Source organism: Streptomyces sp. NPDC060064 (assembly GCF_042736455.1).
Lineage (GTDB): Bacteria > Actinomycetota > Actinomycetes > Streptomycetales > Streptomycetaceae > Streptomyces.
In genome coordinates this window covers 395,814-446,201 of the sequence record NZ_JBHWWF010000003.1, presented here as the reverse complement: position 1 = coordinate 446,201, position 50,388 = coordinate 395,814, and the positions used below count along the sequence as shown (strand labels likewise).

The window sequence follows — 50,388 nt, the reverse complement described above, 5'->3', positions numbered from 1 at the left end:
TCCTGGAGAAGATCCGAGTACCCCGTCCAGGCCCCGGACGGCCGCGAACCAGACCTGACAAGGTCCGGGGCGACAAGGCCTACGGATCCCGCGCCTACCTGCACGGACGCCGGATCGCCTGCACCATCCCGGAGAAGGCGGACCAGATCCGCAACCGCAAGAACCTCGGCTCCCGCGGAGGCAGACCACCGAAGTTCGACAGGGAAGACTACAAACAACGCCACGCGGTCGAGTGCGGCATCAACCGCCTCAAGAGACATCGCGCAGTGGCAACGAGGTACGACAAACTCGCCGTCCGCTACGAAGCCACCGTGCTGGTCGCAGCCATCAACGAATGGCTTTGACCAGCACTTTCGCAACAGACCCTAAGAGCGTCCGTTTCTGAAGACCACCACGGTAAACAAGAAACTCAAGCCCAGAAGCAGCGGCCAGTAGACCAGTTTGGGTAGCAGGTTATCTCTCCACTGGAGAATTTCGATCTCGCGAGAGGTCACCAGGACTGCGTTCAATGCAACGGAAATAATGACTACGTACAGCGTGATTGAGAAAAATTCCAAGTAGGCCACAGTCGCTCCACCTGTAAGAGTTCGCGTCTGCTGTTGGTCGAGGATGAGGGCGAGCAGCATGGAGACCGTGAACGTGATAACAGCCCACGTGCTGAATCCGAAAATTCTTCGACGTGCTTCCTCGCGGGTGTACACGAATAGGCCCAGGTATACCAGCAAGGCAATAAAACTAGCCCTGGTGAGACTGGCGAACATAGGACCCTGCCACTTGCGCACCAGGCCGATATTGAAGTACAACTCCACCGTGTCAATGCTGGCCGCATGTGGGCCATTCACGCCGAAGCTACTGCTGTAGTGGTGCTTTTGGAAGGTAAATGCAGTGAACTGGGGAGACCAGCCAGTCGGTTGAAAACCTCTTTCCAATCCGTACATTTCTGTGTACTGCCACGGGGGGTATGCCGCAAAGTCCGGGACGAGCTGAACTCCACCTTCAATGTCCACTGACCAGAGCCGCAAAACCACATTCTGATTATCCAAGGGGTAATGTTGGTAGTTGATCGGCTGGTGTAGGATCCCACTGAAATACCAGCCGACGGTTACCCGCCCGTTGGGGCCCTTGACGCGATAGACCTCCTTGGGGGCGTACGAATCTCCGGCTTCGGGTAGCACCACGCCCTGTTGTGCCAAAGGGGGCGATGCTGGAAAATTCTGCCAAATATAGCCATTTACAGCAACAGAATTGACGTCGATGAACTCGACGTCCTGCAGGAACACTCCCGTAGGGATGCGTAGCTCGGGACGTTGATCCTTCGGTTGATTTTTTTCAAGGTACTCGTTTACTTCGTTAGGATTTTGCATGATGGCGCCCCGCACGTCTGCCAGACTATGGTCGGCGGCTACCAGATTCCAGGTCACGGTGATGCCCAGGACAAGAACGAGGGAAATGAGAACGCATGTCAGGATGAGTCGCCTGAGGCTTTTCAATGGCATGATTAGGAGGATCAGTGACGACGCGATGAGTAGCACCGTGCTAGCAGCCAACGGCGACCACCCAGCACTAGGCCCATAGTGGATCCATCGAGGGTGGGCGTAATACCTGACAGCAGCGATAGTCGTGCCGCCAAGACCGCAGACAAAAGCTACCCAGATAACCGATCTCAGGCGTCGCTGCCAAACAAGTGGAAGCCCAATTGAGCCGCCCCAATCATTTGATGAAAATCGAACAAATTGCCCAATTCGAATTTTCACGTAAGGCCTTCCGTTCGGTGCGGTGAGATCGGCGGTCGAGAGGAGCGAATGACCCTTGGGGGCTAGACAAGGTGAAAGGTACTTATTGAGGCGAAGCCGTTGGGTTGCATGGTCGTTGGTTGGGTGTGTTCGAGGGTGGGGGCAGGCGGTGGTTGTCGCCGGCTGCGCAGGAAGACCTGCGGCTGCGGGTGGTAGCGGCGCTGGAGTCAGGGCGGGTGGCGACGTACGGACGGGCCGCGGAGGTCTTCGGGGTCGCAGAGCGGTCGGTGGGCTGGTGGCGGGTCTTCAAGTCCGGCGGCAGGCAGGCGTTGCTAGCGGGCAGTGCGAATCCCGTGCGGGCAAGGGCGAGTTGATCGACGACTCGGCTCGTGGTGCGGTGTTGCGGGCGATGCGCGACTACACCTGGGGCAGAGCGGGGTGATGTGGACCCGCGCCACAGCCTGGGTCTTGATCCGGCTGGTGTGCGGGGTGTCGATGACGGAGCAGGGGGTGGGCTGCGCCGACACGGTTTCACGCCGCAGCGTCCCGCCCGCCGCTCCTGCCGGCAGCAGGACGAAGCGGTGCGGGCCTGGCTGGAGGAGGAGTACCCGGAGATCGCCGCGCGGGCCCGGAAGGAGAGGGCCGAGCTGGTCTGGGCCGGCCGGTGCGGGCTGCGCTCGGATACCGCTCCGCCCGGACGTTCCTGGGCCCCGGCCGGCCAGGCCCCGCCGGTGCGGGTGAACGGCCGGCGTTTTCAGCGTCAGCATCATGTCGGCGGTCGCCTCCCGGGGCGCCCTGTGGTTCACCGTCTTCCCGGGGAAGTTCACCGCGAAGGTGTTCTGCGCCTTCCTCGAACGCCTCGCCACGCACGCCCGGCGCAAGGTTCACGTCATCGTCGGCCGGCACCCCGTCCACCGCAGCAAGGCCGTGAAGCGGTGGCTCGCCGAAAACGCCGAGCGGATCGAACTGCACCTGATGCCCGGCTACAGCCCCGAGCTCAACCCCGACGAGCTGCTGAACGCCGATCTGAAACACCACGTCCACGCCGCCCGCGCCACCTCGATCGACGACCTCGCCCGCGAGACACGGCGCTTCCCGCACCGCCGACAACGCCAACCCCACATCGTGACCGGCTACTTCCACGCCAGACACGTGCGCTGCACGATCAAGTAGGCAACCCATCAGTTTCGCCTCAATATTGGCGCTCCGCATAATTAAACAAGCAGGGGTGCCTGTATCCGAGCACTCCTCTATATCCCGAGTGAAGAGATCGCAACCCAGCGCTCTAATGTATATGGCTGCAAGGTGTTTCGCGTGAATATTCACCCATACGAGCAGTATTTGAGGGTGAGATCGTCGGTCTCGGCCCTCAGGCAGGGCCCCGGGGAGAGTTCCGTAGATCCCGGTTTGGTCGGATGATCGCCGGTGGCCGGACATGAGACGAGCACGGCTCTTGTAGATCATGGAGTTCTCTAGGCTCCCAGATCAGTAAGGCTGCCGTGCTCGTCGTCCATCCTCTCTCATATCCGTGTCCATCGGCACGGCACCCTCCGGGTCTGTACGGTCAACGGTGGATCTTCGAACAGGAAGTAACACCTGATGACAGACGTGATCGTCTCGGCTGAGGCTGTCGAGGAAGTGCGGCCCGCCGGAGTCCCGGCTGCTGTGGACGAGCAGTTGATCGGCCAGCTGGTGGACCGGGCAAAGGCTGATGGGATCAAGCTGACCGGCGAGGGCGGGCTGCTGCAGCAGCTGACGAAGAGGATCCTCGAGTCCGCCCTCGAAGGCGAGATCACCGGCCACCTCGGGCACGAGAAGCACGAGAAGGCCGCCAGCGGCAACACCCGCAACGGGACCCGCTCGAAGACTGTGGTGACCGAGGTCGGTCCGGTCGAGATCGAGGTCCCCCGGGACCGGGCGGGCAGCTTCGAGCCGCAGATCGTCAAGAAGCGACAGCGCCGGCTGACCGGCGTGGACGAGATGGTGCTCTCACTGTCCGCCCGCGGCCTGACACACGGTGAGATCTCCGCCCACCTCGCGGAGGTCTACGGCGCCGAGGTCTCCAAGACCACCATCTCCACGATCACGGACAAGGTGATCGACGGGATGAACGAATGGCAGAACCGGCCGCTCGACTCGGTCTACCCGGTCCTGTTCATTGACTGTGTGCACGTGAAGCTGCGTGACGGTCAGGTGGCCAATAGGCCGGTCTACGTGGTTCTCGCGGTCACCGTCGAGGGCACCCGCGAGATCCTCGGACTGTGGGCCGGCGACGGCGGCGAGGGCGCCAAGTGGCTCCAGGTCCTGACCGAGATCAAGAATCGCGGAGTTGACGACGTCTGCATGGTCGTCTGCGACGGCCTCAAGGGCCTTCCCGACGCGATCGGGACGGTCTGGCCGCAGGCGATCACTCAAACCTGTGTGGTCCACCTGCTGCGGGCCTCGTTCCGCTACGCGGCCCGCCAGGACTGGGACAAGATCGCGAGGATGCTCAAGCCCGTCTACACCGCGCCGACCGAGGACGCCGCCACGGAACGGTTCCTGGAGTTCAGTGACGCCTGGGGCAGAAAGTATCCATCGATCGTGAGGTTGTGGGAGTCTCAATGGAGAAGTCAAGCTGTCTGCGTGGCCGGCGGGACGGTGGTGAAGTTCCGGTTGTCGCGCAAGAGTGCCCATAGGACTCCGGCTCGGCGGCGGGCCAGGGCGATGACGGCCTGAACGTGCTTGCAGCCCTCGCTGCGTTTCTTGAGGTAGAAGTCCCGGTTCGGTCCTTCGCGGATAATGCTGGTCTGTGCGGACAGGTAGAGGGCCCTGCGCAGGCGGCGGCTATATCGCTTGGGCCGGTGCAGGTTTCCGGTCCGGCGTCCTGAGTCTCGGGGGACGGGCACGAGGCCAGCCGCAGAGGCGAGGTGGCCGGCATCTGCGTATGCGGACAGGTCACCCGCAGCCACGACGAACTCCGCGCCGAGGATCGGTCCCATGCCAGGCAGTGACTCGATGATCTCAGCCTGCGGGTGGCTGCGGAACGTCTCCCTGACCTGCCGGTCGATCCGTTTGAGCCGGTCATCGAGGGTGAGGATCTGGCTGGCCAGGTCCGCAACGATCTGGGCGGCGACACCTTCACCTGGGAGTGCGGTGTGCTGAGCCTCGGCGGCCTCCAGTGCGGTAGCTGCCGCCGCGTCAGCGTTGCGTACGCTGCGGTTGGCCAACCAGGCGGTCAGCCTCGCCCGGCCACGTCGACGGATGGCCGCCGGAGTTTGGTAACCGGTCAGCAGCATCAGCGCACCCTTGTGGGACGAGTAGTCGAAGGCCCGCTCCAATGCGGGGAAGACGCCGGTCAGCACGTCACGCAACCGGTTGATCATCCGGACCCGGTCGGCGACCAAATCCGAGCGGTGGGCAGTCAGCAGCGCAAGGTCAGCGGCCAGCTGCGCGGGGACGTCGATCGTGGTGAAGTCCCGGCGGTGGCGGGCGGTTTCGGCGATGATGTAGGCGTCGCGGGCATCGGTCTTGGCCTCGCCCCGGAAGGCCCCGGACATGCGGTTTACCGTCCGGCCGGGCACATAGACGGCCTGCTGGCCGTGAGCTGCCAGCAGGGCCAGTAGCAGCGCGGAGGCTGTTCCGGAGATGTCCACTGCCCAGCTGACCTCGTCGGCCAGATCCAGGATCTCGCTGATCGCGGCCAGGATCGCCGACTCGTCGTTGTCGACCTTCTTCGACGACAGCGTCACACCGCTCTCATCGACCACCGCCGCCCAGTGATGGCCCTTGCCCGCGTCGATGCCGGCCCAGGCCCGGGCCCGTCGCTCTTTCACTTGCCCCTCCTCGTTCCGCAACAGCACGTCGTCGGCCCAAGGAACACCCCGCTGTCATCTCCGTAATCAGCGACTCATGAGCGCACATCTCAATCAGCAGCCAGGGTGCCCAGGAGGCCTGGGCGGCCACTCCCGCATAGCCACAAAATCGGCAAGAACGCCTATGCCACACCCTGCCCTCCCGGGCCAACCAACAACTTACGGAGAACGCCTGGGCCGAGTTCGTTCCTTTCCTTCAATTCGACACTGAAATAAGGCGAGTTGTATGCACGACCAACGCCATCGAGTCGGTCAACGCACGCATCCGCAAGGCCGTCCGTTCTCGCGGACATTTCCCGAACGAGCAGGCAGCGATCAAGTGCGTCTACATGGCCGTCATGAGCCTGGACCCGACAGGGACCGTTTCAGGTGAGACCAGACGCCCTCGACCGGGTTGAACTCGGGTGCGTACGGTGGCAGCTGGTAGACGGTCAGCCATAATCGGGCGTCGATCAGCTGCCGCATGGTGCGGCTGATGTGCGTGTTCAGATTGTCCCAGACCAGGACGACCGGGCCGCCGAGTTGCTGGTGTGCGGCGTCGAGCAGGCGGGCGTATTCGTTCTCGGTGAAGCCCTTGCGGCGGCCTTTGGCGGGGCCGCGGTCGAGGTGGGTGCGGTAGATCAGCCGGGGCCGGTGGCCGGACTTGGTGCAGATCAGTGCCGCCATGGAGACGCGTTTGGTGCCTGCGGCGGTGACCCGCACGACGGGAGTGTGGCCTCGTCGGCCCCAGGTGCGGCCTTTGGGCGGCCTCAGGCCCTGGCCGGCTTCGTCCTCGAAGCAGAGCCAGGCGCCCAGGTCCGCCGCCGTCTTTTTATGACGGGCCACTGCTCGTCCTTCCAGGCGGCGATCTTCTCCTCGTCGCGCTCGGTGGCCTTGCGGGAGGGGACCTGCACGCTCCAGCCGATGCGGTGCAGCAGCAGGTCCATCCCGGCCAGGGTGTACTCGACGCCGAACCGGCGTCGCACGACCTCGGCGATCCTTGCCAGAGTCCAGCACTGGTCGCTCCAGTCGGCAGCGGCCGGGCCGGCATCCAGCACCGCCTCCAGCAGCCGCAGTTGACCTGCATCGAGTTTGCAGCGGGCACCGCCGGGCCCCTTGGAGACCAGGGTCTGCCGACCGCCCGAAGCCAACGCCCGCCGCCAGCGGTTCACCGACATCCGGGTCACCCTGAACCGCCGGGCCACCTCCCGGTCACTGGCCCCGGCCTCGATGAGATCAGCGGCCGCCAACCGGACCCGCTCACGCTGGAAACGGTGAGAGGAAAGATCGGGATCCTGGCAGCGAGTGCACTACTGGCTGACGTATTCCTGTTTGCTGCGGCAGCGCAAGCCGACTCCTCACGTTCCGTGGACGTAAATATCGTCAATCATACTTCTTGTACGTTGCGGGCAATGGAGTGGAAGACAGCGGGCGAATTGATTCCTAGAGTTGGCATTTACCCAAGTAAATGGACGAATGCGCCGGGGCCGCGGGTCGATGCGGGTAATTCCGAACTCATCGGCACGCAGAGCAAGACAGGGACATCGGGGTCAGTAACCTACGAAGCTGCCGAGTGCAAGAGTGCTGTGCTCAATGGGCAACGGATCACGTTCAACTGGGACAACCCAACCTTGACGAAGAGCACTTACTCGTTCACCAGTTCACCCTTGCTAGTCGGGAATTACCGGAGCCAAGGGACGGTAAATAAGGAGACTATTGAGGCAGAAATCTCCGAGGCTCCATAAACCCGTGGCTGCAGCACGGTTCAGAAGTTGAGGGGAATACCAATGAAAAAAATCCTCTGCGGCTTTGTAGCCGCTGCCGCAGCAGCAGGAAATATTATTACCGCGACGTCGGCACATGCGTCTGACCTGACGGTGATGAACCTGACGAATCACACTTCCTGCGATCTATCTTTCCAGAAGATGGAAGGCAACTTCGATTCTGGAAGGCAGCCGGACATGAAGATCGGAGTCGACGAAACCTCGCGGATTCAGCTAAGCTTCGGCGGGTTTCTTCCGAAATTCGAAAGCATCTCCTATGAGGCGGTCAGCTGTAAGAGTGCCGCACTTAACGGTAGGATTCTCCGGCTATTCATTAGCGCGTCGGAACGTGGATACTCATATAACTTTAACGATTCGTCTCCACGCTTCGGTCTGAGTTGCCCCCGTGGAGCCTCCTGCCGAAGCTTGGCTACCATCCCCGCCGAAGTTTGGGAAGCGGCACCATGATGAACATGCGGTCGCGGAAGGCCAGCAGCCCCGCTCCCGTGCTGGAGCTGGGTGCGCTATTGGGCGCCTCCTCATAGGTTTCCGCGTCGGGTGCGGGGCATGCCCTGGGTACACGCATAAGCGGGCCCCCGTAGTGGGGCGGGTGATCTGGAAATCCGGCGCCCGCTCAAGGATATTGGCGCTCCAGCTCACCACGCGCCCGGCGTAGAAACGTCAGCGTGAATATCGAGTGCACCTGCCCGCACAGCTCCATGACCACGGCCGCGTAGAAGTCGACGTTGATGCGCAGCTAGCGGTTGGGGTTGAGTTTGCGCAGCACCGCTTCGTACGCGTTCCTCGCCTTCCGCGGCCTGGGGTACTGGAAAGGGTCCTTCATTCAGAAGAAGTCTTGAGATTGAGACCTCCTCGGAGCGACTCTCCACGACGAGGGGAACGTGGCCGTTCTCGACGGCGGACAGACGCGCAAATCGAGGCAGATCACGTAGGCGAGCATCATCGAGTCACGGGGGTTAGAAACTTCGGGGTGACTCGGCGGATGTGCAGGGTATGAGCATCTCATACTACAGAGGCTGACCCGTGGGGGAAGACTCACCTTCAAGACTCAATATTACTCCCTGTGGCGCAATCGACACACTCGACTGGGTTAAGTGAACCGTGCCCCGATGGTGGCCGGGCACCCCTCAGGTAATCTGCTTGTTGTGCCTATTCCTGCCCGGTGTCTCGTTTAACCCGGTTCGGACCAAGGCCGCCCGATCATGGGATCCCCCTGGCTAAGTATTTGAGCCAACGACGAGGAGAAAAATATGAGGAGAATAGTCGCTGCGCTGCTCATTCCTGCCGCGCTGGGTGGTGTGCTACTTGCTTCCGGTCCTGCGCAAGCCCAAGATGGCAACCGGAGCGTTCGCGTGACATTCGAGAACTACACCTCCTGCACGCTCCAACTCCAAGAGCGAAGCATTCAGGAGGGGACGTGGACAGACGACCCTGAGACCCAGATCGCCCCCGCAGACTCAACCGAGATGCGCACGGAGAGCGATGAAATGCAGAGAGGCACCGAAGCCTCGGTCACGTACGAGATGGTGAACTGCAAGAGCGAGACACTCGAAGGACAGATGGTTACGTTCGAGTGGAGCAATCCATTCTACGGCGACAACTCGTATGAGTTCGAGCACACCTCCGGAGGAGTCCACACGTATTACGCCTCAGACGATCCCAACGCTGCCCACGCCGCTGTTACCGCACAGGTTTCTGAGCCTGCCTGAGACCTAGCGTGAGCTCCAGGCCACGGCAAGAACAGATCCTAGGTTGCCGCCGACGCATGACTCGCTGACAGCCTTGCAGGGCATGTGGTTGACGTGTGGGCATACCTGGGTACGGGGTGGTATTGGCGCGAGAATGGGGGCCACCCCGTACCTTCGGATCCTGAGGACAGATACCGCCCAACGTATCCGCCGCATTGCTTGAAGTCCGTGGATACGAGCAACGGTGTCTAACGGACAGCTTCAAACGCGATGTCGAGAGGTAGAGACGATGAGAGCAAGAAGGTGGGGAATTCTCATCAGTGCAGCCCTCGCCGAGGTGCTCCTGTCAGCCACGTCAGCGCAGGCGGCCCCATCACGTACGGTAGAGGTGATCTTGACAAATCACACCTCCTGCACGCTGGTGGCCGATCACTGGATGACAGAGAGCGGCGCGCTCCCTACAGGTGATGATTGCCCGAGCACGTGGACGAATGAGCCGAGTCCTCGCATCGCACCCGGAGGAGTGGGTCTCATGGGCACGCAAGCCGATGGTGACACGATGGGTGAGGTGACCTACAAAACGACGGGATGTAAGGCTGATGGCCTCAACTCTCGTGGGATCAAGTTCGAATGGGGCAATCCATACTTCGGGCGGAATAAATACGAATTCACCTCTTCTTCTCCCGTGTTCCTGGGGCGGATCAGTGAAGGAGGGGGAAACAAGGCGACGGTGCGAGTCGAAGTCGTTGAAGCGACCTGACGAATGTTATGGATGTTTCCGTGGTGACTTCCGGTGCGTGTCCAGGCGCTGGAGGGTGTCCACCCTCTAGATTACTGAAGCGGTGTGCGCGGTCTATGTCTGGTGATACTTGGCGCACCGCGGCGGTGACCGTGGCCACGATCTGGTCTGTGAGTTGCTCGCCCTTTAGTTGAGCTTGAACCGTTCCGGGTCGAATGGAGACTCGATTCTCTGAGAGGATTGAGTCATGGCACGACCTTCCAATTACCCCGCTGAGCTGCGCCGACGTGCGGTGCGATCCGGTCGCACCTCGGCGACCATGCCGTCTTTCTTCGCGGCCGAGCTCGACCGGCCACACACACGCTCGTAGCGTTCATCGACGAGTACCGGGCCCGCTTCGGCGGTGTCGAGCCGATCTGCCGCGTCCTCACCGAGTGAGCTTGTTCCGCTTTGACGGACACCGTTGGTGTGCTGGTCAGACTGCGAGTGCGGTCTCGTAGTCGGCGGGACTGCGGTAGCCGAGGCTGCTGTGCAGTCGGTGCAAGTTGTACCAGCCCTCGATGAAGTCGAAGATCGCGGTGCGGGCGGCGGCCCGGCTTTGCCAGGTGGTGGTGTCGAGCAACTCGCGCTTGATGGTGGCGAAGAACGACTCGGCGAGCGCGTTGTCCCAGCACTGCCCGGTCCGGCCGACCGACAACCGGATGCCGAACTGATCGGCCAAGGCGGCGAATTGCTGACTGGTGTACTGGCACCCGCGGTCCGAGTGGAAGATCACCGGACGGGTGGGGCGACGCTGTCGGCAGGCGGCCGTCAGAGCATCGGCGACCAGCTCAGTGCGAAGGTGATCGGCCGTTGCCCAGCCCACCACCCGGCGCGAGGCGATGTCGATGACCGTGGCCAGATACAGCCGGCCCTCCGCGGTCGGGACATAGGTGATGTCGCCGCACCAGCGAGCGTCGACGGCCGCGGTGTCGGGCCGGAAGTCCCGGAGAACGAGGTCGGGCCTGATGGCAGCTCGTGGATCGGGGACCGTGGTCAGACATCCCATCGCTTTGGGGTGTCAAGTCAGGCCGCCGCTGGTAGCTGGCCGTGGTGGGCCCATGCGGTGGCTTCGTCGTAGTGGGTGCGGGTCTTGAGGCAGCCGTGCAGGATGCCGACGAGGCGGTTGCCGACCTGCCGTAGGGCGGGGTTGTAGTCGAGGTCGCGGGCTCGTTGCTTGTCGTAGTAGCGGCGGGCGCCCGGTGAGTTCTGCAGCGCGCAGAACGCCTGACGTTGGAGCGCGTCGGCGAGCCGGTTGTTGCGGACGTAGCGGGCCTGGACGGTGTGGACCTTGCCGGAGGCGCGGGTGATCGGGCTGGTGCCGGCGTAGTTCTTCCGGGCCTTTGCCGATGCGTAACGTGTGGGGTCGTCGCCGAACTCGGCCAGCACCCGGGCCCCGACGATCTCGCCGATGCCGGGCATCGACAGGTAGATCTCAGCGTCCGGGTGCGCGAGAAAATGGGCCTTCACCTCGGCTTCCAGGGCGTCTATCTGCTCGTTCAGGGCGAGCAGCAGCCGGGCGTGTGCGGTGGCCGCGGCGGCGTAGGCGGCGGTCACCGGGGCGGCGACGTCGAGTTGGGGCTCGCGCAGCTCCTTCTGGACCGCGGTGGCCTTCTGGTCCCGGTTGCGGCGGCGGTGCCGGGCCAGGACGGCGGTGATCTGTGTCTTCGTCAGCTTCTTCCCCGCCTCGGGCGTGGGTGCCTTGACCAGGAGTTCCAAGGCGTCGGTGCTGGTCAGCTCCAGGCCCGCGTAGGCGGCCAGGGCGCCGGGGAAGTACTCGCGCAGCGTGTTCCGCAGCCGCTGGAAGGCGCGGGTCCGTTCCCAGATCAGCGTCTGGTGGGCGCGTGCGACGACCTTCACGGCCTGGGCCTGCTCGCTGTCGCCCGCGATCGGGCGCAGCTGGGCGCGGTCGATGCGGACCATGTCGGCCAGCGCGTGGGCGTCACCGCGGTCGCTCTTCGCGCCGGACGTTGCGTACCGCTCCTTGAACCGGGCGGCCTGGCGCGGGTTGACCGCGTAGACCTGGTAGCCGGCCGCGAGCAGGGCCTGCACCCAGGGGCCCCGGTCGGTCTCGGTCCCGACCACTACCTGCTCGGGTTCCAACTCCTCCCCGCCGTGCCGGGCGAGCAGGGCGTGCAGCCTCGCGACACCCTCGACGCCTTCCATCAGCCGGGCAGTGGCGAGCCTGCGGCCCGCTCCGTCCTGGACCTCGATATCGTGGTGGTCTTCGGCCCAGTCGTCGCCGACGAACAGCACCCGCTTCTCCAACCTCTCGACGAACTCGTGCGTGCGGCCTGCGGAAGACACAGCTCGCGCCCTAATGGATCCAGTGCTCACGCCCGTAACAGCTCGGCGGGCACGCCGAGGAGTGCGACGGGCGCGGTCTCGAGCGTTTCTACCTTTCCGACGGCGACACGCGGCGTGAGGCCGAGAACCACAACATCCTCACCTGGAGCGAATGGGTCAGCGCCATGGCCAGCCACCGCGCTGGCAGCGAGCGCAAGACGTGGTGGCGCAACAAATGCGCGGCAGCCGCCGACCGTTACGCACTGGAAAACCAGCGCATCGAAGTGGGCGCAAGTCCCAAGTCCGGGTTCCAAGTACCGCCGCCGCTGAAGGCGTGGGCAACGCTGCCCGTCACTCCCTAGTCGAACGCGGGCAGAGAGCTTAGGGAAGTTGACGGTGGACATCCTCCAGGAACTTCCAGTTGGCAACCGTATGACGTTTGCGAACAAAGGGGCTTGGCGGCACGACAACCTCCACGGTTGCCCCTTGGGCACGGAGCAATCCGATGCCGTAGAAAGCTGCACGCATCACAGCCTCCTCCTTGCGCCTCAACACACCATCGATCAATACGGAACGAGCAGTGAATGGCGTGAACCGCTCGGCCTGCTCCATCGCCGACTCCCAGCCGCGTCCAGACACGAACACCATGTCGACATGTACCGGCTGGCTCGCCAGACGGGTAATCAATCCGTCGCGTCGAACCACAGCCCCCTTCGGCAGGCACTTCAACGCTCGGCGCTCCCTGTCGCTCAGTGATCCGGCAGGAACAGGCTCGCCGAGTGGCAGCGCCATCAAGAGGTTCAAGGCATCCGGTTGCGTCAGCGGTTTCATCCCCGCAGCTGCCCGTCGCTCCCGCTCTCGCGCCTCGAACCGGTAGGCCGCCACGACCTTCGCCCCCAAGGCTTCAACGACCGCCAGGCTCGCTTCGCGGGGTACGAGATCGCCGGGAGCCAGCGCTCCCGCAACCACACCCAAGGGCTCTCGTGCCGCGATTGCCATCGACCAACCCGCTCTCGTCCTGCACCGACGCTCTTCCCAGCAGGGCTGTACGCGCCCATCCTTACCGCTTGCCCCGCGCCACCCGAAGCAGCCTCAACAACAAAGCCAACGGACCTCAACCGGCCCTAGACACGGGAACGCGTCCAAACGAACGGCAAGGCTAGTACGGACACTCGTGCGATCGTCGACCACCTCCCTGGATAGCTCCGCACCGGTCATCCACTGCCCTCTCGCCGCACAATTTGCACCCACAACAGGTCGCGGACGAGCGACTGCGATCGTAGCCATCCCGCGCCACGATGCCTACAGTTGTTCGAATTTTTGGGCGCGCCTCGACCTACCGGAAGCATCTACACCCAAGCCGTGGCCGACCAGCGCCGCGCCATCGGCCCCGCAGGCCGACGGGGGTCAACATCTGTCACGTCCGTGTCACCAACAGCGTCGACGCGCCTGGACGGCAAGATCCCAAATCGGTCAAGCGCTCCCGACCTGGACCACATGGACGTCAGAAGACGGTTCCGCCTACCTGTGCCAGGTGGTGCCCAGTGAGGGACCGAGGATCAGGACCGGGGCGTCTTCTGGCCCGTCAAAGCGGTATTGCAGGGTGTTCATCGGTGTCTCACTCACCCGCCTGACCCTCTCATCTGTCACGGGCGCCCCTAAAACGGGGGGTCGGTAGGCACCGTCCTGACCAGGTTGAAGACCTCGCGGGCGGCATATCGCTTGAGGCATCGGATGATCTCACGCCGGGTCTTGCCCTCCTGGGTGCGGCGTTCGTAGTACGCCTGGGTGCGCGGGTCGTGGCGCAGCCGGGTGAACACGATGCGGTGCAGAGCGGCATTCGCCTGCCGGTCGCCGCCATGGTTGAGGCGACGCGAGCTCTGCCGGCCCGAGGAGTACTCGATGGGACTGACCCCGCACAAGGCGGCGAAGGACGCCTCAGTGCTCAGCCGCTCAGGGTTGTCGCCCATGGTGATCAGGAGCGTGACAGCGGAGTCCGGGCCGATACCAATCGGCGCGAGCAGCTGCGGGGCATGGCGTTCGACGAGCCCGGTCAGTCGCTGATTCAGCTCATCGATCTGCCCCGTGAGCTGCTCGATGCGCTCGGCCAGCAGCCTCAGGGTGATGCGAGTGGCCTGGGCGACGGCATCCTCGTCGCCCTCGCCGTCGCGCAGGCTGAGGCACGCGCAGGTGCGGAACAGCTCGCGGTTACCCAGGTCGGACAGCCGCTCCCGCAGAGCCGGGTCGGCTACGACCAGGACGGCCTTGAGCTGGTTAATCGCCTGGGTACGGGCCTTGACCGCGGAGTCCTTGGCGATTTTGAACATCCGGGCGCTCTGCACCGGACCGTCGCCGGTTTTGGCCCGCGCCCGGGCGCGACCACTCAGCACGGCCCGCGCAGCAGCCTGCGCATCGAGCGGGTCCGACTTCCCGAGCAGACGACGGGCCGAGCGGTCGGGCCGGTTCACCTCGAACACCTGAACGTGCTGCGCCAGCAGGTAGCGGGACAGGCCCGCGCCGAAGGTGCCGGTACCCTCCACACCGGCCCGGCGCACCGTCCCCAACTTGCGAGCCCAGGCGAGCAGCCGACGGTATCCGACCCCCGTGGCCGGAAAGGACTTCGTACCCAGGATCTGACCCAGCGGGCAGAGAACGGCTGCGACATGGACCTCGCCGTGCGTGTCCACCCCCAGGACGACCTCGCCCCAAGCGGGCGGGCCTGTGCTGGTGGAGTGGGTGCTGCGCTGTCTGGGTGTCATGGTGGTCCGCCTCCCGCATGGTGACGTGCTGGGTGGCTGGCACCGGCCTGGTCGGGCGGTCTGAACCGTGATGGCGCCTGATTGATGGCAAGGCCCCTATTGGGACACGCCCTGTGGCTCGGTGACAGCAGGCACCATCCGCAACGGCAGTCGACAAGTCCGTGACAAGACACTTCGGTCAAAGGTGTCATGAGTCAGACCCCCGTCCGGAACGGTGTTGCGCAACCGTCCCACTGGTCCCGGCACAACGGCACGGCCCGATCAGTCCCGGAAGGCTTCGTCCGAACCGGTGCTCAACGTGGCCTGGACGGACTGACGAAGGGTTGACTCCCCGTTCACCCGTGACCGGCTTTGACAGGCAGCCAAGTTGGCCGCCGCACCGGCTGCCCTTCGTCGATGCTCGCACGGACGGCCTCGAACCCCTCCTTTTGATAGAAGGCCGGCAATCAAGCCCTCCAGCACGGTCGCTCGGGTGATCTCCAGGCGGTCCAGGGTGTGCTCGGCGGCGGCGAGGGGCGATCGACTGACACGGCCTGCTCCGCTGTCACCTCGCCCGGCGACCTACCTCACGGGGCTTCACAGTGCCCGATCGGTGGCAAGGTGACAGTGCAATGCGACCGGCCACTCGGGCATGCGAGCGGCCGGCAGTTTGCCCCCCGTGGTCACCCTCGGAGCACCACGCACTGGCGGAGAAGCGGTTCCAAGCGCACGTGGGTGTCCTCACGGTCGAACACCTGGAGGGCGTCGAGACAGGCGACGATCCACTGGGCCTCGTGCTCGTCCTCGATCTGGACCGCTACGGCGGTCACCGCGCTGTCGATGTCGAACGAGCCGTCCTTGAACTCTGCGTCGAGGGCCTGGTATCCGGTCGCGAGTAGCGGATCCGCGAACACACCAGTCCCCTCGGCGAAGCCGCGGGCCTCCGCACCGCCCGTGAGCAGGCCCGCCATGCGGCGCAACACCTCGTCGGGGTCGCCGAGTTCACGGTGCAGGCGGTGTGCGCGGTCGACCAACAGGGGCCAGCCGCTGGTCAGCCCGTACAGACGATCCAGGCGGTCGTCCGTGTGGAACATGTTGACGCGCTGGGCCCAGCCTCGCAGGCTGCGGCGATCATGGCGGCGCAGCATCACAGGGGCGGCCGAGGTGGGCTCGGTGCCGGTCAGCAGCGGTCGCCACAGGCCCAGCTGGGTGGCGTCGGTGACGATGACCACAGCGCGGGTCACCCCCGGGGTGGTGGGCAGCAGCGTCTCGGCCCAGTCGACGGCCTGTCGGCACGGGCGGCTGAACACGAGGACCGAATACGTCGAGAGCTGCGATGACGGAGTCAACCGGACGGTGGCGAGCACCCCTTCACTGCCATCGCATCTGATGATCCGCCAAAAACAGCGTCAAACGAGCGTCACGAATCACCGGTTACTCGCGCAACGTCGAGACATCAGACACGTACTCCGCGTTACTCCTCGGCAGAGCCGCAGGTCAGCAACGCCGCGCGGCAGGCGCAGGAGCACAGCGCGCTCCACCCCATGGTGATTCGGAAACAGGTCGAACGAAGTGTGACATCCGGAGTAACGGCAGGTCAGGAGCCCTTGGCAGCAGGCTCCAGCACCGCCACGCACTCCACATGATGCGTCATCGGAAACACGTGAAGACAATGCCGACGACCCCAACCAGCAACGCTGGCGCTGATTGGGCCCTTTGCAACTCACTCCCAACGTTGAGCGGAGCAGGGTATTCGTCAGTGGCCGGTTGCCGAAATCGGTGATTCCTCGGACCATTGGCAGTCCACCGCAGCTCCCTGCTTCCCCACTGCCCCGGAAGCAACCGAACCGAAAGGCACTGTTGGCAGGAATGCCCAGCCAGAGCAGCGAAACGCATCACGGCGCGTTCAGCGCCGAGCGCATCCGCGCCACCTTGAGTGGGACCGCGAGCCTCGAGGACGCCGCCCAGGCGTTCGGCTTGTCGAGATCGAAGCTACGACCTTGGTCGCCACGGGGAATTCCCCTGCCGCGTGCTGCCGATAGGCCGCACCGCCCGCGTCGTCACCACCTCGCTCCTCCGCGTACTCGAGAGCGGCGAGCCGGAGTACAACAGAGCCTCCAGCACAAGCCCCAATCCGTCTTGACCAACTGCACGACGACGCCCCGCCGGAGCAAGCCGACGGGGGCCCTCACGTGTCACAGGCGTGTCACCAACCCCACGGACGCACTCACGCCACAAGGCCCTGACCTCGACTCACGCGTTCACCCTGGATCAACTGGACGCCCGTGGAGGGTTTCTACGACATGGATCTTGTTGTACCCGAGCACCTCCGCGAAGCGCACTGGGCAGGCTTTCGTCGGGCGATGGAGGAACCGGCGATCAAGGATCTTGCCGCCGATCTACCGGTCCTCTGCGCCGACGGGCAGGTGCGGACATACGCCGGCAGGCTCCTCGTGCTCAGTGACGGACTCGGCAAGGCACTGGGGGCGTTGGCCATCTATGCAAGCGAGGGCAGCACCGGCGTCACCCCGTTCGGATGAATGTCGGACGTTGCCCTGGGTGGACGTCACCCGCAAGCGAGGTTCGGCGGTTCGTGACGTGATGCGGAAGTCGGCCTGACCTACTGTGTCGGAGGAGGGACGCGCGCGGGCACCTTGCCTTGTCAGGCACCGCGGTCTTGCGCTCTGGAGAAGGGCTGTCTCCGCCAGTCATTTGTCAGGTGTGACCCGATGGCCCTTCGTCGGTCGGCCTCGCTCAGTACGCGGAGGGAAAGACGATGGACACGAAAAAGCTCATGGTCGACGTGGTGAACGACATGTTCATCGGCCGCGATGCTGAAGCGGTGGACCGGTATGTCGCCCCCGAGTATCTACAGCACAGTCCGCTCGCTAGGGACGGGCGCGATGCTCTCCGACAACTGGTGCTGTCCCTGCCGGACGGCTTCGACTATGAGCTGGTCCGACTGCTGGCGGATGAGGACCTCGTACTGCTGCACGGCGTTCTGCGCGGCATCGGATCCGGGCCCAGCATGGCGTTCGATCTCTTCCGTGTGAGGGACGGACGCCTCGTGGAACACTGGGACGCTCTGGCTCCCTACACGCAGTCGAACGGTCACGGCCGCCCGTCCCAGACCGACGGTCCTGCCGACATCGGACGGCCGGAGATGACAGAGGGCAGTCGCCGGGTTGTGGATGCGTTCACTCAAAGCGTCCTCGTCGCCCGCGAATACGGAAGAAGGGACGAATTCGTCGACCTACGCGGCTACGTGGAACACGGCCCGCGTCTGCCCGGCGTACACGCTGATCAGGAACGTATCGGCCCCTCGGCATCCCGTGTGCACTACAGGACCGTTCACCGGGTTCTGGCCGAGGGAGAGTTCGCCTTCGCTCAGTGCGAGGGGGCGTACGACGACGCTCCGTACGCCCTTTACGACCTGTTCCGGGTCAACGACGGGCGGATCGCCGAGCACTGGGGAGTCCACGCCGCGATCCCGTCAGAGCCGCTGAACCACAATGGTGCTTTCTGACAGTCGACCGCGATGCAGGGCGCAACCCGCGCCAGGCGACCCCGACCGCACCGACGACGCATTGGGGTGATTGCGCCGCGGCGGGGCGCCGAAATCCAGACGACGACCGTGTGGAAGCCGAGGAGCGTGCCGGCCAGGCAGTAGCGTCCGGGCGGCGGAGTCGTCCGCCCCTCTCAGTGAGCGGCTGAGCCATGTGGCGCGCGAGGAGGATTTGGCATGCTGAGACCTCTTCATCTGCTTCGGGCTCGGGACCCGGGTCTCTTGGTGACTCGGCGCTCGGTGCGGGTGACCCTCGTGGGGTGTCTCGTCTTCTACAGCTGTCGCTACGGCGTGGGCGATACCGTCATGGCGACGTACGCAATCTTCGGGGCCGTCGCCATGGGTGTGCTGGCGCACGTACCGGGGCCGCCCTCCCGCCGGGCACGGACGTTGCTCGCAGCAGTGCCCGCCGGTTGGGTGCTGGTCACGGCCGGCACACTGCTGGCGGTTGACACCTGGTCGGCTGCAGGCGGGATGTTGGTGCTGGGTTTCGCCGTGGCCTACGCCGCCGTGGGCGGGCCTCGCCTGGTCGGGCTTGCCACCGGTCTGCACCTCTTCTACATGCTGTCCTGTTTTCCTCCCTACTCGCCGGAGACCTTGGTCTCGCGGCTGATCGGTCTCACCCTGGGTGTGGCGCTGATGGCAGCAGGGGAGGTGTTGGTGTGGCCCGATCCGTCCCCCACGCGCTACGAGCAGCGGCTCGCGGACACCATGGAGCACGTGGCCCGATACCTCAAGAGCGCCGCGGACGTCCTCAACGGCCGACCGCCACGGCCAGAGCGGGTGAACCACCTCCGACAAGCCACGGCCGAGAGGGCGGAGGCGCTGCGGCCCTTGCACATCCCGGCGGCGGAGCGGCCTGCCTCGGCGGGAAGGCACGACCAGGCCGTGACGCGCGCGGCTTCCGCGCTCCGCTTCGTATGGGGGCTCTCCACCCGGCTGCTGCCGCCCCCCGGAACTTCGCCGCCGCACAATCCCGACGCTGCGCGGCTGCTGTGTCAGCAGGCGGACGCTCTGGATCACGCCGCACGCTCCCTGACGGTGAGTGAAGCCCGGCCGCCTTCGCTGGACGCTCTGGACGACGCGATCACCGCTTTCGAGGCCGCGCGTACACAAGCCTGTGACCGGCTGCTGTCACAAGGCATGGGCACGGAGGCGCTGCACAGCAGCGCGGTGGCCCTCGGCATCGCCCGCGGCACGCACTCTCTGGTGACAGCTGTACGGATCGCCGTACGTGCCTCCGTTCCGCCGGACCTCACTCCTGCAGGGGAGCGTCCAGGCCCGTTCTGGTACGCCTACGAGCCCGCGTGGCGGCTGTGGTGGGTGCGGTTCACCAGGAGCCTCACACCCCGTTCCGTGTACTTCCAGAGCGCACTGCGGATCGCAGCGGCACTCGCTGTCGCCCGGTTGATCGCCGGGGGCCTGGACCTATCGCACGGCTTCTGGACACTCCTGGCCACCCTCACGCTCATGCGGACGTCCGCTGCCGACACGCGTACGGCGCTGCGCCCTGCCCTCATCGGGACGCTCGGCGGGGCTCTGGTGGCCGCTTTCCTGCTGGCACTCGTCGGCCCGCGGCCGGACGTCTACGCCGCCCTGCTTCCCCTCGCCATGCTTGTGAGCTTCGTCGTGGGCCCGATCCTGGGGCTGGCCTGGATGCAGGGCCTGCTCACCATCGTGATCGCCATCCTCTTCAGCCAGGTCGCCTCAGCAGGCTGGCAGCTGGCCGAGACTCGCTTCTTCGACGTCCTCATCGGGGGGCTCACGGGAACTGCGATGGGTCTGCTCGCCTGGCCGCGTGGGGGTGGCGGTGAGATGCGCCGCGCTATCGCCACCTCTCTGCTCGCCTCGTCAGCCGCGGCCCGAGAAGCCGCTCCGGTGCTGATCGGCGCAGCCTCCTCGCAGGAGACGCTGCCGCGGGCCCGTCACGTCCTATTCCTGGCGGAGGCGTCATACGCGCAGTTCCAGACGGAACGTCACGATCCTCGCATGGCGGGCATCGACTGGCAGGCGGCGCTCATGACAGCCCAACAGATGGTGGAAGGCGCAGAGACTCTGGTTGAACGGTGTCGTTACGGATGGCCCGTGCCTGGGCACCAGGCCGTCGCCTCCCTGGAAGCGGTGGCCTGCCGGGTGGAGACGGAGTGCGCGGATCTGGCCGAGGACATGTGCAAGGGCCGCAGCTCTCCCCCGAGCCCGGTCGATGGTGTGCCGAAGGTGCTCGACTCTGCGGGCATCCCCGTCGCAAATGTCGGATCGAGCCGTCAGCAGCTGCAGCTCGTCGACGTTCTGGTCTGGCTCACGGGCCTCCTCGACGATCTCGCCCGCATTCGCGTTCCCGACGAGAGCGCCTCGCCCACTCTCGCGCAGACGATCGCGATGCGGACGTTCTCCGGGTAGAGGCTGCGCAGGTAGCGGCGGAACTCCAGGAACTGGGTGCGCCGCTTGACCGGCTTGATGTGGCCGTAGATCTAGTCCTTGGCCAGGTCCAGGGCGGCGAACAGGTGCCGCATCCCGCCGTAGCGGTCCCCGAGCACGATCTAGGACCGGGCGGCCGAGCGGGCGCCGAACCTGGTGGACCGCGATTTCGTGGCCGCCGCACCGAACCGGTGCTGGGTAGCGGACTTCACCCACGTCGCGGCCTGGGCCGGCACCGTCTACGTCGCGTTCGTCGTCGACACCTCCTCCCGCCGCATCGTGGGCTGGTCCGCGGCCACCACAAAACACACCGAACTCGTTCTGGCCGCACTGGAGATGGGCTTATGGCAGCGAGGCCGGGAAGGCCGGGCGCACCAGCCCGGGCAGCTGATCCATCACAGTGATGCGGGCAGCCATACCACCACCGGCTGCACGGTGAGATCGGCCACCTCCCACCCGCAGAATAAGAAGCCGCCTACCACCAGCAGAACACAAACCCCCCAGGTCACAGTCACAATCTAGAGTCTCGATCAAACCCGGAACGGTTCACTTTAGACGGAGGCGACGCTGGCTCTGCCGCATAGCTTCGCGATCACGTCAAGGGTCGGGACTGTCTTGATCTTGGCTCTGGCCCGTAGTCGGTGGTGACGCTGGGTGTCTCCGTCAGGGCAGGAGGATGCGGTGGCGGAGGAGGTCGAATCCGGCGCGTCCGTGCATCTGCCTCATGATCCTCTTGGTGCGGGTGTTGACGCCTTCGGTGCGGCCGTTGTGGTAGGGCAGGGTGAGGCCGGCGTCCACGGCTGCCCGGTCGATTTCGAGGCCGTTGGTGAGACTGCGCAGGTGGGGCAGGTCGACGGCGCGGGCGGTGGTGATCCACTCGGTGAGTTTGACGTCATTGCCCTCGGCGGGTTTCAGCAGGGCGGCGAAGCTGCGGACGAGATCGGCGAGCGCGGTCATCTCTGGGCAGGCCGCGGCGATCTTCTCCAGCAGGGTCGTTTCCTTCGGGCGTAGATTCTCGGGGTTGGTGAGCAGGAGGCGGCTGGCGTGGCGCGGGGTGGTGACGGGGCGGTCGCCTTCGGCGCGGCCCTGGTTGAGATAGCGAACCAACAGGTTGGCGCTGCCGGTGTAGCCCAACTCTCGGATCTCCCGCAGCAGTTGGGTGACAGGGACTGCGGGGTCGGCCGCACGGCGGGCTCGCAGATGGTCGCGATAGGGGTCGACGAGGGTCGGCCGGTAGGCGGGGGCGATGCGCAGGGCCTGAGGTTCGGGCATGCGGGCGTAGCGTTTGACGGTGTTCAGGGCCAGGCCGAGGCGCCGGGAGCAGTCGAGTAGGCCGACGCCCTGGCCGAGGAGATCGTGGATCTTGTTCCAGCGTTCGCGAGTGGTCTGCTCGCGTACTCCGCCGGGGCGGGGCGGGTTGATGGTGGCCCAGCAGCCGGCGTGGGCACGGACCTCGAGCAGAACCTTGTCGCACAGGTTGCGCCAGAGGTGCCATCGGTCGCTGACCTGCACCGCGATGGGCAGGGCACGACGGACGGCCTCGGCGTAGGTGGCCGAGCCATCCCGGCACACGACCCCGACACCACGATGTTCGCGCAGCCAGGACTCCAACGTCGCCGCCTCGCGGTCGGGCAGGACCGCGACGCGTCTGCCGGTCTCGGCATCCGTGATGATCGTGGCGTAGCGGTGGCGGCGGCGCAGGGCAAAATCGTCCACGCCGATCACCCGCGGGACCGCCTGCTGCGGCAGCGGCAGGCGCCGCAGATATCGCAGCGCAGTACTACGGGAAACGGGCACGGCCAGCAGACCGGCGAGGCGGGCGGCTGCCCGGCCGCATAACTCCCGCGCCACCTGGGATATCTGCCCGGCGAGCCGCACCGTGCGGCGCTGATGGCGCTCCAGCAGTCCGGGAACCTGCTCGCGGAAGGTCTGCCGCCGGCAGCCCAGGACCGGGCAGACCAGCCGCCGTACGCGCAGGCGCACGACGACCTGGCGGCCGTCGACCGGCACGTCCGTCACCGTCCGGCCGTGGTACCCGTGCACCTTCGCCGACGACGTCCCGCACACCGGACACGGCACCGCGTCCCCCCGGGTGCGGGCCGTAACCACCACCGCGTCACCGCCGTCCGTCACGTCCTCGACGACCAGCGCCGACAGCCTGGAAAACACTGTCACCACAAGGGAGTTGACGTCCATCACAAAATCATGATCATGGATGGCTACTCGACGTCACCACCGACTACGGGCCAGAGCCATTCATTGGACAGACCCGCAGTGGGTGGCCGAGCAGCGGCGCCGCCCGCTACCAGCTCCATCCCGCCGACAGCCCCGTGCACGTCACCTACACCGGCCGCGTCCCGGAGGCAGCGCTCCAGGACGCGGCCCGGCGAGACAACCAACGGCGCCGCGCGGAGGCCACCGCCGTGGCAAGAGCGGTATCTCGTCCGATCCGCTGCCCATGAAGTCATCGGCATCACGGCGGTTGCCGACGCCTGGTCCCCGGCTTCCCGCCCTCAAGTCGGAGCTCGCGCCCGCCGATACCGAGGGTGCCTCCTCGAAGGGGACCGGCCGTGCATCACCAGCGCAGGAAAGCATGATCGCCGTTCATGGAATGCGCGCCGCAGAACAACGGCAGAGCCGGTGGGGGGTGCCAGCGCTCCCTCACCCCTCAGGGGAACAAGGCGAGCTGTTCATCCTCCGGTGCTTGCGCGAGGCCGGGATCCTCTGCGTATTCCGGGTCCAGGTCTGTCGGCTCGGTGTCCGTGCCTTCCTCGATCACGCCCAGCGCCGCCGCTACGTGCTGCCCATTGACGTTGCCCGCCGCCTCGGCGGTGGCCAGCTCCTCCAGGGAGGATTCCTCAGCCTCACCCGACTCTGCCTCGGCGACCGTCGGCAGTACGTAGTGCTGGGCGAGGCTCGCCAGGTGCAGGGGCAGGGGGAGGGAGAGTGCGTCCAGGTAGTCGGGGGCTTGGCGCAGCTGGTGCACCGCTAGAGCGAATGCTTCGGGTGAGTCGCCGGCATCCGCGTGGCAGCCCAGGACTGCGATCTCCACTAGGTCTAAAACTGACGGACGTTATTGACAGTTGGGTCTCTCGTAATTAGGAGACCTGCATGACCGAACTTGAGCTCTCAAGGCGTGCCAAGCACCGGCTGGCAGTGCTGCGGCATGTGGAGGAGGTGAGCGGCAGTGTGGCCGCCACCTGCCGCTACTACGGCATCAGCCGCCAGTGCTACTACATCTGGCTGCGGCGCTACGAGGCCGAGGGGCTCGAGGGGCTGAAGGACCGCTCGAGCGCACCGCACCATACCCCGCACGCCACCAAGGCAGACGTCGTGGAGAAGATCCTGTGGCTCCGCCAGCAGTATCACTTCGGCCCGGTCAAGATCGCGATGTATCTGGAGCGCTATCACGACGTGAAGGACCACCGCCCTGGCAGACTTCCTGCACACCTACAACCACCACCGCTGCCACACCGCACTCGCAGGCCAGCCACCCATCAGCCGCGTGAACAACGCTGCAGGTCAATACAGCTAGGGGGCGGCGCGAGGGCACGGATGTCGGCGCGGTCATCAGCAGCAGACCTGCCACGGTTGAGCCCCCAGCCGGGCCTCGGTGAGGCGGTCGACGCGGTCGGCGTACCGCTGGCGGACCGCCTGACGGAAGACGCCGAGGTGTTCGCCGATCAACGTCCGGGAGTGTCAGGCAGCACTCACCCGGCGTACGACCTGGTCGACGGCCACGTCCGCTTGGCCGGACAGGTCTTTGGTGACGGCGACGACGGCATCCAGCAGGGCGAGTTCGTCGTCGCTACTGGCGCGGGCGCAACCCCGCTCCACCCCGCTGACCGCCGCAGCCGCGCCGTGTTGAACCGGCTGGTTGGGGCAGCCAGTGGATCACCTCGGCAGACTCTCCGGTAACGTCAGAATATGAGTCATCCGCATCCCGAACTGAAAGCCGCCCCTCCCCTGTCTGAAGGAGGGCTGAGGGTCGTCGCCCTGGGCGGTCTGGGTGAGATCGGCCGCAACATGACCGTCTTCGAGCATGCCGGCAAGCTGCTCATCGTCGACTGCGGCGTGCTGTTCCCCGAAGAGACCCAGCCCGGCGTGGACGTGATCCTGCCGGACTTCACCTCGATCCGTGATCGCCTGGACGACATCGTGGCCGTGGTGCTCACCCACGGCCACGAGGACCACATCGGTGGCGTGCCGTATCTGCTGCGAGAGCGCTCCGACATCCCTGTCGTGGGCTCGAAGCTGACACTGGCGTTCCTGGAGGCCAAGCTCAAAGAGCACGGAATCCGGCCGCGCGCGGTGCGGGTACGTGAGGGCGACCGGCGCGGCTTCGGCCCCTTCGACTGCGAATTCGTGGCGGTCAACCACTCCATCCCGGACGGTCTCGCGGTCGCGATCCGCACCGGGGCCGGGCTGGTGCTGCACACTGGTGACTTCAAGATGGACCAGTTCCCGCTGGACGACCGCATCACCGACTTGCGCGCCTTCGCCCGCCTCGGCGAGGAAGGCGTCGATCTTTTCCTCACCGACTCCACCAACGCCGAGGTCCCTGGCTTCACCACCTCCGAGCGCGACCTGAACCCGGCGATCGAGCAGGTGATGCGTACCGCCCCGCGCCGGGTGATCGTCTCCAGTTTCGCCAGCCATGTGCACCGCATCCAGCAGGTCCTGGACGCCGCGCACCAGCACGGCCGCAAGGTCGCCTTCGTGGGCCGCTCCATGGTCCGCAACATGGGCATCGCCCGCGACCTCGGGTACCTGAAGGTTCCCAGCGGCCTGGTCGTGAGTACCAAGGAAATGGAGAAGCTGGCGGACCACAAGATCACCCTGGTGTGCACCGGATCCCAGGGCGAGCCGATGGCGGCTCTGTCTCGGATGGCCAACCGCGACCATGTGATCCGCATCGGCAAGGGCGACACCGTCCTGCTCGCCAGCTCCCTGATCCCCGGCAACGAGAACGCCATCTACCGGGTGATCAACGGGCTGACCCGATGGGGCGCCCATGTCGTCCACAAGGGCAACGCCAAGGTGCACGTCTCCGGGCACGCCAGCGCCGGTGAACTCGTGTACTGCTACAACATCGTCAAGCCCCGCAATGTCATGCCCGTGCACGGCGAATGGCGCCACCTGCGGGCCAACGCCGACCTGGCCATCCGTACGGGGGTCGATCCCGAGCGGGTGGTCATCGCCGAGGACGGCGTCGTCGTCGACCTCGTGGACGGGCGTGCGTCGATCACCGGCAAGGTGCCCGCGGGCAACGTCTACGTGGACGGCATGGAGGTCGGCGGCGCCACCGAGGCGTCCCTGAAGGACCGCGTCACCCTCGCGGAGGAAGGCGTGGTCACCGTAGTGGCGATCGTCGATGCCGACACGGGCGCCCTTGCCGAGACTCCCGACTTCCTGGCCCGCGGGTTCGTCCACGACGACACCACCTTCGAACCGGTCATCCCTGTCATCGAGAAGACTCTGGCGACCGCAGCCCAGGAAGGCGTCGGCGACGCACACCAGCTGGAACAGCTCATCGCCCGTGCCGTGGCGAACTGGGCCTTCCGTACCCACCGCCGCAGGCCCCTCATCATCCCCGTCATCATCGACGCCTGACCGGCGGCCCCCTTCCCCTCCCCTGCCCTGCCCTGCCCTGCCCTGGCGGCAGCAGGGACGGTTTCGCGCCTGCGTCCACACCTGCGCAGAGCGGCGTTCCAGGCACCGACTTCGGGCACCGACGGCGCGTCAGAAAGGTGAACGGATGAGCGCGCGTTTCGAGGAGATCGACTGGCGCCCGACAGCGATGGGCGACATCAGCCTGCGGCGCCGACGCGACCCGGCATCGGACACCGATGTATACGAGGTGAAGCTCGGCGACGAGTTCTTGATGTCCAGCCTGTTCACAACCGGCGAGATCGCGCTTGCGGAACTCGGACTGGCGAAACTGCCCTGCGCCGAACTGGACATTGCCGTCGGCGGACTCGGACTCGGGTACACCGCCGAGGCTGTGCTGGACGACCCCCGAGTGCGCTCGCTGACCGTGATCGAAACGCTCGCCGAAGTCATCGCCTGGCATCAGCGGGGCCTGGTCCCTCTCGGCGCCCGGCTAACTTCGGACGCCCGCTGCCGCCTGGTTCAAGGCGACTTCTTCGCGATGGCGGCCGATTCGTGCGGTCTGGACCCGAGGGAGCCGGGCCGCCGCTTCCACGCCATTCTGCTGGATGTCGACCATTCGCCGCGCCATGTGCTCCACCCGCGCCACGCGGCGCTCTACCAGCCTGCCGGGCTACGCGCTCTCACCGAACGCCTCCACCCCAACGGGGCCTTCGCCCTGTGGTCGAACGACCCGCCGGACAAACAGTTCACCTCCGCACTCACAGAGGTCTTCCCGCAATCAGCGGTCCATCTCGTCGACTTCGACAATCCCCTGCAAGGAGGCACCTCGACCAACACCGTCTACGTGGCCAGGACAGAACCAGGCCCGCCGTAGGCAAACAGTTCGGCCAGCCCCGGGTCGGTCATCGCCATCACCGCGTACCAGGGCCGCATCAGGTGGAAGGTGCGGCCAGCCTCGTCCGGAAGCAGCGCCTCGACGACGGCGACCAGGACGGCTGCGGCCCGCGCCGCTGAGGTGAGGCGAACTGGACCCTAAAGGTGTCCCGAGCAGGAGGACCAGGGTCTGCAGATTCTCGGTCACGGAGACGCACAGCCTCCACGGGCCGATGACGAGGCTGTCCTCGTTCCGGTCGCGAAGCAGCCCCGGATGGCTCAGCGCACTCACAGCGACGCACGGTATGAAGCGCCACCACATCCCCGTTCCCCGTACCGGACGCACCAGCGGGCCGGGCTTCCACTCCAAGTCTAGCGGTTCGCTATTGCTGCTGGTCAGGCGGGTAATTCTGAGGGCAGCGAGCTGACTGGTCGTCACGCGGGCCGATCTGCGGCCGCGGAGGCGGGACCAAGTGCAGGTCTGCTCGGGTCCGTCGGGCGGAGCGCGCGAGGGCTTCGGTGGTTCTGACACAACTGAGCGACGAGGAGACGTTCGGCTAACCGGCGATCATGGTCTATGTTGCGCTCGCCACCGGCGGGCTCCGGCCTCACCATCCCCGATGTGACCTCGATCAGGAGTCCACCCCGAAGGACCGACGTACAGGGTCATGCCATCGGGGACGAGCACTAAAGCTCATCCCATGAGGCACTTGAGGTTGCGGGCGCCGTGCACCACGAGGAAGTGCACGCGGTCACCAGAGACCGTATCGCCCGTACCCTTCGTGGTGTCTACGGCGTCATAGCGGGCGCCCAACCACTGGAGGCAACACCCCGTGCTGATTGCTCAGCGTCCGTCCCTGACCGAAGAGGTCGTCGACGAGTTCCGCTCCCGGTTCGTGATCGAGCCGCTGGAGCCGGGCTTCGGCTACACCCTCGGCAACTCCCTGCGTCGTACGCTCCTCTCCTCGATCCCGGGTGCGGCGGTCACGTCCATCCGCGTCGACGGCGTTCTGCACGAGTTCACCACCGTGCCGGGCGTCAAGGAGGACGTCACCGACCTGATCCTCAACATCAAGCAGCTGGTCGTCTCCTCGGAGCACGACGAGCCGGTCGTGATGTACCTGCGCAAGCAGGGCCCGGGTCTTGTCACCGCCGCCGACATCGCGCCCCCGGCCGGTGTCGAGGTGCACAACCCCGACCTCGTCCTCGCCACGCTCAACGGCAAGGGCAAGCTGGAGATGGAGCTGACCGTCGAGCGCGGTCGCGGTTACGTCTCCGCTGTGCAGAACAAACAGGTGGGCCAGGAGATCGGGCGCATCCCGGTCGACTCGATCTACTCGCCGGTGCTCAAGGTCACGTACAAGGTCGAGGCGACCCGTGTCGAGCAGCGCACCGACTTCGACAAGCTGATCGTCGACGTCGAGACCAAGCAGGCCATGCGTCCGCGTGACGCCATGGCTTCGGCCGGTAAGACCCTGGTCGAGCTGTTCGGTCTGGCCCGCGAGCTCAACATCGACGCCGAGGGCATCGACATGGGCCCGTCCCCCACGGACGCCGCCCTTGCCGCCGACCTGGTGCTGCCGATCGAGGAGCTGGAGCTCACCGTCCGTTCGTACAACTGCCTCAAGCGCGAGGGCGTCCACTCCGTGGGTGAGCTCGTCGCCCGCTCCGAGGCCGACCTGCTGGACATCCGCAACTTCGGTGCGAAGTCCATCGATGAGGTCAAGGCGAAGCTGGCCAGCATGGGCCTGGGCCTCAAGGACAGCCCGCCCGGATTCGACCCGACCGCCGCCGCACTCGGCGCGGACGACGACGCGGACGCGGGTTTCGTGGAGACCGAGCAATACTGAACGCTGCGCTGCGCCGGTCATAGAGACACCTCGCGTACAGGGACAGGAGAACCTCCACGCTGTTCCCTGCCCGCTGAGCGACCTCGGCCGGGTCCGCGCCCGCGCACAAACCCTGGCGAAGGCAGCCGGCGACAAAGCGGCGCAGCTCCGCCACTTCACGCACGACCCGCTGCTCGGCCAGCCGCGGTCGCCGGCTTCTGGGCTTGCCTGCTGTGCCCGTCACCCCAGCTGGTCTGGCGCAAGGCGACCCCGGCCGGGGTTCCCCGCCGTCCTCGGCCACACCGCCCAGGTCACCTCCCCATGCCGGGCCACCGGGGACCCGGTCCGCCTCACCGCGACGCCCGACGGACCCACGAACGTGGAGCCGGCCACCGCCGTGGTCTCCATCGTCACCCCCGACGCGCCCACCACGGTCCGTGCGTCCTTCTGCAACCAATGCCGACACCTGACTGCGATGGCGGCCGCCTCGTGCGGGGCCAGGGTGCCGCGCATCGACCGCTCCTGGGCCGGGCTTCAGCCGTCGACGAGCTCCATGACCAGGTAGAGCCGGCCGTGGAGGGAGCCGAAGTCGTACACGCCCACGACGTTCGGATGGTTGAGACGGGCCGCGGTGCCTCCAGCCGGAACCGCTCGATGTCCGTCGCCTCGTCCGTTCTCAGGAGCTTGACCGCGACGGGGCGCCCGAGAACCTGGTCAGTCGCTCGCCACACCTCGCCCATCGCGCCGCGTCCCACCACGTCGAGCAGCTGCGGGGCATGACCTTCCACGAGCCGGGCCAGACGAGCGTCCACTTCCCGGATCTGCGCGGAGAGCTGGCCGATCCGGTGAGCCGGCAGACCCAGCGTGATCCGAGTGGCCTGCAGCACCGACTCCTCGCCGACCGCTTCATGTTCCCGAGCACTCAGTACACGCACGCCCAGCCCGCAGGCTGGTGAAGACGATGCGATGCAGCGCGGCGTTGGCCTGACGGTCGCCGCCGCCCTTGAGGCGACGGAACTGCCGGCGTCCCGAGGAACACCGAGTCCTACGGCTTGCCGAACAGTGGGTCCAACAGGGCTGGCCCAGCCAGAATCCGCCATGCCGGCACCCGGACAGTCCGCTCCACGGGCTCAAACTTCGCCCCCGTACCACCGGAGGGCAGTCCAGTGAGCAAGTCGCCGCGCGCATGCATCAGCCGCAAATGTCGGGCCTGATCCTGGCCGTGCACGGGCCCAGGATCAATGAGCACCGCCGTGTTCGCACCATCCACCGTGAACAGCAGGTCCACGCTGTGCCCGCCCATCATCGCTGCGCGCTCCAGTTCGGTGACTCCACGGAGACCGAGGTACTCCTGGAGCTGGTCCCCGAGCTCTTCACGCAATCCCGAAGGCGCCCGCATCCCGAAGGCCGCGTCCTGTTTCGTTTCGACCCCCGCTCGCAGCACCGCCGCTCGCTCCGCGAGCAGCGCCGGCAACCCGGCCTGGCCCTGCCAGAAGGCGTGACTGCCCACCGTGATCAACTGCGACTTGGCCCGCGTGACCGCCACATTCCACAGGTTGACCTGGCTCGCCACCCAGTGCGTCGTACGCGGAGGGGTGTTGCCGGTCGCTACCGGACTCAGCACCATCACGTCACGCTGCCCACCTTGGAAAGCGTGAACAGTGCCGACCCGCACCCGGTCGTCATCTGCCCATACGCATGCCAGCGCTTCCTTCTGGGCTCGGAATGGTGTGACCACCCCGACCGTCGCATGGTCGGGCAGCCGCGCGAGCAGCTCGTCCACCGTCTCCCGCACTTGCTCGGCCTCCGCCGCATTGCGCCAGGACTGGCCTCCTGCGCCGCGCGCGGATTCGCCGTGTGGTACGTCCACCCACCCCAGCACCGGGGCCGGATGGATCGCCCTTATCGGGTCGACAGCCGGAACCTGGTTCCGGACATCGGTCAGGACCTGCAACTGACCGGCGTAGCAATAGCCGTTGACCACATCCGCGATGGCCGGATGGCACCGGTAGTGCTCGTCGAGCAGCAATGCCGCTTCACCGTGCTGCGCGGCTGCGTGATAGGACGAATACACGTGGTAGGTGAGCCGGCGGTCCTCCAGCTGGGCCGCGCTCAGTCCCGAACGAATCCTTGCCTGCCGCTCCTGCTGTGCAGTGATCCCGGGAATGTGCCCGAGCTGCATGGGGTCGCCGATGATCAACGCCCTTTTCGCCCGGAACAGCAGAGGCAACACCGACGGAATCGAGCACTGACTCGCTTCGTCGATCACGACCAAGTCGAACAGCTTCGGCGCCAGTTCGAGCTGCCGTATCGAGTGCGTGCTGACGGCCCATCCCTTCAGGTGCGCCATCAGATTGCGCTGGCTCCGCTGAAAGCCGGAGCGCTGGCGCAGCGCTTGAAGTCGCTGCCCCATCAGCGAACGGCCACGGGCCATGGCCTCGGCGGCCACTGCACCGGCCAGTTCACCGGAAGCCTCCGACAAGCCGGCGGCACTCTCCAGCCGCGCCTCCTTCAGACTTTCCTCGTCCCAACCGAGATGCTCCGGTACGAGCCCCCGCAGCGCCCGCTCCACGGCCACGGCCTCCCCCAGGGCGAGAAGGAGTTCGGGCGGGACAGGCCGCTGCGTTGCCCAGACCGGCCACGCGCTCGGCGGTCTGTCCTCAGCGGATCGGACGATGGCGGACAGCGCGCGCCCTCTGCGCCACCGACCGAACGCGAACCGCCGGGCGCCGGCTGCCTTCCGAGCCCGCTCCTCCCAGCGTGCGAGTACCGCGACCTCACTGCCGGCCCATACCCCTTCGAGCAGTTCCACCGGCAGCCCGAGCTCGCCCACCCGCCGGGCCCGGTCCCGCAGCAGCTCCAGCAGACGCGCCTCCTCACCGACAAGTCGGGCCGCCTCCGCCCTCTCTGACGCGGCCCGTGCGTGCCGGTTGCGCAGCTCGCCGGCCACGGTGTTCGAACTTCGTCCAGGTGCCTCGACGGGCTGGGCGAGCAGGCGTTCCAGCTTCGCGGCCTCGCGCTCCAGGGCTGCAGCGTTACCCGTCCGCATGAGCAACCCCGGCGAGATCGCATCACAGCGCTGGGTCACCACGTCCACGGCCTCGTTGTTCGTGGACGCGACGAGCACGGTCTCCCTCGCAGCGACCGCTGTGGTGACCACCGCGGTCACGACCTCGCTCTTCCCGGTGCCAGGTGGTCCCGTCGCGACGGTGAGCGTATGCGTCATCGCCGAGGTGATCACCCGCTCCTGGCTCTCGTTGCACGGCCCTGGAGCCACCACGACCGGGGCATTGCGGCCAGGGTCGCCTCCGGCATCGCCACCCGTCAGGAGCACGTCCAGCGCGGTACCGGAAATCTCCCCGGTGCGCGTGGACATCTGAAGGAGGTTGTCCACGAGGGCTTCGCTCGCGATCCGTTCCACGCCCGAGGGCGCGAGGAGGACGGCAGCGTTGTGGGCACCGGGCCGCAGCGAATCCATGACGGACCGCTCGCTGAGTGCGGACAGGTCGAGCGGCTCCAGCTCCGGCAGCCCGAGCTTCGTCAGCAATTCCCGTACGGCCGCGACCATTTGGGCACCGTTGCCCTCCTGCCAGGCCGGCTGCCAGCGAGCAAGAAGCTCGGCAGCGTCGTCGTCCTCAAGCAGCTCCGTGATCACACTCGTATGCAGGGACGGAACACCACGGGAGCGAAGGCGGTCGCGACCGGCCTCATCAGGAGCAAGATCCATAGGCTGTATCAGGAGCGGAGCGATCCGCACCGCGGCCCGCCGCCGTCCGTCCCCACCACGCTCGGGCAGGGTGACGGCCGGATACCCGTACCAGTACTCCTGCAGGCCGGCTCCATCTGTCTGCGCACCCGTGCTCTTCGGCCTGGGTAGTTGCTGGGGAGCTGGAAGGCCGGAGCCGAGGCCGCACTGCACGGTCTCAGAGCCCTGCCCCAGCAAGAAGTACGCGGAGCCGCGGCCGCTGTTCCGGTCGGGCAGCATTCCGCTCGCTGCCTGGGCGCCCAGGCAGCGAGCGTAGTAGCGCAGGAGCCGCTGCCGGTCCACACCGTCGCGGGCATCTTCCCCGGCCAGCTGCTGGGCCTTCAGCAGGGCCGTGGGCCGGGCGGCAGGAGCGTCTTCGCGAGGCGGAGCAGGCAGCTGAACCGAGCGGGCCACGGAGCGCGCGAGCGGAAGCGAGTGCGTCGCCCGGATCGTGGACTTGGTCGGCCGCTGCTCCTGCGGCACACCGTTGCGGACCATCTGCGAGGTCAGATAGTCGAAGAGGTCATCAGGGGTGATCCAGCCACTGTCCTTGATCCGCCCGCTGCGCAGCCCCTCCACGATCTCGCCGGTGAAGCGGGAGGTGCCGAGAGAGGAACCGGCCGGCGCCATCGCCGATGCCGCCTGGAGCGCGTCGGAGGCGGTGATGAAGTACACGCCGGTCGGCCGCAGCAACGTGCTGGGCACGGGCCCATCGCTTGCGTCTGCAGCGCCTTTTGCAGTCCACCCTTGTACGACGGAGCCACTGGAGCAGCAGTCAAGGAGGACGACCTTCGAGGAGGCCCGGCATGACTGGAGCATCCGCTCCAGAAACTCGGCAGGTACGGCGGTGCCCGGCAGATCGTCCGGGTCGGCGTCCCGGGTGAGAAAGTACAACTGCCCATCGGCTTCGCAGAATTCTCCATGCCCGCTGAAGTACAGCAGGGCCGTCTCGCTGGACTGCCGCGCCTCCAGAAACTCCTCGATGGCATGCAACATCTCAGCCCGAGTCGGCTCGGGGACCATCGCGCACTCGTTGTACATGCCGATCTCAGTGCTTTGCAGCACCGCCTGCATGTAGTGCAGGTCCGCCCGGACGGGCGGGAGATCGGGGTAACGGTCGCTGGCGTATGTGGATACGCCGATGAGCATGGCGTAACGGTCGTTCTGACTCACTCCGCGCCCGGTCCATCTTCGTCGCTGTCGGCGTGGGTGCCACTGAGGAACCGCTCGATCTGCTCCTCGTCATTGCGGGCTTCCTTGCCGGTGATGCGCAACGTCGCCCCGTCGGGCCGGGTAACGACAACCGTCCGGTGCGGTACGCGGGCCAGCCAGACCTGGATGCCTGCAGCGGCCATGGAGCCGCCGCTGAAGACCAAGCCGATCAGGTCCGTGATGGGTCCGCCCTTGCCGGTGTCGCTCACCGCCGCCTGCCCGGACACGTCGAGGGCCGAATACGGATCCGATTCAGCGAGTGCGTCGAGCAGCTCACGCGCTTCACGCCGGGCGCGCAGCGGATCTTCATCAAGAATGGAGACTCGATATCCGGTCGCTCCTGCGTGGCTGGTGCCCACTCACTCCCCCTTGAGTCCCCTTGTGCAGTGCGCACACGGAGCTTCAAAGCTATCGACAGCGACGAAGGCCGGCCCTGCGCATTTCCGAAACCGTGCTGGTCAATGGCGCGAAATAGGCGCCAGAGTGCACCAGTCCCCGTGTTTCCAGAAGGCGTCCAACAGCACGCGACTGGGCACGCATTCACCGAAGCGCGCTTCCAACGCCCCTTGAACATCAGGCCGGCGAGTTCCGCTTCGTTCTGCCGTCGCCAAGCCCACCGAGCGGAACCAATGTCTCCAGATGGGCCCCTTTGACCCAGGAACCCAGCAAGTCCCGGTGCAGGGCCACAATGCTCTGCCGCAGCGCCAGCCCTTGCGCTGCTTTGGTGAACGTACGGCAGATGGTGACGAAGACTGCGACGTCCGCGCCGTGCTCAAGACGGGCGGTGCCCACGAACTTCTGCATGTCCTGCGAGGACACGCTGCGCTCCGGTGCGTACTTCTTGCACTGCACGACCAATTTGCGGCCGTCCGGGAAGTAGCCGACGACGTCGGCGCCCAGGTCACCGCTCTTGCCGCTCACGACAACCTTCGTACAGCCGTCCCGGCGGCACAGGTCGGCGATGTAAGCCTCGAAGTTCTGCCAGGACAGAGCGTCGACCTCCGTCATCGACAGCTCGCGCGCCTTTGCTTCCTCCTGCGCCCGCCACTTTCGGTCCTGGCCCACCGCGTCCGAGTGCGCACGCCACAACCTCCAGCCGACCCCGGCCACCACGATCACGCCGAGCGCGACCACGAGGACCGGCCACACCGCAGCCCAGTTCCCCACCAGCCACACCACGGCGACCACCGCCGCGACGCTACTCCAACCCTGTAATTGCCGGCGCGTACGTTTCCTCAACCGCCGGCGTCGTCGTGTCGCCATGACTCCCCCACTCCCCCTGCCCCGCCGCCTGTGATCAGAAGTGTGAAAGCCCCGCCCCATCGCGGCAAGAGGGCCGGGCCTGCGCCATAACGGCGCATGCCGGCGTGTGCGTCAGCGGTCGAACCGGATCGGGTACGACACCGTCGGCTGCGGCGCGGGCTTGGGATCCTCCCCACCCTCGAAGTGCACCGGATACGTGGCCGTCCATCCCGGCGGGGGCTCCGACCGTGATCCCCCACTGCTGCCGGATGTTCCGCTGTAGCCCGCGACGGCGAACCCCAGCACCACCAGGATCGCCATATCCCGTCGCGCTCCCGGCGCCCACCGGAAGTATCGGCGCACCTTGGTGCCGCCGCGCTCGTGCTCCTCCACCCAGGGCATGACCTGCTCCTCTCTCCGCCCAACTCCGAGACGCAGGCGGCCTGTTGAGCAGATGACATCACCCGCCACTGACAGCCAGTCACCCCTGACCCTCGCAACGGCGACGAATACCGGACGCAGGCGCAGCCGTTTTACCCGCGCTCAAAAACGACGACCAGGCAGTTTGGCTACAGGAACGAGCGGAACAAGCCGACTTGCCCAGGGCCGCCCGAACTCGGTGCGCCGCTGCGACCGGCCGGGAGCCGCCCAACCGCTACTGAGGCCCTATTGCCGCCGCTCTCACGCGGGGCGGCCTGGAGGACACCGCGACGAGGCGGAGGGGGTCCGGCGGTGGACTTTCTGTTCACATGCGGATGGTGCGGTGAGGAGAACGAGCTCTACGGCGAGCGGACGGGTTTCTGGAACAACCGCTTCTGGCTACCGGACACGTTCGACTGCTGGAGCTGTGGCGGCAACAGCACCGTGCCGGCCCCACCCTGGACTCCGGCCGACTAGCATCACCCCCGGTCACGCCGAGCACTCGGGCTCACCGACGAGACCGCTCGGCGTCAAAAGCCTGCCGTCGTGCCGGAGGTACGGGACGCTTGCCCGACATCAGCGCACCGACGCCGGACCCGGGTGCGCAGAACCCCCGACGGCCTGGCCAGCGGGGGTTCTGCAGCGCGTCTTCTGTCACGTCGCTGTCACGAGCCCCATGGATGCTCCCGCGTCACAGGGCTCGGACTGGACCTATGCGCCCCCCATGGACCAGCTGGACGCCCAGAGATGGCTTCTACAACCTGTGCCAGGTGGTGTCCAGAGAGGGGCCGAGGATGAGCACGGGGGCGTCGTCGGGACCGTCGATCCGGTACTGCAGGGTCTTCGGGGGCGTCTGCGTCTCACTCACCCTCTCCACGCTATCCAGTGAAGTTTCGTTGTCCGGTCAGGGGGTCGCTGTCGATACCACGTACACCGTGGGGCGGGCCGTGTCGCTCAGGTCGACGGTGATGTCCTGGGTGGGCTGCGGGTCCTTCTGCGGGTGGCTGGTGCCCGCCCAGTCGCCCTGACCGGCGCTGAAGTCCCAGCCCGCCGTCGCGGCGTCGCGCGCGCTGATGGTGACCACGCCGTCGTGGAGCTTGGCGCGGCTCGTTCCCACGCCCTCCAGGAACAGGTCGAGCCCGCCGGAGGTGGTGCGGAACTGCACGAACAGCCGGCTGGTCTTCCAGTTGCTCGTCTCGTAGTAGGCAACGTCCGTGGACTTCGGCGGGATGGGCACCTCGAAGACACGGCGCTTCGTCTGGGAGGGCCAGGTCTCCCGCAGGCTGGTGGCCGAGGACTCCGCCTCCTTGTCCCGGCCACTGTCGCGGCTCTGCTCGGCGGAGATCACCAGATAGCCGGCCGGGACTCCGACGAGCAGCACGATGATGATCGCCGTCAGCCAGCGGCGGCGGAGCATATGGCGCCGGTCCTCGGGAGGGTGGGCGCTGTCGTCCGGAGAGGTGGACTGTCGGGGCACGGTCATGGCTACGGTTCCTGGGTGGGGCGGGTGGTGCTGGAGTTACGGATGGCCTGCGCATAGCGCTCGTACCGCTCGTGGCGCTCCACACGGCGCCGGTTGGCCCGGCGGAAGCGGCGCGCCACGAGCCGCGCGAGATCGGCCGCGCCGACCATACCCGCCTCGGGGCCGAGCTGAGCTTTGGCGATCCGGGCCTCCGGGCGGTAGCCGCGGCCGGTGAGATGCCGGCGGAAGGCGTCGCGGGCGGGCCCGATGAGCAGGTCGTCGGCGGCGCTGACACCGCCTCCGATGACGAAGCACGAGGGGTCGAGAGCGGCGGCGAGGTTGGCGATGCCGACGCCGAGCCACTGGCCGATGTCCTGGAAGAGCTCGATGCACATGGCGTCGCCCTCGCGGGCGAGTTCGGTGATGAGCGGGCCTGTGATCTCGGGAATGTTGCCGCCGACGCGCTCGATGAGGCTGTGCGCGACCGGGGAGTCGGCGGCGGCGAGTTCGCGGGCCTCTCGCACGAGCGCGTTGCCGGAGCTGTACTGCTCCCAGCAGCCGCGGTTGCCGCAGGGGCAGCGGTGGCCACCGGGCACGACCTGCATATGACCGAACTCACCCGCGACTCCGTACTTGCCGCGCTTGACCTGGCCGTCCTCGAGGATCGCACCGCCGATGCCGGTGCCGAGGGTGATCATCACGAGGTGGTCCTCGCCGCGGCCCGCGCCGAAGCGCCACTCCGCCCAGGCGGCGGCGTTGGCGTCGTTGTCGACCAGTACGGGCACGGCGAGCCGGGCCGCGACGGCGTCGCGCAGGGGCTCGTTGCGCCAGGCCAGATGGGGCGCGAAGAGGACCTTGGAGCGGTCGGCGTCGACCCAGCCGGCCGCGCCGATACCGACGGCGTGCACATCGTGACGGTCGGAGAGATCGAGCACCAGCTCGCAGATGGTGTCCTCGACGACCTTGGGGCTCTTGGACTTGTCCGGCGTCTCGGTGCGGATCTTCTCCAGGATGACCCCGTCGGCGTCGACGACGCCCGCCATCACCTTCGTACCGCCGATGTCGATGCCGACCGTCGGAACCCGGGGCGCGGAGAGGTGAGAGCGCCGTTCCCGGGTGCCGACAGTCTTCAGGACGGTGGCGCGGGCGGAGCCTCGGTGGGCGAAGTCGCGGTACGTGCTCATGTCCCTGCGGGGTGTCGGGGGCCGGGTGCTGTCACGGCCCGGGGTGGGCGGTGCCCACCGGGCCCGATTCTGCCATCCGGCGGATCCGGGGGCGCGGGGCTCCGCCCCCGGATCCTCGGTCCTCAAACGCCGGACGGGCTGAAAACCCGGCCCCGCCGACATTTGAGGCGCGGGGTCTGGGGCGAAGCCCCGGGACGGACCACCGCAGGCGCGCTACGGCGTGGGCGGCTCGTCCTTCACCGGGTGACCGCCCAGGTGCGTCGGCACCGGCGCCCTCTCCAGTTCGTGTCGCAGGTCCTCGAGCTCGCTGCCGCCCGCCATCTGCCGGGTGAGCTCGTCGAGGGTGACCGAGTCCTTGGTGTGGCTGGCGGACATGGTGCCGCGCTTGAGCAGTACGAAGCGGTCGCCGACCAGATAGGCGTGGTGCGGGTTGTGGGTGATCAGCACGACGCCGAGACCCGCGTCGCGTGCCGCCGCCACATACTTCAGTACAACGCCGGACTGCTTGACGCCGAGCGCGGCGGTCGGCTCGTCCAGGACCAGGACCTTCGCGCCGAAGTAGACGGCCCGGGCGATCGCCACGCACTGGCGCTCACCGCCCGAGAGCGTCCCGATGGGCTGGTCGACATCGCGCAGATCGATGCCCATCCGCAGCAGTTCGGAACGGGTCGTCTCGCGCATCAGCTCGACGTCGAGGCGCTTGAAGGGACCCGCGCCCTTGGTCGGCTCGGAGCCGAGGAAGAAGTTCCGCCAGACCGGCATCAGCGGTACGACCGCGAGGTCCTGGTAGACCGTGGCGATGCCGCGGTCCAGGGCTTCGCGCGGGCTGGCGAGGTTCGCCTGCTCCCCCTCGATCAGGAAGGTGCCCGTGTCGTGCCGGTGCAGACCCGCGATGATCTTGATCAGAGTGGACTTGCCGGCGCCGTTGTCGCCGAGCACACAGGAGATCTCCCCGGCGTGGACCTCGAGCGAGACGCCTTCCAGCGCGCGGATATTGCCGTAGTACTTACTGACGTTGTCGAGCTCGACGAGGGCCGTCATTTGCTTGCCTCCGCACGCTTACGGACCCATGCGTTGAGCAGGGTGGCCAGAAGGAGCATCGCCCCGAGGAAGAACTTGAACCAGTCCGGGTTCCACTCCGCGTACACGATGCCCTTGCTGGTCATGCCGAAGATGAACGCGCCGACCGCGGAGCCGATCGCCGAGCCGTAGCCGCCGGTGATCAGACAGCCACCGATGACGGCCGCGATGATGTACGTCAGCTCATTGCCGACACCTTCGCCGGACTGCACCACATCGAACGAGAAGAGCAGATGCTGGCCGGAGATCCAGGCGGCGAAGGCGACGCCCATATAGAGGCCGATCTTGGTCTTGTTGACCGGGACACCGACCGCGCGGGCCGCGTCGGCGCCGCCGCCGACCGCGAAGATCCAGTTGCCGAAGCGTGTACGCAGCAGGATCCAGGTGGCCAGCGCCACCAGGACGAACCACCACAGGATGGTTACCTTCAGCGTGACGTCACCGAGGGTGAGCTGCGAGGCGAAGAGCTTCTTGGCCGACTCGAAGCCCTCCATGTCGGCGATGGACTTGGTCGAGACCGTGCCGCTGATCAGCTTGGTGAAGCCGAGGTTGAGGCCGGTCAGCATCAGGAACGTACCGAGCGTGATGATGAAGCTGGGCAGTTTCGTACGGGTCAGCATGAAGCCGTTGAAGACCCCGACCGCGAGCGTGACGAGCAGCGAGACGAGCACGCCGACCCAGACGTTCGCCGTCATCTGGTAGCTGAACATCGAGGAGATGAGCGCGGAGCTGGTCACCAGGACGCCGGCCGAGAGGTCGAACTCGCCGCCGATCATCAGCAGCGCGACCGGTACGGCCATGATGCCGAGGGTCGAGGCCGCGTACAGGACGGTGGACAGGCTGGACGCCCGCAGGAACGATTCGGCGATGATCGAGAAGAAGAGGAAGACCGCCACGGCGCCGACCACCGAGCCCAGTTCGGGCCGGCCCAGCAGCTTGCGAAGCGGCGAGGTGCGCAGCAGCCGCTCGTCGGTCTTGGCCGGTGTGCTGTCCGGTGTGGCAGGTGGTGCGGTAGCGCTCATCGGGTCCCCCGCTCCGTGTATTGCTGCAGCTCGGCGGCGTCGTTCTTGGTGATGATCTGCGGTCCGGTGAGGACGGGCCGCCCGCCGCCGAGGACATCGGCGTTGTACTTGTAGAGCCAGAGCAGATCCACAGCCTCGTACCCCTGGAGGTACGGCTGCTGGTCGACGGCAAATCCGAGGGTGCCGGCCGTCAGAGCGGTGGCGACCTTGGCGTTGAGGTCGAACGTGTCGACCTCGGCCTCGCTCTCCGCGGTCTTCCTGGCCTGGACGGCGGCGTCCGCGAACGGCGCGCCCAGGGTGACGACGGAGTCGATGGAGCGGTCGGCCTGGAGCTTCGCCTCGATGGACGCCTGGACGTCGGGCATGTTGGTGCCGTCGACATACAGGTTCTGCATCTGGCCGCCGAAGGTCTTCTTCGCTCCGGCGCAGCGCTGCTCGTGGCCGACGTTGCCCTGTTCGTGCAGCACGCACAGGGCCTTCTTCTTGCCGCGTCTGTCGAGCTCGTCGCCGACGGCCTCGCCGGCGATCGTCTCGTCCTGGCCGATATGGGTGAGCGCGCCGTACGCCTTGGACTGCTCGGAGCCCGAATTGACGGTGATCACCGGGATGCCGGCCTTCTCGGCCTTGGCGATGACGTCCTTCATCGCGTCGGGCTTGGCGAGCGAGACGATCAGGCCGTTGACCTTCTTGTCGATCGCCGTCTGAACGAGCTGGGCCTGCTGCTGGCCCTCGTCGCTGTGGGAGTAGAGGAAGTTGATGTTGTCCTTGACGGCGGCCTGCTCGGCGCCGTTCTGGACGATGTCCCAGAAGGTGTCGCCGTCGCCGGAGTGGGTGACCATGGCGAAGGTCCAGCGAGGGGTGGTCACCGCGGCCTTGCCGGCGGCGGCCTGTGCCTTGCGGGCATCCTCCGCGCGCTTGCCGCCGGTGCTGCTGCATCCCGCCAGGGAGGCTCCGAGTACCGCTGCCAGCACCGCGCCGAGTGCGCGTACCCCTGTCCTTGCCCTCGCCACGACCCCGTGCCCTTCTTGCCGTACTCGCTGTGCTTCCCGGTGCGGCCGGGGGGCGTGGTGACGCGCCCCGGCCGCCCAAGTATGTGTCACAGCAGGTCGGAGGGTGGGCATCGGGTATGCCTCGTAGGTCATCGGGTGCCGTCGGCGGTGAGCTTCTCCAGCGCGGGCACGTCCTTCTCGGTGACGAGGGCGGGACCGGTGAGGATCGGCTTGCCGCCGCCGATCACATTGCCGTTGGTCTTGTTGAGCCACAGCTCGTCGATGGCCAGGTAGCCCTGGAGGTAGGGCTGCTGGTCGACGGCGAAGCCGATCTGCTTGGCCTTGAGCTGCTTGACCACTTCGGCGTTGAGGTCGAAGGTGTTGACCTCGGCGCTGGAGGCCGCGCCCTCCTTGGCCTTGACGGATGCGGCGGCGAACGGCGCGCCAAGTGTGACGACGGCGTCGATGTCCTTGGCGCTCTGCAGCTTCGCCTCGATGGAGGAGGTGGAGGCGGGCATGTTGGTGCCCTCGACGTTGAGGTTCTCGACGGTGCCCTTGAAGGTCTTCTTCACTCCTGCGCAGCGGGCCTCGAGCGAGACATTGCCCTGCTCGTGGATGACACAGATCGCCTTCTTCTTGCCGCGCTTGTTGAGCTCCTCGCCGACGGCCTCGCCGGCCACGGACTCGTCCTGGCCGATATGGCTGAGTGCACCGACATCCTTGGAGAACTCGGCGCCGGAGTTGATCGTGACGACGGGTATGCCGGCCGCGACGGCCTTCTTGACGACGTCCTTGACCGCTTCCGGCTTGGCGAGGGTGACGACAATGCCGTCGACCTTCTGGTCGATGTAGGTCTGGACGAGCTGGGCCTGCTCCTTGCCCTCCTTGTTGGCGGCGTAGAGGAACTCGACGTTGTCCTTGCGGGCCGCGACCTTGGCGCCGCTCTGGACGATGTCCCAGAAGGTGTCGCCCTCGCCGGAGTGCGTCACCATGGCGATCTTGAGGCGGCCGGTGGTGGCCGGTTCGCCTCCGCCGCCGCCCTTGGAGGGGCTGTCCTTCGCCTCCTTGCCGCCGGAACTGCTGCATCCAGCGAGGACGACCAGGGCACATGCGGCGAGCAGGGCTGCTGCCGTGCGGGTGGTACGCATGGTGGGTCCGCCTTATCTCCCGGCCGCCCGGTTGCGGCTGGGTGCGTTTTTACGGCGGTCCCGAGACGCAGTCAAGACTTTGTCCGAACATTCTTACGCGAAGGACATTCTTACGTGGCCGAATCGTGCGGGTGGACCGGGTCACCGCGGGGCACGGCAACGGCCGGGCGGCGCCCGGCCGGCGGGTCACGGCCGGACGAGGAGCTGGAACTCGAAGGCGTAGCGCGAGGCTCGGTAGATGTGGGAGCCGAACTCGACCGCGCGGCCGGTGTCGTCGAAGGTGGTGCGCTCCATGGTCAGCAACGGAGCGCCGGTCGCCTCGGTCAGCAACTCCGCCTCCAGCTCGGAGGCGGCCCGCGCCCCGACCGACTGCCGGGCGCTGTGCAAGGTGATCCCGGCGGCCCGCATCATCCGGTACAGGCCGGTGGCCTCGAGCCGCTCCGTGTCGCATTCGAAGAGGCCGGCCGGCAGATGGTTGCGCAGCCGGGCCATGGGCTCGCCGTGGGCGAAGCGCAGCCGCTCGATCAGCTGGACGTCACTGCCCTCCGGTACGCCGAGGGCGGCCGCGACCTCGGCACTCGCGGGCTCGAAGGCATTGCGCAGCACGATGGTGGCCGGCCGCTGGCCGGCCGCCTCGAGGTCGTCGTAAAGGCTGCTGAGCTCCAGCGGGCGCTTGACCTGGCTGTGCACGACCTGGGTGCCGACGCCCCTGCGGCGCACCAGCAGGCCCTTGTCGACGAGGGACTGGATGGCCTGGCGGACGGTCGGGCGGGACAGCCCGAGCCGGTTGGCCAGCTCGATCTCGTTGCCGAGCAGGCTGCCGGGGGTGAGGGTCCCTCTCTCGATGGCTGCTTCCAGCTGCTGCGAGAGCTGGAAGTAGAGCGGGACCGGACTGGTGCGGTCCACGCTCAGCTGGAGAGACAGGGACGGGTCCGTCACGTGTCTGGGCTGCTTGGGCACGGAGCGAGCGTAGTCGCAGTGAATGTTGACGGGAAGTCGTGAAGTTCGGTTGTCAGGACAAAGTCTTGACATGGCGGCGGGCCGGGCATCACCTTTGGGCCATGCGCATCGGACTCATCGGTACGGGACGAATCGGCTCTTTCCACGCGGGTGTGCTCAGCCGCCATCGGGAGGTCGGTTCACTGGTCGTGGCGGATGCCGACGCGGCACGGGCGGCCGAGGTCGCCGAGCGCACCGGGTCCACCGCCGCGCCGAGTGCCGATGAGATCTTCACCTGGGGCGTGGACGCCGTGGTGATCGCCTCGGCGACCGCCGCCCATGCCGAACTCATCGCCCGCGCCGCCCGCGCCGGCCTGCCCACCTTCTGCGAGAAGCCGATCGCGCTGGACCTGCCGGGCACGCTCGGCGCGCTCCGTGAGGTCGAGCAGGCCGGCACCCTGCTCCAGCTGGGCTTCATGCGCCGGTTCGACGCGGGCTACACGAAGGCCCGCGAGATCGTACGGTCGGGTGCGCTCGGCCGGCTCCACACCGTACGGGCCATCACCTCCGACCCCGCCCCGCCGCCCGCCGCGTATCTGCCGCTCTCCGGCGGCCTGTACCGGGACTGCCTGGTCCATGACTTCGACATCCTGCGCTGGGTGACGGGCCGCGAGGTCGTGGAGGTGTACGCGACCGGTTCGGACGCGGGGCCCGCGATGTTCCGCGAGGCGGGCGACGTCGACACGGCGGCGGCGGTGCTCACTCTGGACGACGGGACCCTGGCAACCGCCACAGCCACCCGCTGCAACGGCGCGGGCTACGACGTACGGATGGAACTGGTCGGCGAGCTCGACCAGGTCGCGGTCGGCCTGGACGACCGTACGCCGATCAGCTCGACCGAGCCCAAGGGCCCGCGCGCGGCGGACAAGCCATGGCCGGGCTTCCTGGAGCGGTTCGCCCCGGCGTACGAGGCGGAGCTGGACGCGTTCGTACGGATGGTGCAGGGCGAGGCGGAGAATCCGTGCGACGGGCGGGAGGCGCTGGCGGCGCTGCGGATCGCGGAGGCGTGCGAGCTTTCGCGGCGGGAGCGCCGTCCGGTGCGGCTCGAGGAGATCCCCTCCGACTGACAACCGGCCGACCGGGCCGACGGACAACCGACCGACCGGCCCACTGACCTGCCGACCGGCCGACTGACGACCGGATCCCCTACCAGGTGACGGGCAGGCTCTCCGGGCCGCGGATCAGCATGCCGGTGCGCCAGGTCAGGGCCGCCGGATGCGCTTCCAGCGCCAGGTCGGGGCAGCGCTCCAGCAGCGAACGAATCGCGATCCGCGCCTCCAACCTGGCCAGCGGGGCGCCCAAGCAGTAATGGATGCCGTGCCCGAAGGCGAGGTGGCCGCGGCTGTCGCGCCGGATGTCGAAACGGTCCGGGTCGGGGAAGCGCACCGGGTCGCGGTCGGCGTCCGCCAGTGCGATCAGCACGAGTTCGCCGCCACCCGGGATCGTCGTGCCGCCGATCTCCAGGGGCTCGGTGGTGAAGCGGTACGTCGGCGTCTCCAGCGGTCCTTCGTAGCGCAGCATCTCCTCGACCGCGCCGTCGAGCAGCGAGAAGTCGGCACGCAGAGCGGCCAGTTGGGCAGGGTGGGCAAGCAGGGCGAGCACCCCGTTGGAGATGAGGTTGACGGTGGTCTCGTGCCCGGCGACGAGCAGCAGCCAGGCCATGCCCAGCAGTTCCTCACGGCTGAGCCGGTCGCCGTCCTCGTCCGCCGTATGGATCAGCGCGCTCATCAGGTCGTCGCCGGGCTGCTCACGCTTGTCCGCGAGCAACTGCGCCAGGTACTGCGTCATCTTCGCGGACGCATCCATCCGCGCCTCGCGGTCGGTCGCGGCGAGCGCCGTGTTGGACCAGGACCGGAAGGTGTCCCGGTCCAGGAACGGCACGCCGAGCAGTTCGCAGATAACGGCCATGGGCAGCGGGAAGGAGAGCGCGTCCACCAGGTTCGCGCGCCCGGCAGGCACCATCTCGTCCAGCAGCCGGTCGGTGATCTCCTGGACGCGCGGGGCGAGTTGCTCCACCCGCCGCATCGTGAACTCACGCGCCACGAGCTTGCGCAGCCGGGTGTGCATCGGTGCGTCGGAGCTGAGCATGGTGACACCCGAGGCGATCTGGCGGATTCCGAGCTCCGGGGAGACATTGCGCCACTCCTTGGACAGCCGCGGATCGGCGAGTGCGGCACGCCCCGCCTCGTGTCCGACGATCAGCCAGGCCGCGTAGCCCTCGGGCATCCGTATCCGGTGGACCGGGCCCCGGGCCCGTAACCCGGCGTAGACGGGATAGGGATCGCGGGTGAAGTCCTCACCGAGCGCGGCAAGATCGACGACGGCTGCTTCGGTGGTCATCGGCTCCCCCCTCAGGACTGCTGCGCGGACAGTACGGTGCCCTGCGCGACGGCGCAGAGTGTCTCCTCGCCGTCCGTGTTCACCGCGTACAGATCGCAGCGGACGACGGCCTGACGGCGGCCAGTGTGCACGACGGCGGCACGGGCCACCAGGGTGCGCCCGGTCGCCGGGCGGATGTACTGGACGGAGAAACCGCCGGTCAGCACCGCGGGCCCGAGGGTCGTACCGGCGGCGAAGGTGATGGAGTTGTCGGCGGCGTACGCGAGCACTCCCCCGTGCAGATAGCCGTTCTGCTGGTGCAGCTCTTCGCGGATGTCCACTTCGAGCACGGCCTCGCCGCCGCCGAACCCGGTGATCCGTGCCTGGAGCAGCCGGCTGAACGGCTGGCTTTCGAGAATCTTCCGGGCCACTTCGAGGTCAAGTCCGGGCATCGTTGTGCTCCTTGGGAAGTCGGTGGCGAAGGAGTCCGGTCAAGCGCTCACTCGTCGATGATCCGCTACCACCGCACCGGCAGGCTTCGCACCCCGCGCATCAGCATGCCGGGCAGCCAGTCGAGCGGGCCGGCGGCCGGGTCGAGGGCCAGGTCCGGACAGCGTTCCAGCAGAGTACGGACGGCAGCCTACGTCGGCTCCTCCTCGTCGAGCAGACCGGCATCATGGGCCAACAGAGCGATTTGGACGCGATTGTTGAGCTCCAGTTTGGCCAGGATGCGGGAGACGTGCGTCTTGACCGTCGGCACGCTCATATAGAGCGTCGCGGCGATCTCGGCATTGGACCGGCCGCGGCCGACGGCGACCGCCACCTCCCGTTCGCGTTCCGCGAGCGAGGTGAGCCGCTCGGTCGCTGCGGCTCTGCGGGTCTGGTGGGTGTGCTCCGCCACATGCGTCATCAACTGGCGGGTGACGGCCGGGGAGAGCACCGGATCGCCGGCCGCCACCCGCCGTACCGCCGCGACGATCTCGGTCGGCGGAGTGTCCTTCAGCACGAACCCGGCCGCACCCGCGCGCAGCGCCCGCAGCACCTGTTCGTCGGCGTGGAAGGTGGTCAGGACGACGACCTCGGGCGCGTCGGGGCGGCCGCGCAGCGTCTCGGTGGCGGTGAGACCGTCCACGGCCGGCATCCGGATGTCCATCAGCACCACATCGGGCGAGAGCCGGTCGACGAGCGCCTCGACCTCGGAGCCGTCGGCCCCCTCCCCCACGATCTCGAGGTCGTCCGCCCCGCCGAGCATGAGAGCGAGTCCTGCCCGTACGAGAGGGTCGTCATCGACGACGATCAACCGGATTGTCATGAGGGCCACGGTAGCCAGGCCTGGACACGGAATCCGCTGTCGGCTGTCGCTCCGTGCTCGAGCCTGCCGCCCGCGAGGGTGGCGCGTTCGGTCAGACCGATCAGTCCCTGGCCCGAGCCCGGCACCTTCGCCGCCTCACCGAGAGGGGCTGGATTGGCCACGTCGACGGTGAGACCGCGGCCGGGTCCGCCGCTCACGGCGACGGTGACCTCCGTGCCGGGCGCGTGCTTACGGGCGTTGGTCAACCCCTCCTGGGCGATCCGGTAGACGGTGCGGCCGGTGGCTGCGGGGGCGGCGGCCGGGTCGGTGATGCGGTTGTCGAGGGTGACCTTCATGCCCGCCTCGCGGGACTCGGCGACCAGCGCGTCGAGCGTGGCGAGGGTGGGCTGCGGCCGGTCGGCTCCGTCGCCGTCGCCCGGTGCGCGCAGCACGCCGATGATCTCGCGCAGATCCTGGAGCGCCTCGTGCGCACTGTCGCGGATCACTCCTGCGGCCCGGGCGACCTCGGCGGGCGGCGCGTCCGGCCGGAATTCGAGGGCGCCCGCGTGCACGCTGAGGAGGGTCAGCCGGTGAGCGAGCACATCGTGCATCTCGCGGGCGATCGCCTCACGGGCCAGGCGCTGCGCCTGCTCGGCGCGCAGCTCGGCCTCGGTCTCGGCCCGCCAGGCTCGCTCGCGCAGGGCGACAACGAGCTGACGGCGGGCTCGTACGAGCATGCCCCAGCCGATGACCAGCAGGATCAGGATGAGCCCGGTGACGACCGATGCCAGGAAGGACATGCCCGGGTCGGGACGGACAGCGGCCTGTGCGGCCGAGCCCCCGATGGCGAGGGCACCGACGATCGCAACGGGCTTGAAGGGGCGGTGCACGGCGAGGCTGAACAGGCTCACCAAAAGCGCGCCGGCGGCGACCGGCACCACCACGCTGACGACGATCAGGGTGATCGCGAGCCCGAGCGGTGCGCGCCGTCGCGCCCAGAGCGCGCAGCAGGCCGCCGCGCCCACCAACTGGTCGGCGAAGACGACGAGCTCGGAGTCGCCGGCCTGTTGGCTCGCCTCGGAGGCGAGCAGGCCGATGACCGCGGCGATGACGAAGACGAAGGTGTCGACGATCCAGTCGCGTGCGGTCCGGCGCGGCCTGGCCCTGCTCCGGTGGCCGGACAGGTCCGGGTCCCGGGGGTCGGACATGGCTGAGGGCAGCAGCCAGGGGTACTCCGTACGCGTCATATCGACAAAGCTACGCAGGTGGGAGCCGGGTGCGGCCGTGTGGCCGAAGGAAGCTACCAAAGTCGCGCGGACTCAGACTTTCGGAGCTGCGGCACATCCCGAGGGCCGACGCGACAGCCCGGCGGACCGGACCACGATCAACGCATGAAAAAGATTCTCGAAGGCATCGGCACGGTGCTGCTGGTCGTGGGTGTCTGTGGAGTGCTCCGCGAGCTGACGGGCTGGTTCCGCTTCCTCGGGTTCACGCGCTTCGTCACGGAGTACTTCGGTTTTCTGCACGGGCGGGAGATCTTCGCGAACATTGTGATCGCCGTGGTCGGCTTCGCGGTGCTGATGATGGCGGACCAGTACCGGAGGGCTTAGGCGGCGGCTTCGGTCAGCCTGGTCACTTCGGCGAGGTGCTCGCTCATGCGGTTGCTGACGCTGCCGCTGGTGTAGAGCACGGCGCCGACGACGGAGACCGGGACGGACAGGCCGAGTACGCCCAGAAGTTCGGGCCAGTCCCGTTCGGCCGTGCACCTGTTGTCGCCGTTGTACGACCCCTCGTTGGCCGTCGAGCGGTCCGTGAAGAGCCGCGCCTCGCACAGGGATTGATACCCCGCGTCGTACGGCGTGAGCAGCTGGACGCCGAACCACACCCACAGCAGTGCCGCGGCGGAGAGCAGCCCGAAGCCCCAGGCCCGGACCCGCTTGGCACGTGCCCGGAACTCTATGTCGTACGTCAGTGATCGCATGGCGCCAGAACCTAGCAATCCGCCCGGTCGGCCGCGCGCCTGCCCCAGGTGGTGCCCGCCAGGACCAGGCCGGCGCCCAGCAGCCCGAGCGCGCCGAGGTGTTCGCCCGCGATCGCGATACCGGCCGCGGCCGCCCACAGCGGTTCGGTGCCGAGCAGCAGGCTGACGCGCGACGGCGAGGTGCGGCGTACCGCCCACATCTGCACGAAGAAGGCGAACAGCGTGCAGAACACGGAGAGGAACAGCAGCCCGGCCCATTCGCGCGGGCCGAAGCCGGCGGCCACCGACCAGGGCGAGGCCCCGGTACCGGGGACGGCGGCCAGCACCGCGAACACGGCGACCGCGCTGCCCAGTTGGACCGTCGTCAGGGAGAGCGAGTCCGCACTCTGCACCGCCTTGATCCTGGCCATCGCCAGCACATGGACGGTACGGGCCAGCGCGGCCAGCAGCATCAGCAGATCGCCGAGCGAAGGTGCGCTGAAGCCGCCGCCCTGGGTCAGCAGCACCACACCGGCGACGGAGAGGCCGGCCGCGGCCACAAATGCCCGAGACGGCCGGGTCCTGCTCACCGCTGCCTCGGCGAGCGGCGTGAAGATCATGGTGAGGCTGATGATGAGCCCGGCGTTGGTGGCGGAGGTGTGCACGACGCCGTACGTCTCGAGCAGGAAGATCCCGCTCAGCACGAGCCCGAGGAGAGCGGCGCCGCGCCACTGCGCGCCGGTCAGCGCCCGCAGCTTGCGGTGGCCTGCCGCGGCCAGCACCGGCAGGACGAGCGCGAAGCGGAGCACCAGCACGGCGACGACCGTGTGCGTGGTGGTGATGCCCTTGGCCGCGAGATAGCTGGCGCCCCACACCACGGCCACCAGCAGCACGGGCAGGTCGGTGAGCCAGGCGCGTCGGGGCGCGAGGGCAGCGGCGGGTACGGCGATCGACGACACCTGGGTCTCCAAGGGTTCCAGCAGGGTGGAGACTTCGGCGGCTCGCACGCGGAGCGATCACCGTACCCGGGTGGACGCGTGAGTACTACAAGCTTTATTCGGTCTCGTATGTGCCGTACTCGGGGCGGCCCGCCAGCTCGTACGTGTGGATGGCCACGCCCGCGCCCGTGACACGGGCCCCGGCGTGCCGGAACGCGGTCGGTACCGCGCCGTTGGCG

The 50,388-nt window shown here is 67.2% G+C and carries 44 protein-coding genes and 12 pseudogenes (1 of these 56 cut by a window edge); 22 read left to right on the top strand and 34 right to left on the bottom strand.

Annotated features, from left to right (window positions below; translation table 11 throughout):
* Positions 1–344: pseudogene (locus ACFWDI_RS06390) on the top strand (IS5/IS1182 family transposase); the annotation flags it as partial.
* 21 nt (positions 345–365) lie between these two features.
* Here the strand turns inward: ACFWDI_RS06390 and ACFWDI_RS06385 are convergent.
* The gene (locus tag ACFWDI_RS06385; protein WP_385301626.1) at positions 366–1,496 is read right to left on the bottom strand and encodes a hypothetical protein; all 1,131 of its coding nucleotides are present in this window, start codon (positions 1,494–1,496) and stop codon (positions 366–368) included.
* Between the two features lie 626 nt (positions 1,497–2,122).
* Here ACFWDI_RS06385 and ACFWDI_RS06380 point away from each other — a divergent pair.
* From ACFWDI_RS06380 to ACFWDI_RS06370, 3 genes and pseudogenes are all read left to right on the top strand, one after another.
* Positions 2,123–2,296: pseudogene (locus tag ACFWDI_RS06380) on the top strand (hypothetical protein); the annotation flags it as partial.
* A 205-nt stretch (positions 2,297–2,501) separates the two neighbouring features.
* The gene (locus ACFWDI_RS06375; RefSeq protein ID WP_385301625.1) at positions 2,502–2,906 is read left to right on the top strand and encodes a transposase; all 405 of its coding nucleotides are present in this window, start codon (positions 2,502–2,504) and stop codon (positions 2,904–2,906) included.
* Positions 2,907–3,341: 435 nt separating this feature from the next.
* Positions 3,342–4,340, top strand: a pseudogene (locus ACFWDI_RS06370) (IS256 family transposase); the annotation flags it as partial.
* A gap of 5 nt (positions 4,341–4,345) precedes the next feature.
* Here the strand turns inward: ACFWDI_RS06370 and ACFWDI_RS06365 are convergent.
* A complete protein-coding gene (locus ACFWDI_RS06365) occupies positions 4,346–5,548 on the bottom strand; it encodes an IS110 family transposase (RefSeq protein WP_385301624.1) in 1,203 nt (400 codons plus the stop codon).
* Positions 5,549–5,742: 194 nt separating this feature from the next.
* On the opposite strand from ACFWDI_RS06365, the pseudogene ACFWDI_RS06360 reads away from it, so the two are divergent.
* A pseudogene (locus ACFWDI_RS06360) lies at positions 5,743–5,967 on the top strand (transposase); the annotation flags it as partial.
* On the opposite strand, the gene ACFWDI_RS06355 reads toward ACFWDI_RS06360, so the two are convergent.
* From ACFWDI_RS06355 to ACFWDI_RS06345, 3 genes and pseudogenes are all read right to left on the bottom strand, one after another.
* Entirely contained in the window at positions 5,924–6,412 is a 489-nt protein-coding gene (locus ACFWDI_RS06355) for a transposase (RefSeq protein WP_385301623.1), read from the bottom strand. The pseudogene ACFWDI_RS06360 and the gene ACFWDI_RS06355 sit on opposite strands and share 44 nt — an antisense overlap.
* Entirely contained in the window at positions 6,337–6,738 is a 402-nt protein-coding gene (locus ACFWDI_RS06350) for a winged helix-turn-helix domain-containing protein (RefSeq protein ID WP_385301651.1), read from the bottom strand. The genes ACFWDI_RS06355 and ACFWDI_RS06350 overlap by 76 nt, the downstream gene beginning before the upstream one ends.
* Positions 6,715–6,822: pseudogene (locus ACFWDI_RS06345) on the bottom strand (helix-turn-helix domain-containing protein); the annotation flags it as partial. The gene ACFWDI_RS06350 and the pseudogene ACFWDI_RS06345, both read right to left, overlap by 24 nt.
* A gap of 531 nt (positions 6,823–7,353) precedes the next feature.
* Between ACFWDI_RS06345 and ACFWDI_RS06340 the strand changes: the two are divergent.
* From ACFWDI_RS06340 to ACFWDI_RS06330, 3 genes are all read left to right on the top strand, one after another.
* Positions 7,354–7,797 carry a hypothetical protein gene (locus ACFWDI_RS06340; protein ID WP_385301622.1) on the top strand — a complete coding sequence of 148 codons (444 nt, stop codon included), beginning with the start codon at positions 7,354–7,356 and terminating at the stop codon, positions 7,795–7,797.
* Positions 7,798–8,702: 905 nt separating this feature from the next.
* The gene (locus ACFWDI_RS06335; RefSeq protein ID WP_385301621.1) at positions 8,703–9,059 is read left to right on the top strand and encodes a hypothetical protein; all 357 of its coding nucleotides are present in this window, start codon (positions 8,703–8,705) and stop codon (positions 9,057–9,059) included.
* 511 nt (positions 9,060–9,570) lie between these two features.
* Positions 9,571–9,798 carry a hypothetical protein gene (locus ACFWDI_RS06330; RefSeq protein WP_385301620.1) on the top strand — a complete coding sequence of 76 codons (228 nt, stop codon included), beginning with the start codon at positions 9,571–9,573 and terminating at the stop codon, positions 9,796–9,798.
* Positions 9,799–10,252: 454 nt separating this feature from the next.
* On the opposite strand, the gene ACFWDI_RS06325 is transcribed toward ACFWDI_RS06330, so the two are convergent.
* The 6 genes and pseudogenes from ACFWDI_RS06325 to ACFWDI_RS06300 all read right to left on the bottom strand — a co-directional run bounded on the left by ACFWDI_RS06325 (position 10,253) and on the right by ACFWDI_RS06300 (position 16,150).
* The gene (locus ACFWDI_RS06325) at positions 10,253–10,825 is read right to left on the bottom strand and encodes an IS3 family transposase (protein ID WP_385301619.1); all 573 of its coding nucleotides are present in this window, start codon (positions 10,823–10,825) and stop codon (positions 10,253–10,255) included.
* Positions 10,826–10,842: 17 nt separating this feature from the next.
* The gene (locus ACFWDI_RS06320; RefSeq protein WP_385301650.1) at positions 10,843–12,072 is read right to left on the bottom strand and encodes an IS110 family transposase; all 1,230 of its coding nucleotides are present in this window, start codon (positions 12,070–12,072) and stop codon (positions 10,843–10,845) included.
* Between the two features lie 411 nt (positions 12,073–12,483).
* The gene (locus ACFWDI_RS06315) at positions 12,484–13,101 is read right to left on the bottom strand and encodes a hypothetical protein (protein WP_385301618.1); all 618 of its coding nucleotides are present in this window, start codon (positions 13,099–13,101) and stop codon (positions 12,484–12,486) included.
* A 528-nt stretch (positions 13,102–13,629) separates the two neighbouring features.
* Positions 13,630–13,728 (bottom strand): annotated as a pseudogene (locus ACFWDI_RS06310) (3-oxoadipate enol-lactone hydrolase); the annotation flags it as partial.
* Positions 13,729–13,760: 32 nt separating this feature from the next.
* Positions 13,761–14,861, bottom strand: coding sequence for an IS110 family transposase (locus ACFWDI_RS06305; protein ID WP_385301617.1), 1,101 nt, complete (start codon positions 14,859–14,861; stop codon positions 13,761–13,763).
* A gap of 662 nt (positions 14,862–15,523) precedes the next feature.
* Complete coding sequence (locus ACFWDI_RS06300) at positions 15,524–16,150, bottom strand: hypothetical protein (protein WP_385301616.1); 627 nt, start codon at positions 16,148–16,150, stop codon at positions 15,524–15,526.
* A 993-nt stretch (positions 16,151–17,143) separates the two neighbouring features.
* On the opposite strand from ACFWDI_RS06300, the gene ACFWDI_RS06295 reads away from it, so the two are divergent.
* From ACFWDI_RS06295 to ACFWDI_RS06285, 3 genes are all read left to right on the top strand, one after another.
* Positions 17,144–17,380: a hypothetical protein gene (locus ACFWDI_RS06295; RefSeq protein WP_385301615.1), complete on the top strand. Its 237-nt coding sequence runs from the start codon at positions 17,144–17,146 to the stop codon at positions 17,378–17,380.
* A 236-nt stretch (positions 17,381–17,616) separates the two neighbouring features.
* Complete coding sequence (locus tag ACFWDI_RS06290) at positions 17,617–18,366, top strand: nuclear transport factor 2 family protein (protein ID WP_385301613.1); 750 nt, start codon at positions 17,617–17,619, stop codon at positions 18,364–18,366.
* Between the two features lie 216 nt (positions 18,367–18,582).
* The gene (locus tag ACFWDI_RS06285) at positions 18,583–20,805 is read left to right on the top strand and encodes an FUSC family protein (RefSeq protein WP_385301612.1); all 2,223 of its coding nucleotides are present in this window, start codon (positions 18,583–18,585) and stop codon (positions 20,803–20,805) included.
* Here the strand turns inward: ACFWDI_RS06285 and ACFWDI_RS06280 are convergent.
* Positions 20,768–20,933, bottom strand: a pseudogene (locus tag ACFWDI_RS06280) (transposase); the annotation flags it as partial. The gene ACFWDI_RS06285 and the pseudogene ACFWDI_RS06280 overlap by 38 nt on opposite strands.
* A 46-nt stretch (positions 20,934–20,979) precedes the next feature.
* Between ACFWDI_RS06280 and ACFWDI_RS06275 the strand changes: the two are divergent.
* Positions 20,980–21,345: a DDE-type integrase/transposase/recombinase gene (locus ACFWDI_RS06275; RefSeq protein WP_385301611.1), complete on the top strand. Its 366-nt coding sequence runs from the start codon at positions 20,980–20,982 to the stop codon at positions 21,343–21,345.
* Positions 21,346–21,486: 141 nt separating this feature from the next.
* Here the strand turns inward: ACFWDI_RS06275 and ACFWDI_RS06270 are convergent, their stop codons facing one another.
* Entirely contained in the window at positions 21,487–22,992 is a 1,506-nt protein-coding gene (locus ACFWDI_RS06270) for an ISL3 family transposase (RefSeq protein ID WP_385301649.1), read from the bottom strand.
* Positions 22,993–23,491: 499 nt separating this feature from the next.
* Positions 23,492–23,875: an RNaseH domain-containing protein gene (locus ACFWDI_RS06265; protein WP_385301610.1), complete on the bottom strand. Its 384-nt coding sequence runs from the start codon at positions 23,873–23,875 to the stop codon at positions 23,492–23,494.
* A 59-nt stretch (positions 23,876–23,934) separates the two neighbouring features.
* Between ACFWDI_RS06265 and ACFWDI_RS06260 the strand changes: the two are divergent.
* The 6 genes and pseudogenes from ACFWDI_RS06260 to merB form a co-directional block, all read left to right on the top strand.
* Positions 23,935–24,180, top strand: a pseudogene (locus ACFWDI_RS06260) (helix-turn-helix domain-containing protein); the annotation flags it as partial.
* 61 nt (positions 24,181–24,241) lie between these two features.
* A pseudogene (locus ACFWDI_RS06255) lies at positions 24,242–24,358 on the top strand (IS481 family transposase); the annotation flags it as partial.
* A 392-nt stretch (positions 24,359–24,750) separates the two neighbouring features.
* Positions 24,751–26,436, top strand: coding sequence for a ribonuclease J (locus ACFWDI_RS06250; protein ID WP_385301609.1), 1,686 nt, complete (start codon positions 24,751–24,753; stop codon positions 26,434–26,436).
* Positions 26,437–26,581: 145 nt separating this feature from the next.
* A complete protein-coding gene (locus ACFWDI_RS06245) occupies positions 26,582–27,310 on the top strand; it encodes a spermidine synthase (protein ID WP_385301608.1) in 729 nt (242 codons plus the stop codon).
* A gap of 832 nt (positions 27,311–28,142) precedes the next feature.
* Complete coding sequence (locus ACFWDI_RS06240) at positions 28,143–29,159, top strand: DNA-directed RNA polymerase subunit alpha (RefSeq protein ID WP_385301607.1); 1,017 nt, start codon at positions 28,143–28,145, stop codon at positions 29,157–29,159.
* 259 nt (positions 29,160–29,418) lie between these two features.
* Positions 29,419–29,703 (top strand): annotated as a pseudogene (gene merB / locus ACFWDI_RS06235) (organomercurial lyase); the annotation flags it as partial.
* Here the strand turns inward: merB and ACFWDI_RS06230 are convergent.
* Positions 29,676–29,878 (bottom strand): annotated as a pseudogene (locus tag ACFWDI_RS06230) (serine/threonine protein kinase); the annotation flags it as partial. The pseudogenes merB and ACFWDI_RS06230 sit on opposite strands and share 28 nt — an antisense overlap.
* 36 nt (positions 29,879–29,914) lie before the next feature.
* Between ACFWDI_RS06230 and ACFWDI_RS06225 the strand changes: the two are divergent.
* Complete coding sequence (locus ACFWDI_RS06225) at positions 29,915–30,094, top strand: hypothetical protein (RefSeq protein ID WP_385301654.1); 180 nt, start codon at positions 29,915–29,917, stop codon at positions 30,092–30,094.
* An 89-nt stretch (positions 30,095–30,183) separates the two neighbouring features.
* On the opposite strand, the gene ACFWDI_RS06220 is transcribed toward ACFWDI_RS06225, so the two are convergent.
* The 4 genes from ACFWDI_RS06220 to ACFWDI_RS06205 all read right to left on the bottom strand — a co-directional run bounded on the left by ACFWDI_RS06220 (position 30,184) and on the right by ACFWDI_RS06205 (position 35,739).
* Positions 30,184–34,056 (bottom strand): AAA domain-containing protein, encoded by a 3,873-nt coding sequence (locus ACFWDI_RS06220; protein ID WP_385301606.1) that lies wholly within the window; start codon positions 34,054–34,056, stop codon positions 30,184–30,186.
* On the bottom strand, positions 34,053–34,454 hold the full coding sequence (locus ACFWDI_RS06215; RefSeq protein ID WP_385301605.1) for a hypothetical protein: 402 nt from the start codon (positions 34,452–34,454) through the stop codon (positions 34,053–34,055). Before ACFWDI_RS06215 ends, ACFWDI_RS06220 begins: the two co-directional genes overlap by 4 nt.
* 214 nt (positions 34,455–34,668) lie before the next feature.
* A complete protein-coding gene (locus tag ACFWDI_RS06210; protein WP_385301604.1) occupies positions 34,669–35,358 on the bottom strand; it encodes a restriction endonuclease in 690 nt (229 codons plus the stop codon).
* Between the two features lie 111 nt (positions 35,359–35,469).
* Positions 35,470–35,739: a hypothetical protein gene (locus ACFWDI_RS06205; RefSeq protein WP_385301603.1), complete on the bottom strand. Its 270-nt coding sequence runs from the start codon at positions 35,737–35,739 to the stop codon at positions 35,470–35,472.
* A gap of 330 nt (positions 35,740–36,069) precedes the next feature.
* Here ACFWDI_RS06205 and ACFWDI_RS06200 point away from each other — a divergent pair, with 330 nt between their 5' ends.
* The gene (locus tag ACFWDI_RS06200) at positions 36,070–36,234 is read left to right on the top strand and encodes a hypothetical protein (protein ID WP_385301602.1); all 165 of its coding nucleotides are present in this window, start codon (positions 36,070–36,072) and stop codon (positions 36,232–36,234) included.
* A gap of 427 nt (positions 36,235–36,661) precedes the next feature.
* On the opposite strand, the gene ACFWDI_RS06195 is transcribed toward ACFWDI_RS06200, so the two are convergent.
* The 7 genes from ACFWDI_RS06195 to ACFWDI_RS06165 all read right to left on the bottom strand — a co-directional run bounded on the left by ACFWDI_RS06195 (position 36,662) and on the right by ACFWDI_RS06165 (position 43,548).
* A complete protein-coding gene (locus ACFWDI_RS06195; protein ID WP_385301600.1) occupies positions 36,662–37,240 on the bottom strand; it encodes a hypothetical protein in 579 nt (192 codons plus the stop codon).
* Positions 37,241–37,242: 2 nt separating this feature from the next.
* Positions 37,243–38,403, bottom strand: a complete 1,161-nt coding sequence (locus tag ACFWDI_RS06190; RefSeq protein ID WP_327326893.1) for an ROK family glucokinase — start codon at positions 38,401–38,403, stop codon at positions 37,243–37,245.
* Positions 38,404–38,616: 213 nt separating this feature from the next.
* Positions 38,617–39,444, bottom strand: a complete 828-nt coding sequence (locus ACFWDI_RS06185) for an ATP-binding cassette domain-containing protein (protein ID WP_385301599.1) — start codon at positions 39,442–39,444, stop codon at positions 38,617–38,619.
* Positions 39,441–40,505, bottom strand: a complete 1,065-nt coding sequence (locus ACFWDI_RS06180) for an ABC transporter permease (protein WP_327326891.1) — start codon at positions 40,503–40,505, stop codon at positions 39,441–39,443. Before ACFWDI_RS06180 ends, ACFWDI_RS06185 begins: the two co-directional genes overlap by 4 nt.
* Complete coding sequence (locus tag ACFWDI_RS06175) at positions 40,502–41,515, bottom strand: sugar ABC transporter substrate-binding protein (protein ID WP_385301598.1); 1,014 nt, start codon at positions 41,513–41,515, stop codon at positions 40,502–40,504. Before ACFWDI_RS06175 ends, ACFWDI_RS06180 begins: the two co-directional genes overlap by 4 nt.
* A gap of 128 nt (positions 41,516–41,643) precedes the next feature.
* A complete protein-coding gene (locus ACFWDI_RS06170) occupies positions 41,644–42,642 on the bottom strand; it encodes a sugar ABC transporter substrate-binding protein (protein ID WP_385301597.1) in 999 nt (332 codons plus the stop codon).
* Positions 42,643–42,828: 186 nt separating this feature from the next.
* On the bottom strand, positions 42,829–43,548 hold the full coding sequence (locus ACFWDI_RS06165) for a GntR family transcriptional regulator (protein WP_385301648.1): 720 nt from the start codon (positions 43,546–43,548) through the stop codon (positions 42,829–42,831).
* Between the two features lie 155 nt (positions 43,549–43,703).
* Here ACFWDI_RS06165 and ACFWDI_RS06160 point away from each other — a divergent pair, with 155 nt between their 5' ends.
* Positions 43,704–44,708, top strand: a complete 1,005-nt coding sequence (locus ACFWDI_RS06160) for a Gfo/Idh/MocA family oxidoreductase (protein ID WP_385301596.1) — start codon at positions 43,704–43,706, stop codon at positions 44,706–44,708.
* Positions 44,709–44,787: 79 nt separating this feature from the next.
* Here the strand turns inward: ACFWDI_RS06160 and ACFWDI_RS06155 are convergent, their stop codons facing one another.
* The 5 genes and pseudogenes from ACFWDI_RS06155 to ACFWDI_RS06135 form a co-directional block, all read right to left on the bottom strand.
* The gene (locus ACFWDI_RS06155) at positions 44,788–45,981 is read right to left on the bottom strand and encodes a cytochrome P450 (protein WP_385301595.1); all 1,194 of its coding nucleotides are present in this window, start codon (positions 45,979–45,981) and stop codon (positions 44,788–44,790) included.
* Positions 45,982–45,992: 11 nt separating this feature from the next.
* A complete protein-coding gene (locus tag ACFWDI_RS06150) occupies positions 45,993–46,412 on the bottom strand; it encodes a PaaI family thioesterase (protein WP_385301594.1) in 420 nt (139 codons plus the stop codon).
* 65 nt (positions 46,413–46,477) lie between these two features.
* A pseudogene (locus ACFWDI_RS06145) lies at positions 46,478–46,597 on the bottom strand (cytochrome P450); the annotation flags it as partial.
* A 3-nt stretch (positions 46,598–46,600) separates the two neighbouring features.
* On the bottom strand, positions 46,601–47,272 hold the full coding sequence (locus tag ACFWDI_RS06140; RefSeq protein WP_385301593.1) for a response regulator: 672 nt from the start codon (positions 47,270–47,272) through the stop codon (positions 46,601–46,603).
* Positions 47,269–48,498: a sensor histidine kinase gene (locus tag ACFWDI_RS06135; protein WP_385301592.1), complete on the bottom strand. Its 1,230-nt coding sequence runs from the start codon at positions 48,496–48,498 to the stop codon at positions 47,269–47,271. Before ACFWDI_RS06135 ends, ACFWDI_RS06140 begins: the two co-directional genes overlap by 4 nt.
* Positions 48,499–48,642: 144 nt before the next feature.
* Between ACFWDI_RS06135 and ACFWDI_RS06130 the strand changes: the two genes are divergently transcribed.
* Entirely contained in the window at positions 48,643–48,861 is a 219-nt protein-coding gene (locus tag ACFWDI_RS06130; protein ID WP_385301591.1) for a hypothetical protein, read from the top strand.
* Here ACFWDI_RS06130 and ACFWDI_RS06125 read toward each other — a convergent pair.
* The 3 genes from ACFWDI_RS06125 to ACFWDI_RS06115 form a co-directional block, all read right to left on the bottom strand.
* Entirely contained in the window at positions 48,858–49,232 is a 375-nt protein-coding gene (locus ACFWDI_RS06125; protein ID WP_327326880.1) for a hypothetical protein, read from the bottom strand. The two genes, ACFWDI_RS06130 and ACFWDI_RS06125, sit on opposite strands and share 4 nt — an antisense overlap.
* Before the next feature lie 11 nt (positions 49,233–49,243).
* Entirely contained in the window at positions 49,244–50,170 is a 927-nt protein-coding gene (locus ACFWDI_RS06120; RefSeq protein WP_385301647.1) for a DMT family transporter, read from the bottom strand.
* Positions 50,171–50,264: 94 nt separating this feature from the next.
* Positions 50,265–50,388, bottom strand: partial view of a dihydrofolate reductase family protein gene (locus ACFWDI_RS06115; protein WP_385301590.1) — the 3' portion only. It continues 494 nt past the right edge of the window; 124 of the gene's 618 nt are visible here — the last part of the coding sequence; the start codon falls outside the window, past its right edge — the gene reads right to left on this strand; it ends in the stop codon at positions 50,265–50,267.

Excerpts from the sequence above, each read along its gene's own strand:
- ACFWDI_RS06385 (WP_385301626.1), bottom strand. The coding sequence starts at position 1,496 with ATGCCATTGAAAAGCCTCAGGCGACTCATCCTGACATGCGTTCTCATT.
- ACFWDI_RS06375 (WP_385301625.1), top strand. The coding sequence starts at position 2,502 with ATGTCGGCGGTCGCCTCCCGGGGCGCCCTGTGGTTCACCGTCTTCCCG.
- ACFWDI_RS06340 (WP_385301622.1), top strand. The coding sequence starts at position 7,354 with ATGAAAAAAATCCTCTGCGGCTTTGTAGCCGCTGCCGCAGCAGCAGGA.
- ACFWDI_RS06330 (WP_385301620.1), top strand. The coding sequence starts at position 9,571 with ATGGGCACGCAAGCCGATGGTGACACGATGGGTGAGGTGACCTACAAA.
- ACFWDI_RS06325 (WP_385301619.1), bottom strand. The coding sequence starts at position 10,825 with ATGGGATGTCTGACCACGGTCCCCGATCCACGAGCTGCCATCAGGCCC.
- ACFWDI_RS06315 (WP_385301618.1), bottom strand. The coding sequence starts at position 13,101 with ATGGCAATCGCGGCACGAGAGCCCTTGGGTGTGGTTGCGGGAGCGCTG.
- ACFWDI_RS06305 (WP_385301617.1), bottom strand. The coding sequence starts at position 14,861 with ATGACACCCAGACAGCGCAGCACCCACTCCACCAGCACAGGCCCGCCC.
- ACFWDI_RS06295 (WP_385301615.1), top strand. The coding sequence starts at position 17,144 with ATGGATCTTGTTGTACCCGAGCACCTCCGCGAAGCGCACTGGGCAGGC.
- ACFWDI_RS06290 (WP_385301613.1), top strand. The coding sequence starts at position 17,617 with ATGGACACGAAAAAGCTCATGGTCGACGTGGTGAACGACATGTTCATC.
- ACFWDI_RS06285 (WP_385301612.1), top strand. The coding sequence starts at position 18,583 with ATGCTGAGACCTCTTCATCTGCTTCGGGCTCGGGACCCGGGTCTCTTG.
- ACFWDI_RS06250 (WP_385301609.1), top strand. The coding sequence starts at position 24,751 with ATGAGTCATCCGCATCCCGAACTGAAAGCCGCCCCTCCCCTGTCTGAA.
- ACFWDI_RS06245 (WP_385301608.1), top strand. The coding sequence starts at position 26,582 with ATGAGCGCGCGTTTCGAGGAGATCGACTGGCGCCCGACAGCGATGGGC.
- ACFWDI_RS06225 (WP_385301654.1), top strand. The coding sequence starts at position 29,915 with ATGACCTTCCACGAGCCGGGCCAGACGAGCGTCCACTTCCCGGATCTG.
- ACFWDI_RS06210 (WP_385301604.1), bottom strand. The coding sequence starts at position 35,358 with ATGGCGACACGACGACGCCGGCGGTTGAGGAAACGTACGCGCCGGCAA.
- ACFWDI_RS06205 (WP_385301603.1), bottom strand. The coding sequence starts at position 35,739 with ATGCCCTGGGTGGAGGAGCACGAGCGCGGCGGCACCAAGGTGCGCCGA.
- ACFWDI_RS06195 (WP_385301600.1), bottom strand. The coding sequence starts at position 37,240 with ATGACCGTGCCCCGACAGTCCACCTCTCCGGACGACAGCGCCCACCCT.
- ACFWDI_RS06190 (WP_327326893.1), bottom strand. The coding sequence starts at position 38,403 with ATGAGCACGTACCGCGACTTCGCCCACCGAGGCTCCGCCCGCGCCACC.
- ACFWDI_RS06185 (WP_385301599.1), bottom strand. The coding sequence starts at position 39,444 with ATGACGGCCCTCGTCGAGCTCGACAACGTCAGTAAGTACTACGGCAAT.
- ACFWDI_RS06180 (WP_327326891.1), bottom strand. The coding sequence starts at position 40,505 with ATGAGCGCTACCGCACCACCTGCCACACCGGACAGCACACCGGCCAAG.
- ACFWDI_RS06170 (WP_385301597.1), bottom strand. The coding sequence starts at position 42,642 with ATGCGTACCACCCGCACGGCAGCAGCCCTGCTCGCCGCATGTGCCCTG.
- ACFWDI_RS06160 (WP_385301596.1), top strand. The coding sequence starts at position 43,704 with ATGCGCATCGGACTCATCGGTACGGGACGAATCGGCTCTTTCCACGCG.
- ACFWDI_RS06155 (WP_385301595.1), bottom strand. The coding sequence starts at position 45,981 with ATGACCACCGAAGCAGCCGTCGTCGATCTTGCCGCGCTCGGTGAGGAC.
- ACFWDI_RS06150 (WP_385301594.1), bottom strand. The coding sequence starts at position 46,412 with ATGCCCGGACTTGACCTCGAAGTGGCCCGGAAGATTCTCGAAAGCCAG.
- ACFWDI_RS06140 (WP_385301593.1), bottom strand. The coding sequence starts at position 47,272 with ATGACAATCCGGTTGATCGTCGTCGATGACGACCCTCTCGTACGGGCA.
- ACFWDI_RS06135 (WP_385301592.1), bottom strand. The coding sequence starts at position 48,498 with ATGACGCGTACGGAGTACCCCTGGCTGCTGCCCTCAGCCATGTCCGAC.
- ACFWDI_RS06130 (WP_385301591.1), top strand. The coding sequence starts at position 48,643 with ATGAAAAAGATTCTCGAAGGCATCGGCACGGTGCTGCTGGTCGTGGGT.
- ACFWDI_RS06125 (WP_327326880.1), bottom strand. The coding sequence starts at position 49,232 with ATGCGATCACTGACGTACGACATAGAGTTCCGGGCACGTGCCAAGCGG.